This window comes from Shewanella sp. BJSY2023SW001, assembly GCF_047314685.1.
In the GTDB taxonomy this organism is placed as follows: domain Bacteria; phylum Pseudomonadota; class Gammaproteobacteria; order Enterobacterales; family Shewanellaceae; genus Shewanella; species Shewanella indica.
Genome location: NZ_JBKORF010000080.1, coordinates 115344 through 172726, shown reverse-complemented (window position 1 = coordinate 172726; position 57383 = coordinate 115344). Strand labels below are relative to the sequence as shown.

Sequence of the window (57383 nt, the reverse complement as noted above, 5' to 3'; positions counted from 1 at the left end):
CGATTCCCCTTCAAAGCCGCCGCTAGGCGTTATTTGCATATTGGCGTAGCCGAGGCCGGCTTGGAAAATTGAAAACGAATTTTCCAAGGCTATACCTGATAAGAAGAAGCTATACCTGATTAGAAGCTATGCCTGATAAGAAAATGCCCTCCGATGGAGGGCATTCATTGATGAGTACAACTGGGCTTAAGCGTTTCTCGGTTGCTCAGGCTTATCTATATCCAAAGTCACTTCATAGGCCACATTGTTTTGGCTGACAGGCTTTACCGTCTCCGCTTTGGGCTCGACACTGGCCTTAGTATCCCGGGCGATTTGCAGCGCTTCATGGGTGAGCATGTTGTTGCCACTCAGCAGATCATTCAGCCCGCCCTTTTCGGCATCTACCAACCCCAACTCTCTGAGCATGGCATCGACCACAGGCGCGTTGGCACGGTAGTTGAGTGCCGCACTGGTAACCTGCTCGGCAATGCCGCCCTTGACACCGGCGCCATCGGAAGCTGTCCCCAGTTGGCCGGTTACGCCGCTGCCATAGCCTTGAAGGATCTTGATACCTTCGATGTTTTCCAGTGGTTTAACCGCATTAGCGACGATTTCCGGCAGAACTTTGAGGATCGCCAGTGAGCGCTGCAGGGCGACTTGCTCGTCACGCAACACGTTCTCGGCTTCGTGCAGCGCCTGTTTACCGGCCGCTTCCACCGCATACACCTTCTCATCGGCCTCGGCCTTGAGCATCTTGGCATCGGCACTGGCGCGGGCTTCGGTCAGTATCGCTATGGATCTATCTTCGGCGGCGCGTTTCTCGGCCTCAGCCTGAACTGTGACCCCAACGGCTTCCCGCTCTGCCTCTTTACGGGCGTCGATAACTTCAATCTCTTTGCGACGATTGGCCTCAGCCACCTGACGCACTGTGATTACCGCTTCCTCTTTTTCAACCTTGAGCTTTTCGGCCTCGGCGGCGCGGGCCCTGGCGGCAGACTCTTCTTCCGACTTGGCGGCAACCGCAATCTGTTTCTCCTGTTCGGAAACTTCGATATCTCGCAGTTGCTGAATTCTGGCCTGCTCAATTTGCTTACGCTTTTCAATTTCGCGGGTTTCTATGTCTTTGGTCTTTTCAATTTCCGCCGACTCGATGGCGCGTTCCTTGGCGATTTCCGCCTCCCGCTCCTCACGTTGCTTTTGCTCTTTCTGCTTGATGATCTCGGCCTTTTGCTCGGCGCGCTTGAACTCCAGTGCCTGCTGCTGGATCAAACGTGCTTCCTCTTCGGCCTTTTCGATGTTCAGCGACTCTTTTTCGGCTTCCAGGTTACGCAGTTCAATCTGGATCCGGTTGTCCTGCTGAATATCGTTGGTTTCTTTACGTTTTTCTTCGATGATCTTGGCGAGTCTGGCACGACCTTCGGCGTCGAAGGCGTTGTTCTCATTGAAGAACTCCAGCTCTGTCTGGTCAAAACCTGTCAGAGAAACCGACTCCAGTTCCAGACCATTTTTCTCAAGATCGTTGGCAACGTTGTTCTGCACCCGCTGTACAAAGTCGGCCCGCTGTTCGTGCATCTCTGTCATGTTCATTTCGGCAGCCACGGCGCGCAGCACGTCAACAAACTTGGACTCCATCAGCTTCTTGAGCTCTTCCACCCTATTGGTACGACCGCCCAATGTCTGGGCCGCCATGGAGATACCTTCGGCATTGGGGGCCACCCTCAAGTAAAAGTCGGCCTTGACGTCCACCCGCATTCTGTCTTTGGTGATCAGGGCATCTTTTTGGGTCTTGCCCACCTCGATGCGCAGGGTGTTCATATTGACGTGAATAATTTCATGCAGTACCGGCAGGACAATGGCGCCGCCATCTTTGACTACCTTTTCACCACCGAAACCCGTGCGCACAAAGGCCATCTCTTTGGTGGCGCGGCAATAGAGCTTGGCAAAAATAAACCCTATCACCAACAAACAGAGCACTACTGCGCCTGCGGTAAACAGCAGCATACTGGTGCCGCTGGTATTTAAACCCGGGATGGTTTCCATTCCTGTTGTTTCCTTCTTTGGTTGGATTATTGTTCAAAACGGGTGGCAGACCACACGCGGCCACTGCGTCTTAGCAGCACCACTTGCACCCCTGCCGGGAATTCGGTGTCTTCGTCCTCGGGTTCGACCAGGACATAGTGTTTCTGACGGTATTGATCCTGAACCACGGCCTCGCTGGGATTACCCTTGATGGCGCAGCCGAGTGTTACTGTGCCGACGCTGCCGCTGAGATCTTCGATTGAGACGGCGCTGGATTCATTTTTGGGAAGGATTCTGGCCAACTGCCCACCGAGGAAATGGCAGGCAACCGCCGCCAGCGGCAAGGCCAGCAACAAGGAAAACACTTGCGGCAACAGGGCCGAGGTGAGCAGCCAGGAAAAATAGTTAAGCAGGTAGCCCGTAATACTGAAACATCCCAGTGCCAGTACAAACCAGATGAGCACAGGCAGCCTATCCAGGCAGAGCCAACCGGCCAGCGCTGTCAGTCCCCCCTGAGGCAGGTCAGTATCAAGATCGGCATCGGGAAGCCAGTCATCCATAGCGGCCATCAGGCTGATACCCGCAATTAGTGTGAGTCCCTCTATCACTCCAAGCAGTGCCACTATCGCCAAGGCTACAGCATAGGGCAGATTGGACTGGGCCAGAAAAAAGTCCAGCACAGGATTCCTCCTTGTAGACGACTGTACCTGTCGTCAATATTCCATATAAGCCTGTTTATTTCAGGTCGTTACTGAGTGTACCCCTTGGCAAGCTTTGACTCCAATAGCTTTTATCTGCATTTAACGTCAGAAATCTGCAGCGGCTCACATTAATGTTAGCCACTCCATACTGAGGCTATCTTTGCTTGGGTTAGTGTTGCAACAAACCACAAGGTTTACCCCAGCAACGCCCAGACAAAAACCGAATTGCAAACTTTGTTTTTTATTACAAGGCATTAATTTAATTACATTTCGCAAAAACAAAAACTGCCGAAAAACACTTGAGAACGATCCCTTGGCTTGGTTAGCATAAGAACTGTTCCCTCTGATGCATGCCATTATTTTAGAGCAAACCATGACTGCCAAAACCGAATACCAACATCTTTGCCAGCACTTTCGCACCATCAGCCACTTCGAGCATTTCAGTGCCCTGGGGGACTGGGATCAAGCCACCATGATGCCTATGGGCGGCAGCGAGGCCCGCTCCGAGGCGATGGCCGAGTTGGCATTACACATTCACAGTTTAAAAACCTCGCCCCGGCTTGCCGAATGGCTGGATGGCGCCGAAGCCAAAGCCGCCGAACTCAGTATCGAACAGAGGGCCAATCTCAGAGAAATGCGCTGGCACTACGCCCAAGCCATCGCCGTGCCGGGGGACTTGGTGCAGGCCAAGACGCTGGCGGGTTATCGCTGTGAAAACCAATGGCGCGAACAGCGGCATAACAACGATTGGCAAGGGTTTCGCCCCAATCTCGAGGCGGTAATCGCCTTGGTGCGAGAAGAAGCCCAGGCTCGCTCGGCGCACACAGGCAAGGCAGGTTACGATGCCATGCTGGACAGATTTGAACCCGGCATGACCTGTAAACGACTGGAGAGCACTCTCGGAGCGGTGCGGGACTGGTTGCCCGAGCTTATCCAAAAAGTGAAGCACAAACAGCTGCACCAGAGTTACAAGAGCAGCGCCGGCGACTACCCGATAGCAAACCAAAAGCTGCTGGGACGGGAGGTGATGCAATACCTGGGATTTGATTTCAACCAAGGGCGTTTGGATGTCAGCTCGCACCCATTTTGCGGTGGCGTGCCCGGTGATATCCGCCTCACCAGTCGCTACACGGAAAACGACTTTATCGCTGCCCTCACCTCCACTATTCACGAAACGGGTCATGCCCGTTACGAGCAGGCGCTGCCAAAGGATTGGCGAGGACAACCCGCCGGAATGTCTCGCTCCATGGGGATCCACGAGAGTCAGAGCCTGTTTTTTGAGATGCAACTTGGCGGCAGCCGCGCCTTTATCAGCAAGCTCTATCCGAGAATTCGCCGACATCTCGACTGCCCGGTATCGGCCCATGAACTGGTCGACAATATCACCCGGGTCAAGCCGGGTCTTATCCGGGTCGATGCCGATGAAGTCACCTATCCGGCGCACATACTGCTGCGATTTGAGGCCGAGCAGGCCTTTATCGACGGCAGCCTGGAAGTGAAAGACCTACCCGATTTCTGGGATCAAAAGATGCAGCAATATCTGGGGCTGAGTACTGCCGGCAATTATAAAGATGGCTGCATGCAGGATATTCACTGGACCTTGGGCGAACTGGGATATTTCCCCAGCTATACCTTGGGAGCCATGTACGCCGCCCAGCTGAGATTTGCCATGGAAGCCGAATTGGGCCCCATTGAAGCCCTGCTGAGCCAGGATAAGCTGGGGCAGATTTGCGACTGGCTGGATGAAAAAATCTGGTCCAAGGGGTGCCTGCTGGAAACCGATGAACTGATCCGCAGCGCTACAGGGCAGAGTCTGGATCCCAACTTCCTGCAGCGCCATCTGCAACAGCGCTATCTGGATTAATTTATCTGCAAAAATGGTATAATGGCGCGTTTCTACGAAGTAACTGCAAAGAGAAAGTGAATTCAGATGTTGATACGCGCCATTAGCCAGGATGACTGGCAAGCCATAGGCGAAATTCAAGCAGAGTGCTACCACGCGCTGGCCCCCGAACCTTTACATGTACTCAAGAGCAAGTGGCAGGCATCACCGCAAACCTGTTATGTCCTTGAAAAGAGTGACCAGGTGGTAGGCTATTGTCTGGCTCATCCCTGGACCGAAGACACCCCTCCGCCACTGTACAAGGCGATTACCACACTGCCAAAGGCCGACACCCTTTATCTGCATGATATTGCCATCAGCAACAGGGCTCAGGGATTCGGCGCCGGACGCAAACTGTTTGATACCCTCAAACTGCAGGCGGAAAAACTGCGCCTGGGTTCCTTGTCACTGGTTGCAGTACAGGGCGCCTGTGGTTACTGGGAAAAGCTTGGCTTTAACCACAAGCGTATCGAAAAATCGTTGGCCACCTATACAGATGACGCCAGTTATATGGTCTATCCGGTAGCCCGCTGACAGATGCAACCCACACTCATCACCATAGGCTTATTGTGCCTGAGCAATATCTTTATGACCTTTGCCTGGTACGGCCACCTCAAGTCCCTTTCAGGTAAACCCTGGATAATTGCCGCCTTGGTCAGTTGGGGCATAGCCCTGTTCGAATATCTTTTGCAGGTACCGGCCAACCGTATTGGTTATAGTGTGATGAATGTGGGCCAGCTCAAGATACTTCAGGAAGTCATCACCCTGAGTCTGTTTGTTCCTTTTTCATTCTATTACCTTAAAGAACCGCTGAAACTGGACTATCTCTGGGCCGGGTTGTGTATGCTCGGCGCCGTTTATTTTATATTTCGCAGTAAGTTCGCTTGAGCCCACTGCTTTAATGAGGACACAAGATGGCACGTCAGGTCGCCTATGAATACAAGGGGGTCGCGAAAGTGATCAACTTTGCCTATGACAAATACCACGACATGTACGAGGCTGTTGCCGCCGCCGAGGGAATAGATCTCAGCCGTTTTCTGGCGATGGAGCAGCAAGTCGCCATGACAGCCAAAGGCGGCGGCGCCCTGAAGAGCTATCGCACCAGTGAATTTGCCCGTATGGGATTTCGTCATATCCACTTTGTCAAAGAAGAAGAGCAGGGTTAATACCTGCCCAAAAGAGGGTTAAGCCATGATAAATCCAGAGCACGCCAATTTTCCCCGAGCCGGCTTTTTCAAGCGCCTCGGTGCCGCCGTTTATGATCTGTTGCTGGCGGTAGCCGTCTACATGTTTGCCGGTGCCATAGGGTTTGGGATCTTTACCGGCCTGACCGCCTCCGGCCTCATTCCCATGGGGAACTATGAACATGTTTCGGATCTGCTCAATGGCAACAGCCTCTATCACGGCCTCTATCAGCTGTGGCTGGCCTGCTGTGTGGCCGGTTTCTACGCTCTCTTTTGGTCCAAGGGCGGCCAGACTCTGGGCATGCGCGCCTGGCGCCTCAAGGTGCAGCATCCCAACGGCCAAAACCTGAGTTTTATTACCGCGCTGGCACGGGTGGTTTGGTCCTTATTGGGGATAGGCAACCTGTGGATCCTGTTCAACGGTGACAAACTGGCACTGCAGGACAGCATGACCCGCTCCGAAGTGGTGCTTCTCAGTAAAGAAGCCAACTCACTGCGCAACTGGCACGGAGCCTGAAATACCCAGGTAGCGGTAGCATTAAAATAACGCTTTATAGATGTCTCCAATACGCAAACCACAGCAAAAAGCCCTGTCACTGACAGGGCTTTTTCATAACGTTAATCGGCACAGGAGGCTTTTAAACCACAGCGGCTTTACTCTCAAGCCCTCAATCCTCAGCGTCCTCAGCGTCCTCAGCGGCGGATATAGTAGATAGCCGCGCCGGTAAACAGCACACTCGGCATCATGGCCCCCATCAAGGCCGGCAGCTCATAGACTATGCTCATGGGGCCGAAGATCTCATTACAGATATAGAAGGTAAAGCCGGCTATCACCCCGAGTAACACCCTGGCTCCCATAGTAACGGTTCGCAGTGGCCCGAACACAAAAGAGAGCGCCACCAGCATCATCACAGCCACTGTGATGGGTTGCATCACCTTACGCCACAGTGCCAACTCATAGCGACTGGCATCCTGATTGTTGTTCTTCAGATAATCGAGATAACCGACCAAACCACGGATAGACAAGGCATCGGGTTTAACCGACACCACACTCAGCTTGTCCGGTGTCAAACTGGAGGGCCATCTGTCTTCCTTGAGGTTATCCAGCACCACTTGCTCATTTTTGAACACAGTGCGGCGAACCTCCAATAAACGCCAATATTCCTTGGTGTAGATAGCCTGCTCGGCGTGCACCACACTGGCCAGCTTCTGCTCTGAGTCAAACTCATAGAAGGTAATATTGCCAAGACGGGTCACATCCTCAATCTCGCCGATGTTGACGAACAGATTTCCATCTCTGGCCCAAATCCCGCGGTGAGACTTAATCAGGTTGCCGCCGGAGATCTTATTGGTCTTCAGCTCATAGGCCTTCTGCTCCGCCACCGGTGCGCCCCACTCCCCCAGTACCATTACCATCAGCATCAAAGGAACAGCCGTCTTCATCGCCGACAGAGTGATCTGCAGCCGCGACATGCCGGAGGCCTGCATCACTATCAGTTCAGAGTTGGAGGCCAGCATGCCCATGCCGATGAGCGCCCCAAGCAACACGGCCATGGGGAAGAACATCTCCACATCTCTTGGGATCAAAAACAGCACATAGACGGCGGCATCCATCATGGTGTAGCTGCCCCGCCCTACCAAACGCAGCTGATCGACCCATTTGATGATCCCGGAAAGCCCAGTCAAAATCAGCAGACACAGGGCAGAGGTGCTGAGCAATACTCTGGCAATATACCAGTCCAGTATCTTCATGCTGCGGCCCCCCGGCGTTTGAACAGGCCTGTCAGGCGAGTGCCCAAAGGTCTGCCCTTACCTATCAGCAAGATGCCCATCACCAATGCCGAGGCATGGATCCACCACATTCCCAGCCAGGCCGGAATCACCTCATCCTGCAGCGCCTTGCGCCCGGCGACCATCAAGCCGAAATAACCAAGATAGAGCAATACCGCCGGGAATACCTTGGCAAACTTGCCCTGGCGCACATTGACCCGCGCCAGCGGCACAGCAATCAGCGTCATCAAGGGGATAGCCAGCGGAATCGCCAGTCGCCAGTGGAATTCGGCTACGGCTTCCGGCCCCGGCGTATTGAGCAGTTCCTTGAAAGGCACGGCAGATAACTTGCGATCCCTCTCATCCACTTCCTGCTCTTTGAGCTGCATCTGATAGCCGCCGAACTCAATCACCTGGTAATCCACCCGGTTCGGTGCTCCCTGATAACGCACGCCGTCATCGAGCTTGAGCCGCTGGCCACCTGTTGCGTCTTCCACCACCCGGCCACCATGGGCCACGACCAGGTTGGTAACGCCGCTCTCATCTTCCGCATCGGGAAGCTGGGCTACAAAGACTTTTTCCAATTCATTGTCTTTACTGATTTTTTCAACAAAGAGCACTGCCCGGCCATTGGCACTGGTTTGAAAGCGCCCCTGAACCAGGGCGGCTAACCCAGCCTCTGACTGGGCCTTCTCCAAAACCGCGTGCTGTTTGTCCTGCGCCCAAGGCGCAACATAAAGCGCCAGATAACCGGTAAACAAGCTGTTGAGCAACGCCAGGATCAGGGTCACCCGGGTGACATACCATTCGCTGATACCGACCCCGTGAAAGACCACCATCTCGTTTTCTGCATACATGCGGCCGTGGGCGAGCAAGATCCCCAGAAACAGACTCAGAGGCAGGATAAGCACCGTCAATTCGGGCAGATTAAGGCCTATCAGAGTCAGCACCAGGGAGGCGGGAAATTCGCCGTCGGAGGCATCGGCCAGGATGCGAACAAATTGCTGGCTGATAAAAATAGCTAATAAGACTGAAAGCACCGCTATTTGTGCCTTCAAAACTTCGCGGATCAAGTATCTAAATACAATCACAGGCTGAATCCGGTATCCAAACTTATCTTTTTGCTGGTGTCAGTGTTACTTTCATGTAGACTGTCTACTTTTGATAGTTTTCTGACCATAACAGGCGGCATTTTGGTTGTTTCAGGCGTATGATTCTTGTCAGCCAAACCAGCCCCCTGCTGCAGGAAATTTTCCGCCTTTAGGCGGCACAAGCAGACATTATCCAATAAATAAAAAAGTTTGTCTTTAAAAGAATCTAGGAGAGCTCATGGAGTTTAGCGTAAAGAGCGGCAGCCCCGAAAAACAGCGCTCGGCCTGCATAGTTGTAGGCGTTTACGAACCCCGTCGCCTGTCCGGCATTGCCGAACAACTGGACAAAATCAGTGAAGGTTACATCAGCAACCTGTTGCGTCGCGGCGATCTGGAAGGTAAGCCCGGGCAGATGTTGCTCCTGCATCATGTACCCAATGTACTGAGTGAGCGGGTTCTGCTGGTAGGTTGCGGAAAAGAACGAGAACTAGACGAGCGCCAATACAAGCAGATCATCACCAAGACGATCAACACCCTCAACGATACCGGCTCAATGGAAGCCGTGTGCTTCCTGACCGAACTGCACGTTAAAGGCCGCGACACTTATTGGAAAGTGCGCCAGGCCGTGGAAACCACCAGCTCTACCCTCTACAGCTTCGATGGACTCAAGACCCGTAAGGGCGAGACTCGTCGCCCGCTGCGCAAACTGGTATTCAATGTCCCAACCCGCCGTGAACTGACGGTTGGCGAGCGCGCCATCGAGCATGGTGTTGGCGTCTCCGCCGGTATGCAGCTGTGCCGCGACGTGGCCAATATGCCACCCAACATCTGCAACCCGGCTTATCTGGCCTCACAGGCCCGGCAATTGGCCGAAGTGCATGAGAACCTGAAGGTCAGCACTATTGGTGAAGAGCAGATGGCCAAGCTTGGCATGAACGCCTACCTGGCCGTGGGCCGTGGCAGTGCCAACGAGTCCATCATGACAGTGATGGAATATCAAGGCGCCGTCGACACGACCGCCAAGCCGATAGTGCTTGTGGGTAAGGGCCTCACTTTTGACTCAGGTGGTATCTCACTCAAGCCGGGTGAAGCCATGGATGAAATGAAATACGACATGGGCGGCGCTGCCGGGGTACTGGGTACCATGAAGGCCATCTGTGAAATGAAGCTGCCCATCAATGTGGTTGGGGTACTGGCCGGCTGTGAAAACATGCCTTCCGGCAACGCCTATCGCCCAGGTGATATTCTCACCACCATGAGCGGTCAAACCGTGGAAGTGCTCAACACAGACGCCGAAGGCCGTCTGGTGCTTTGTGATGTACTCACCTATGTGGAGCGCTTCGACCCTGAACTGGTGGTCGATACCGCCACTCTGACAGGTGCCTGTGTTATCGCGCTCGGTAAACACGCCTCAGGTCTGTTCTCTGCCCATAACCCACTGGCGAGTGAGCTGCTCAATGCCGGTGAGCAGAGTGGTGACCGCGCCTGGCGCCTGCCGATATGGGATGAGTACCAGGAGATGCTGGACAGCCCATTTGCCGATATGACCAACCTGGGCGGACGCCCTGCCGGTTCTATCACGGCGGCCTGTTTCCTGTCGCGCTTTACCAAAAAGTACCACTGGGCCCACTTGGATGTAGCGGGTACAGCCTGGAACAGCGGCGCCAACAAGGGCTCGACCGGTCGTCCGGTTCCTATGCTGGCGCAGTTCCTGCTCAACCGCGCCGGGGTCGAGCAAGGCGAATAAGCGCCTGACTCCCTGCCAATAAAAAGCGAAGCCCAGTGCTTCGCTTTTTCTTTTTGTGGGCTATTTTATAAAGCCAATCTTCCCTTTGCCCTGCTCCTTCCCCGTCTTTTGATTATCGCCCCCGCCTTTTGATTATCGCCGAAAGCGTCGGCGCTTGGGCAAAATAGTATTCATCCACGGTTCAAACCACAGAGCGAAGCCACAGAGCTAAGCCACAATAAACCGCCCTGTTGAAAGGCAGTGGCTCAAAACAGCCCCCATAAAACTCGGCTTCAGACTAAGTTTGCACAGCTGAGTTTGCCAATACAGTTCCAGCCGACATGACTCCGTTTACTTTAACTCTGAACGCTTTAATTCATTGCTTTTCATCCAGTTACTTCCTGTCACTTTTTTTTGTCACTTGGTATTGCCGTTGAGATTCCAAGCCAAACAAGTGCTGTTCAAATAAAGCACTAGACGACTGGTCTAATGGTGATTATACTGGCCGCCATGAACACACAGACACAAAGCACACGCCAACACATACTGGACACGGGTTACCAGCTCGTCGTAACCAAAGGCTTTTCCAATGTTGGCCTGTCACAACTGCTGCAACATGCAGAAGTCCCCAAGGGCTCCTTCTACCACTACTTCAAATCCAAGGAGCAGTTCGGCGAAGCCCTGATAAAGGACTATTTCAACGATTATCAGAATAAGCTGCAGGCACTTTTGGGCCATGAACGCACTCCGGCGCTGCAGCGGCTGCAAAGCTACTGGCAACTCTGGCTGGATTGCGACGCCGATGTCTGCGGCGCACAAAAATGCTTGGTGGTGAAGCTGAGCGCCGAAGTAGCCGATCTCTCTGAACCTATGCGTATGGCGCTGCTGCAAGGCGCCAAGCGGATCATTGCCACCATTGCCGAATGCATCGAAGCCGGAAACCGGGATGGCTCTGTCAAGGTCGGCAACAGTGAACAGACGGCGCAGCTACTTTACAACCTCTGGCTGGGAGCCAGCCTGATGAGCAAGCTGACCCAGGATAAAAACGCCCTCAACCTGGCGATGCAAACCACTGACAGCATACTCGCAGGCAGGCTGGACAACAGCGGCCAATAACAGATACTCCCCGCCACACAGGTGGCGGGATTTTTTTAACCGAGCACTAGACGACCGGTCTAATCAAGCAATAAAACCCAATGGAGCCTATTATGACTGCCAATCAAACCCCACATCAGCGCATTGTGCTGGCCTCTCGCCCGAGCGGCGCTCCCAACGCAGAAAACTTCCGTCTGGAAAGCAGCAGCAAGCCGGTGGCAAACGACGGCCAGGTGTTGCTGCGCACCATCTACCTGTCGCTGGATCCATACATGCGCGGCCGCATGAGTGATGCAGAATCCTATGCCGAGCCGGTAGCCGTGAACGATATCATGGTCGGCGGCACAGTTTGCCAGGTAGAAGAGTCCCGTCATCCTGACTTTGAAGTCGGTGAGTGGGTGCTCGCCTACACCGGCTGGCAAAACTATGCCCTTTCAGACGGTGAAGGATTGTTGAAACTCGGCAAAGCGCCTGCTGCCCCTTCATACGCCCTCGGAGTCTTGGGTATGCCGGGTTTCACCGCCTATATGGGACTGCTGGATATTGGCCAGCCCAAAGCGGGAGAAACTCTGGTGGTTGCCGCCGCGACCGGACCGGTTGGCGCAACCGTAGGTCAGATAGGCAAACTCAAGGGCTGCCGGGTTATAGGTATTGCCGGCGGCGCTGAGAAATGTCGCCACGCCAAAGAAGTACTGGGTTTCGATGAGTGTCTGGATCACAAGGCAGAGGACTTCGCCGAGCAGTTGGCCCGAGTCTGCGACCAGGGAATAGACATCTATTTCGAGAACGTCGGCGGCAAGGTGTTTGATGCCGTATTGCCCCTGCTGAATACCAGCGCCAGAGTCCCCGTATGTGGTTTGGTGTCTCAATATAACGCCACTGAGTTGCCGGCCGGTCCGGATCGCCTGTCACTGCTGATGAGCACCATTCTGGTGAAGCGGATCAAGATGCAGGGCTTTATCATTATTGACGATTATGGCCACAGATATGAAGAGTTCGCCAAGGATATGGATGCCTGGGTATCTCAGGGCAAAATTCAATACAAGGAGCAACTGGTCGAAGGGCTGGAGCAGGCCCCACAAGCCTTTATCGGCCTGCTTGAAGGTAAAAACTTCGGCAAGCTGGTGATCAAGGTTGCCGAGCCGCTGTGATAAAAGCTGATGGCTGCACTAAATTGAGTCCTGCGGCCATTCGGTAACCAGCAAAGCAAGACTTGCGGCCCTCTTAAGCATAAACGCCAAGAGGGCCGCCAATTTTAACGACTCAATTCAGGCTATTCACGCCATCTTTAACAAAGCCTTGGCTCCAGCTTAAGCCGGGATTCAAAGACAATCCGGGCACTTCCTTTAATTTGAATCTTGCATTCAGGCCTGTAGGCCGACGCAGAGCACACATGGAACTTGTTAGCGCCTTCCTTAGGTTTCCTTAAAATCACCTCACGCTTAACATCAAACAGCAGCTCAATATGGTTGGCAGCAAGACAACGCCAAACTGAATCTTGATCCATTTTATGCACGTATGACTTATCAGCTAATAGCTCAAGAGCCTTATCGGGATGGCGCTGACCATTTCAACCTTTGGCCAAAAGGTGTAAAATCCTCCTCTTATGTCAAATGGCTACCAGTGTTCTGTGCAGGGGTGAGATGCAGGCGATGAGCAAGGCAACTTTTTATCTGCTGCCAAATGCAGCACAGCAACCAAGCGCCGAGCAGTTGCAACTGCTTGCCTGTCAGTTGGCCGGGCAGCATTATGCCAAGGGTGAATGGCTCTATATTCACTGTGAGGATCAGGCGCACGCCCATGGGATTGATGAACTGCTTTGGCAGTTTGAACCCAGTGCTTTCGTGCCCCATAACCTTAAAGGGGAAGGCCCTGCCGCCGGTGCACCGGTTGAAATCGGCTTTGACAAGCTGGGGCCCAACCAACGCCGCCCGATACTGATCAATCTGGCCACAGAAGCCCCGGCATTTGCGGTAAACTTTGGCAGGATCATAGATTTTGTTGCCGGTGATGAGCAACACAAGGCCCTGGCCAGGGACAGATACCGCCAGTATCGTAATCTGGGAGTCACGCTCAGCACCCAGGATTTGGCAACACAACCACTTAATTTTGTTTGAGAAACGACAGTTCCCATGGAAAAAACATACAATCCGCAGTCTATTGAACAAGCGCTCTACCGTGTATGGGAAGAGAAAGGTTACTTCAAGCCCCACGGTGACGAGTCCCAGGGCAACTATTGCATCATGATCCCGCCGCCGAATGTCACCGGCAGCCTGCATATGGGACACGCCTTTCAGGATACCATTATGGACACCCTGATCCGTTACCAGCGGATGAAAGGCAAGAATACCCTCTGGCAAGTGGGTACCGACCATGCCGGTATCGCCACCCAGATGTTGGTGGAGCGCAAAGTCGCCGCCGAAGAAGGCAAGAGCCGCCACGACCTGGGCCGTGAAGCCTTTATGGACAAGGTATGGGAATGGAAGAACCAGTCCGGTGGCACCATTACCCGCCAGATGCGTCGCCTGGGCGCCTCGGTAGACTGGGACCGTGAGCGTTTCACCATGGACGAAGGCCTGTCGGAAGCCGTGCAGGAAGTGTTTGTTCGCCTCTATGAAGATGACCTCATCTATCGCGGTAAGCGCCTGGTTAACTGGGATCCCAAGCTGCACACTGCAATTTCCGATCTGGAAGTGGAAAACAAGGAAAAGCAGGGCCACATGTGGCATTTCCGCTATCCACTCGCCGATGGCGCCCTGACCGCCGACGGTAAAGACTATCTGATTGTCGCCACCACACGTCCGGAAACCATGCTGGGTGACAGCGCCGTTGCCGTGCACCCTGACGATGAGCGTTATCAATCCCTGATTGGCAAAGAGATCATTCTGCCAATCGTTAACCGCCGTATTCCTGTGGTGGCCGATGACTATGTAGATATGGAGTTCGGTACCGGCTGCGTGAAGATCACTCCGGCCCACGACTTCAATGACTATGAAGTCGGCAAGCGTCACAATCTGCCTATGTTCAACATCCTTACCCAGGATGCCGCCATCCGCACTGTGGCCGAAGTAGTGAATGTCGACGGTAGCCTCAACACCGAATTGGACGCCTCTTTGCCAAGCCGTTATGCCGGTATGGACAGATTCAAGGCCCGCGATGCCGTTGTCGCCGAATTCGAGACCCTGGGTCTTTTGGAAAAAATCGAGCCCCACGGCCTGAAAGTGCCTTATGGCGACCGCAGCGGCGTGGTGATTGAGCCGCTGCTGACCGACCAATGGTATGTGTCTGTCAAACCACTGGCCAAGACAGCCATAGAAGCGGTGGAAAACGGCGATATCAAGTTTGTACCTCAGCAATACGAGAACATGTACTTCTCCTGGATGCGTGACATTCAGGACTGGTGTATTTCACGCCAGCTGTGGTGGGGTCACCGCATTCCGGCCTGGTATGACGACAGCGGTAAGGTCTATGTCGGCCGTAACGAAGCCGAAGTACGCGCCAAGCATAACTTGGCAAGCGATATTGCTCTGCGTCAGGACGATGATGTACTGGATACCTGGTTCTCATCTGCCCTGTGGACCTTCTCAACCCTGGGCTGGCCACAGCAGACTCCTGAGCTGAAAACCTTCCACCCCACAGACGTGCTGGTGACAGGTTTCGACATCATCTTCTTCTGGGTAGCCCGGATGATCATGATGACCATGCACTTCATCAAGGATGAAGACGGCACACCTCAGGTGCCCTTCAAGACTGTCTATGTGACCGGGCTTATCCGTGATGAGCAAGGCAACAAGATGTCCAAGTCCAAGGGCAATGTGCTGGATCCTCTGGATATGATCGATGGCATAGATCTCGAGTCTCTGGTTGGCAAGCGCACCGGCAACATGATGCAGCCGCAACTGGCCGCCAAGATTGAAAAGAGCACCCGCAAGGAGTTTGCCGACGGCATCGAAGCCCACGGTACCGATGCGCTACGCTTTACCCTGGCTGCCATGGCATCCACCGGCCGTGACATCAACTGGGACATGAAGCGCCTGGACGGCTACCGCAGCTTCTGTAACAAGCTGTGGAATGCTTCCCGCTATGTACTGATGAACACCGAAGATCAGGATTGCGGCCCCAACTCACCTAACGGCAAGGCCGGCGGTGAGATGCAGCTGTCGCTGGCGGATCGCTGGATCACAGGTCTGTTCAACCAAACGGTCAAGACCTTCGAAGAGCATATGGGCGCCTATCGTTTCGACCTGGCCGCCAATACCCTGTACGAATTCACCTGGAACCAGTTCTGTGACTGGTATCTTGAGCTGACCAAGCCTGTGCTGCAAAACGGCTCTGAAGCCGAGCAGCGTGGCACCCGTCATACTCTGGTGACTGTACTCGAGCAGCTGTTGCGCCTGATGCACCCATTGATGCCATACATCACTGAAACCATCTGGCACCGTGTCAAACCACTTGCCGGTGTAGAAGGTGAAACCTTGATGCTGGCCGCCTTCCCTGAGTATCAGGCCGACAAAGTCGATACCGAGGCCATGGCCGACTTGGAATGGGTCAAGCAAGTGATTGTTGCCGTGCGTAACATCCGCGCCGAGCTGAACATAGCTCCGTCCAAGCCGCTCAACGCCTTGCTGCGCAGTGTCAGTGTTCGCGACAAGGCCCGTGTAGAGGCCAACCAAACCTTCTTCACTACCCTGGCTAAGCTGGAAAGCATGACGATTTTGGCCGATGGCGACAACGCGCCCATGTCCACCACCCAACTGGTAGGCGAGATGGAACTGTTGATCCCTATGGCAGGGCTTATCGACGTAGCGGCCGAAATGGCCCGTATCGACAAACAGCTGGAGAAGCTGAGTGGCGAAGTGGCCCGCATTGAAGGCAAGCTGTCCAATGAAGGCTTTGTCGCCAAAGCCCCGGCAGCCGTTATCGACAAAGAGCGCAGCAAGATGGCTGATCTCAAGCGCGATATGGACAAGCTCAAAGAGCAACAAGCCGAGCTGGCCAAACTGGAAGCCTAACGGTTAACCCAAGAGCCATAAAACCCAAGGGCAGTCAATCGACTGCCCTTTTTTACTATTCGCTTGCCCTCGACTCCAAATGGCCCCCGAATTCAGATAATTTCATCAGCTAAGTCTGGCTATCGGAACAACATATTGTTAGATTGAAGAATATTCCAAGGGGAGTAACTTCTCGCCGGCTTGTCGTCATTACGGTGTTTGCGCACCCGGCAACCGGGCAAAGCCACTGAGCAGTGCTTTGTAAGTGAGACCTTGCCGACAGGCAAGATCCGCGCTCCTTCAGCTGGCCTGCCGTCGGTGGCAGGCTTTGTTGTATTTGGAGAAAATAAAATGGGTACCTGGTGGTTATGGAGCGGATTTCTGGTAATAGTACTGGGGATCCTTTGGATAGACCTTAAGTTTGTCGGCGGTGGTCACAGCCATAAAGTCTCTATCAAAGAGGCGGGGATCTGGACCCTGGTATGGATAAGCGTCGCCATGCTGTTCAACTTAGGGATTTGGTTCTACCTGAAACAGACCGCAGGTCTCGAAGTCGCCAATCAACAAGGGCTGGAGTTTCTCACCGCCTACCTCATCGAGAAAGCCCTGGCCGTGGACAATGTGTTTGTCTGGCTGATGCTGTTTAGCTATTTCGCTATCCCCGCCGAACTGCAAAGACGGGTGCTGCTCTACGGAGTACTGGGCGCCATAGTGATGCGTACCGCCATGGTATTTGGCGGCACCTGGCTGATTAATCAGTTCCATTGGGTGCTGTATCTTTTCGGGGCATTTCTGCTGTTTACCGGCGTCAAGATGCTGTTTACCAAGGAAGATAATGAAACCGATCTCTCCAACAACAAGCTGCTCGGCTGGCTCAGAAAACACCTGAGGGTGGTGAAAAATCTTCAAGGTGAGCATTTTGTGGTGCGTCGCCACGGCGTATTATTTGCCACTCCCCTGCTGCTGGCGTTGATCGCTGTGGAGATCAGCGACATCATCTTCGCGGTGGACAGTATCCCGGCCATCTTCGCGGTCACCACAGATCCCTTTATCGTACTGACGTCCAACATCTTCGCCATCATGGGCCTCAGGGCCATGTACTTTCTGTTGGCGGGCGCCGCCGAACGTTTTGTACTGCTCAAATATGGCCTGGCGCTGATCCTGATGTTTATCGGTATCAAGATGCTTCTACTGGATATCTATCATCTGCCTATCATGCTGGCACTGGCGGTCATCGCGATTATTCTACTGGTCAGCATACTGGGCAGTCTGTGGCTGACCCGGGATAAGGGGAAGCAGCCACAGGCATAATACCTGTCTTTTGTCCGTCACTCGAAGGGGGCACAAGATAATGAAAAATGATCCTGAGTGTAGTGGTCGCACCCATGCGCTGCACGGGGCGACTCACCTGGTGTTGTTTGTGGTCTATCTGTTCTTGATGTTTGAGTAATCATTCGCGGATGTTGGCCATGAAAAACACATCCACATACTCGCCATCGCGAAAAGCATAGTCCCGCGCCTCGCCCTCAATCACAAAGCCATGGCGTTTGTAGAGCGTTATAGCGGCGTGATTGTCGGTATAAACCGTCAGCTCAAGGCGTCTCACCGCCAACCAGTTATGGGCCAAATCCACTGCGGCCGCCAACAGCGCAGAACCCACGCCGATACCGCGGCACTCTTCACTCACCGCCATCCCCAGGTCGGCCACATGCTTACGTCTGGGGTTGGTTTGCACCTGTAAGGAGAGCTGACCGGCCACCTCCCCTTGCCACTCTGCGACCAGTGAATAGTAACCATCCGGCAGTTCGCCCAGGCGCTTATACCACTTTTCGAGTGACGGAAAGGGCTGCTGCAAAGTGCCGGCATAACAGTTGGGCTGAGTGAAGAGCGCCCGTATTGCCGGAATATCCGTGTGCTCGCTGTGGCGCACCACTACCTCTTGTTGTGACTGACTCACCTTGGGTTCAAAATCTGTTACCTGCACTCTGTTGTTCTCCTTAACTAAAAGCCGCCAAGCCTGTCTGGGCCCGTCCCAGGATCAAGGCATGAATATCATGGGTCCCCTCATAGGTATTGACCGCTTCCAGGTTCATCAGATGCCGGATGACATGAAACTCGTCACTGATACCATTACCACCGTGAATGTCCCTGGCCTGGCGAGCAATTTCCAGCGCCTTGCCGCAGGAGTTACGCTTGATTAGCGAGATGGCCTCGATAGCCAAACTGTCCTGATCCAGCAAGCGACCGGCCTGCAAGCAGGCAAACAGCGCCGTGGTGATCTCTGTTTGCATATCCACCAGCTTTTTCTGGATTAGCTGATTGGCCGCCAATGGTCTGCCGAACTGGACTCGGTCCAGACTGTATTGCCGTGCGGCATGCCAGCAAAACTCGGCCGCGCCCAAGGCGCCCCAGGCGATGCCGTATCTGGCCTTGTTGAGACAGCCAAAGGGCCCCTTGAGCCCCTCGACGTTGGGCAGCAGAGCATCGACACCCACTTCAACCCCGTCCAGCACAATTTCGCCGGTTATCGAGGCCCTGAGAGAAAACTTGCCCTCTATCTTGGGCGCCGACAGCCCAGGGGTGCCCTTTTCCACTAAAAAGCCACGAATGACCCCATCAAGCTTGGCCCAAACCAGGAAGAGATCGGCAATCGGTGAATTGGTGATCCACATCTTGTTGCCATGGAGCCGATACCCTCCGGGGATAGCTTCGGCGCGAGTCTTCATGCCGCCGGGATCTGAACCTACATCCGGCTCGGTCAGCCCAAAACAGCCAATCAGCTCCCCCCGTGCCAACTTTGGCAGGTATTTCTGTTTCTGCTCTTCACTGCCGTAGGCAAAAATCGGATGCATCACCAAAGAGGACTGCACACTCATGGCCGAACGATAACCACTGTCGACCCGCTCTATCTCCCGGGCAATCAGGCCATAGCTGACATAGTTGACCCCGGCGCCGCCATATTCAGTCGGCAGAGTCGCCCCGAGTAACCCCAGAGCACCGAGCTCTGTCATGATCTCGGGATCAAAGTATTGCTCGCGATTTGCCTGCAGGATCCTGGGTTGCAACTTGCTTTGGGCATATTCATGCACAGTGTCGCGGATCATCCTTTCTTCCGGCAGCAACAGGCTGTCAAACTGCAAGGGATCTTGCCAATCGAAGGGGTTACGGGCCATAGCTTTGTCCTTTTTTTCAGCTGATTTTCATCATGCTAACTCAGTCCCGGATTTCTGCCCAGCGCTGAAACCTCCGCCAAACAAAGATTACGTCTGTATCAAATTGCTACTTTCATGAAAGAAATCTCTGAATTTGCGCCGCACAAATGTTAGTCTTCAGCACTATTCTTGGTCATAGCTTTTAGTAATATTTTCGGTATTCAATGTCTGTACGGCTCTGCTTATTCATAATCGGCCTCTTGTCTCTCAATGCCTGGGCGCATCCCTATTGCAAAGAGACAGAATGCATCCCTATTGATAAATGGGATCTAGGACTGGCCTTGGGTTACGGTCAAAAAACCAACCCCTTACGCCAGCAGGACGATATTCCCCTCTATGTCATTCCCAGTATTGCCTACTATGGTGAAAACTGGTTTTTTGATAACGGTAATCTGGGACTAACCCTGGCAGAGTCGGAAAACTACACCATTAATCTGGTGACGGCCTACAGCAAAGAGCGGGCTTTTTTCTATCGCTGGGACCCCAGTAATGTATTTACTTTCGGTGGCAGCTCTCAGATCTCCAAGGCCACCGAGAGTCGCGCGGCACCCATGATGTTAATGCAAGCCAATGAACCACCAAAAGTATTTAATGAATTGGAAGACAGACACTTTACATTTCTTGGCGGAGCCGAGGCTTTTTTTTACACTCAATACGGTATACTGAATCTTTCGCTTACTCATGATATGTTCAATGTTCACCAGGGCACTGAGGCCAAAGCCAGGTGGTTGTATCAGCTGAATTTGGAACGCTGGAAACTTGAGTTCGCCCTGAATATAGAGTGGAAGAGTAAAGAAATAGTCGATTATTACTTTGGCGTAAGACCAAGCGAGAATGCCTATTGGAGTCAGGCTTACCAGGGGAGTTCAGGCTTTAACCGCGGGCTGGAGTTTACCGGCCGTTATAGCCTCAACGAGGACTGGGATCTTATATTGGGACTGCGTTATACCAAACTTGCCGATGAAATAGCCAAGAGCCCTCTGCTAGATGAAGATGATGTCAGGGCTTTTTTCATTGGTGCTGCCTATAGGTTTTAAACAAGGTGCGCATAGCAAACAGCTGGCGTTGGCTGTTCCTGCTGCTGATGTTGTCAATGATATTTGCAACCAAGGTGCAGGCTGACCCAGATAATAACAATCAAGAAATCAAGCTGGCTATCACACCTCAGCTCTGTATTCTCAAGAGTGAAGAGGACACCTGTTCGCTTGATGTCAGTTTAAGCTGGACTAATACAAATGGTGCGGTTTGTATCCTTTCTGATTATGAAGGGTTACAACGTTGGTGCAGTGAAACTGAAGATGTGCACAGCCTCACATTCCGGCTCACAACCAGTGAGGACATTCATTTTGTCATGGTAGATAAAGACACATGGCAAACCTTAGCCGGCGTTTACTTTAGAACGACCCCCGTATCTGACACCAATGTCAGGCGCAGATATCGCAACCCTTGGAGTTTATTCTGATGACCTCAGCGCAATCGACTCACCGAGTTTTATTGGTAGAAGACGATATTCGTCTTGCCAACCTTATTGTGGATTATCTCAAGTCCCATGGCATGCATGTAGAAGTTGAGCGCCGCGGTGACACAGTTTTGACCCGACTGCTCAACTACAAACCTGATATTATCTTGCTGGACATCATGCTACCAGGCATGGATGGGCTGTCGCTGTGCGAAAAACTGCCGGATTACTTTGCCGGCCCTATCCTGCTGATGAGCGCACTTGGCTCCAATGAAGATCAAATCAAAGGCCTGGAACTGGGAGCCGATGACTATGTGGTTAAACCGGTTGACCCGGCACTCCTGGTCGCGCGGATCAACAATCTGCTGAGACGTCATACCAAGCCACCTATGGCAGAATCTCACTGCCTGAGCTTTGGCAAGCTGAGCATAGATCCTCACACCCAGGCAATTCGTCTGGGCGATAAAGAGGTGGATCTCACCAGTCACGAATTTGAACTCCTGTGGCTGCTGGCATCCCAGGCCGGCCAAGTACTGAGCCGCCAATATATCTATCAGTGCCTGCTGAATATCGACTTCGATGGCAAGGATCGTAAGATAGACGTACGTATCTCCCGCCTGCGTAAAAAACTGGGCGATAACATAGAAACGCCATTCAGGATCAAGACGGTTTGGGGCCAGGGATATCTATTTGCCCCCGAAGCCTGGAACAGCTAATCCCCAAATAGGTTACCGCGTGAAACGCCTCTTCATCAGTTTGTATCTACTGATCAGCCTGAGCTTTCTCGGGCTGGGATGGACCCTAGACGCCCTTTGGCAGCAACACGATGACGAGGCGGAACTCTTGGCCGATGCGCCACTTATGGCCATGGCAGCCATCTTGAAGCCCATGAGCCCAGAACAGCGGCAACAGGCGATCGCCACCGCCAATGTCAATGCCACCTATCCATTGCGTCTGTTCAGTGCCGACAAGATCACCCTGGCCGATGATGGCGAGTTAGCTCCCGGTGAAGTCTTCACTACCCTGACCAACTCAGGTAGACAGATGCAGTTTATCCGCCTGGACCAACAGGTGCTGATGACAGGCCCGATAGACACAGATCCCAGAGCCAGACTGCGTGGCCTATTCACCCTGTTTTTCTATCTGTCGCTGGCCGGTGTGGCCTTGGTTTGGGTCTGGCCGCTATCGAGAGATCTTAAAGTGCTCAAACAAGCAACTGAAGCCCTCGGACAAGCCAAATGGGATACCCGTATCAAGCTGTCGCCCCGCTCTCAGGTAAAGCCCCTGGCGCACACTTTCAATGAGATGGCACGGCATATCGGTGCTCTTATCGACAACCAACGACACCTGGCCAATGCTGTATCCCACGAGATCCGCACGCCGCTGGCCAGGCTCAAGTTTGCCCTGGCGCTGATCCCCAACTATTGCCGTAAAGGAGCCGATGAAACCGCCAGAGCTGACTTTATTGCCGGCATGACAGAAGATGTCAAAGAGATGGAATCCTTGCTGCAGGAGATGCTCACCTACGCCAGCCTGGAGTCGGCCCAAACAGGGCTGAGACAGGAGAGCTGCGATCTCACCGCCCTCTGCCGCCAGGTGATAGACAGACTGCAGAGCCTGAGCCCGATTCCAATAACCCTGGATAGTTCCGTCGCCAAACTGCCCTTCACCTGTGAACCGGCCTTGATTGAAAGAGCACTGCAAAACCTGCTCACCAATGCCCAGCGCTTTGCCGAAAGCCAAATTCAGGTGACTCTGAGTGATGAAAAAGACAGGGTGACTATTGAGGTTAAAGACGATGGTGAAGGGATCCCCGAAGAGGAACAACGCAAGATATTCGAGCCCTTTGTCCGCAGCGATACCTCACGCAACAACAATAAAGGCTTTGGGCTGGGGCTGGCAATAATCAAGCGTATAGCCGAACGCCATCATGGGGAAATCCTGCTATTCAGCCGCCCCGGGGAAACCCGTTTTTGCATCAGCCTGCCCAAGCGTGAACTCAATCGAGACTGAAATCACTGAAGTCCAGAGGCTCGTCTGCGTCGTCTTTGGCATCAAAGTCCAGGCTGTGATTCAACTGCAGCTCTTCCACCTTTAGCTGCGCCCTGCGCGCCTTTATTTGCGCCAGTTGCCAACGCCGTTTACGCGCCTTGCACAGGCGAATAACATCCAACTTGCGGGCGTTGGAAAAATTGAGCCAATCAAACCTCTCTTCACGGTTACGGAAACAACCTTTGCAATAGCCCTTGGCATCTGTCTGGCAGACACCGATACAGGGGCTGGGGATATCAAAAAAGACCAGTTGTTCCATAGGGGCGTAAATGCAGGCTCTATCTGATGGGTAAACCTTAGGTATATCATCTCATTCTTAAAAAGGCGATTTTTTATCCGCTTCTTGCACTAACGGCCGCTTTGGCACAAAGTCACAGGGTAAGGTATATCCTTTCACGGAGGACAAGCGATGACATTCAGGACACTTTTGCTGCTGTTACCCCTGCTGCTGACGGCCTGCGCCCAGCAGCCGAAACAGGACTACGACCCAGGATACAGCTTCGCCAAGCTACAAAAGTTCACCCCCCTGCCGATTTCCAGCAGTGATGACCCCCTGAGCGCCGAGCGGATCAATCAAGCGATTGTCGACACGCTGAAAAGCAAACAATTTACTGAAGTCACTGAGTCAGCGGACTTCAAGGTTTCCTTTGCCTTTCGCACTACAGATAAGCCGAAAGACTCAGGCCTCTCCATCGGCCTTGGCAGCGGCACCTGGGGCTCTGGCGGCGGCATTGGCGTGGGCACCAGTGTGGGTGTGCCCTTGGGCGCCGATGCCAAACTCCAAACCATACAAATCGATATCATAGAAGCGAGTAGCAACCGCCTCATCTGGCGCGGCAGCGATCAGTTCAGCTTCAGCGATGGCGGTGAAGGTAAGGCAGAGGCAACTCGGGAAACCGTGATGCGGATCCTGAGCCAGTTTCCGCCTCAACCGTGAGCCATCACAGTGCGGCCGTTGGCCCATTGACGCAAAGCGTTGAGCTTTTCGGCCATCACCACAGATAAGGGGCGGGTCCGACTCAGGGCATCGAGCAGCCAGGCCTGATTGGCCTCCTGCCCCGCAGCCCTCGCAGCATAACGGGCGGAAATAACCGCCTGCTCTATCTCGGCGCCGGAGAAACCTTCACTGGCGCTTGCCAGACTCGCCAATTCCAGCGCGGCCGGATCGATATTGCGCTTACGGCAGTGAATGCGGAAGATCTCCTCCCGGGTGGAGCTGTCCGGCAGGTCGACAAAAAATATCTCATCCAGGCGTCCCTTACGCAGCAGCTCGGGAGGCAGCGCGCTGATATCATTGGCGGTCGCCACCATAAAGACTTCGGACTTGCGCTCTGCCATCCAGGTCAGCAGGGTGCCGAGGATCCGCTTCGAGGTGCCTTCATCGCTGTTACTGCTGCCCAGCCCCTTTTCAATTTCATCTATCCAGAGTACGCAGGGCGCCATCAATTCCGCCATCTCCAGCGCTTTCTTGAGGTTACGCTCCGTCTCGCCTATGTACTTATTGTAGAGTCCAGCCATATCCAGGCGCAGCAATGGCCGCTGCCAGATACCGGCCACCGCCTTGGCCGCCAGGCTCTTGCCGCTGCCCTGCACCCCGAGCAGCATCACGCCCTTGGGCTTATCGAATGCTTGCGCATCGCTGCCAAGGCGCCTGTGGCTCAGCCACTCCTTGAGTCTGGAAAGCCCGGCGACATCGGCAAAGTCACAGGTGTCGTACTCAAATTGCAGCACACCTTCCATATCCAAAAGCGCAAACTTGGCCTTGTTGACCACGGGAATATCCGAGTGACACAAGGCGCCATCATCCCAGATGGCCTTACGGGCAAGACGGCGTGCATCGGCATGGCTCAGACCGCGAAGATTACCGGCAAGCAGTGGGATCACGGCTTCATCGAGACGATTCAAGGCCCCTTTGGCTCGGGCCAGGCGCGCTTCCTCTATGATGAGGTTTTCCAACTGGGCCTGCCCTGGCATGGAAAGGGAGAAATGAGCGCAGTAACGGCTAAGCTCAGGGGGCACATCAAAAGCGTGGCTGACCATCACCAGGGTGTGCTGCAAGGTTTCGTGCTCAAGGGCAATCTCCTTGATCATTCTCACGTTACGCGGCGCCTCAACCACATAAGGGTGAAAGTCACAAAGCACATAGATCCCCTGCTGCTGGCTGGCCTTGATGTGCGCCAGAATATCGGTCGGTTCGGCATTGAATTTCTGCACCCCAACTTCCCTGTCCAGCCGCTTGAGCCCCTGGGTAACACTCCAGCCATACAGGGGCCGCATCAGCACACCGGCCACTCGTTTGAGCAGTTCCAATACCCTGGGCTCCTCATACGTTTCAATTATCACCAAGGGCGTACCGCCCCTGAGCACCCCGGTTAAGTCTTTGACATCCTGCATTCTGGCTTCCCGCACGATAATAACGGACTTAAGAATAACAACATTCCAACATTCGCCACAGCAACGCAAGCAGTGATCCAGCGCACAATTTATCAAGCCTTCCGCCCAAGTCGATTACCAAAGGGTAAACTAGCAAAAAAATCCGCTGCCACAGGCAGCTACAATAACCAAAGGTACCCACACTATGTTAGGCACTCCCCTTAGCCAAGGCGCCGTGCGCGCCATGCTGCTCGGCTGCGGCGAACTGGGCAAAGAAGTTGCGATTGAACTGCAGCGCCTGGGCGTCGAAGTCATCGGCGTCGACCGCTACCCCAATGCCCCTGCCATGCAGGTCAGCCATCGTTTTCATGTGGTCAACATGCTCGATCCCGAGGCGCTGCGCGCCGTCATCGAGCTGGAAAAACCCCATCTGGTCATTCCGGAAATCGAAGCCATAGCCACAGCGACGCTGGCGCAAATGGAGGCCGAAGGCCTGAAGGTGGTACCCACCGCCAGAGCCACCCAGTTGACCATGGACAGAGAAGGCATTCGCCGTCTGGCGGCAGAGACGTTGGGGATCCCCACCTCGCCCTACGTCTTTTGTGACACTGAAGCAGAATTCAATCAGGCGGTGGCCAAAATAGGTTTGCCCTGCGTGGTCAAGCCTGTGATGAGCTCATCGGGCAAGGGCCAGAGCGTGATCCGCGAACAAGCTCAGATAGCCGCGGCCTGGGAGTATGCTCAGCAAGGTGGCCGCGCCGGGCAAGGCCGGGTGATAGTCGAAGGCTTTGTGCCTTTCGACTACGAAATCACCCTGCTCACCATAAGTGCAGTCAACGGCATTCATTTCTGTGCGCCTATAGGCCACAGGCAGGAAGACGGTGACTACCGCGAATCCTGGCAGCCACAGGCCATGAGCCAAGTGGCCCTGGAAAAGGCGCAACAGATAGGCGCCAAAGTGGTTGAGGCGCTCGGCGGCCATGGTTTGTTTGGGGTAGAACTCTTTATCAAGGGCGATGAAGTCTACTTCTCTGAAGTCTCGCCCCGGCCCCACGACACCGGCATGGTGACCCTGATAAGCCAGGATCTGTCCGAGTTTGCCCTGCACGTGCGTGCCATTCTTGGATTGCCGATCGCCAATATCCGCCAGCACGGCCCCAGCGCTTCGGCTGTGGTGCTCAAAGAAGGCGACTCAAACAACCTGCGCTACACGGGCCTTGCAGCAGCGCTGAGCGAAGCCGACACCCAGCTGCGACTGTTCGGCAAGCCGGAGATCCATGGTCGCCGCCGTCTGGGAGTTGCCCTGGCAAGGGATCTGGATATCCAAAGTGCCATAGACAAGGCGCTACGCAGCGCCGCCAAAGTAGAAGTAATTTTTTAAAAGAAGCCGCCATGAGCCAGCATTTTCAGGGTAAGTATGAAGTGGAACTCAAGTTCCGTCTGAATGAATCTTGCAGCAAACAACAACTGCTTGAGCGCCTCAATGCCATGGAGCATGAGTGCATGTTTGCCGATAATCAGGAGGACGACTGCTACTTCGATACCCCGGATGGTCAACTGGCCGCGGCGGACAAGTCTCTGTGCATCCGGGAGATGCAGCCATCCAACAATCTGCTGTGGATCCTCAAGGGCCCGGGAGCGGATTGCTGTGAGGCGGTCAATATCTCGGATGCCGCCAGGGCCCGCAGCATGCTCAGCGCCATGGGCTATGTGCCGGTGCAGCGGCTGCAAAAACGCCGCAGCATCTACTTTATCGGCAAGTGGCATATGACGCTGGACAGCCTGGCGGGGCTCGGCGATTTTGCCGAGCTGGCGATCATGACCGACGATAGCGATAAGCTGGAGCAGCTTCGCAGCGAGCTTTGGCAACTGGCGGCCCGGTTCGGGCTGACCCAAGCCATGTTGGAGCCCTGCTCCTATCGGCAACTGTGCCGCACTATACCTTATTGAGTTAAACCTGGTTAACTGAGTCTCCGCCAATAAAGGCGCGCAGGTTGTCCACGGCAATATCCAACAGCTTCTGCCTGGCTTCTATTGTCGCCCAGGCATTGTGCGGACTTATGCTGACTCCTTTGGCATTGAGTAAGGGGTTGTCTGGCATTGGAGGCTCACTGGAGAGCACATCCACTCCGGCCCGCAACTTGCCCTGATTGAGTGCTGTGGCAAGCGCAATTTCATCCACCAGCCCACCACGGGCGGTATTGATCAAAATCACCCCGGGCTTTAACAGCTGTAGCGAGTCTTGATTGATCATCTTCTCGGTCGCCGCGGTCAGCGGGCAGTGCAGCGAGATCACATCGGCTTCACGATACAGCTGCTCCAGTGGCGCCCAGTTGATGCCTTCGGCCAGGTCATGGCGCTCAGTTCGGGTATGCAGCAGCACCCGCATCCCCAGCGCCCTGGCAATATTCGCCACTCGCGAGCCTATATCACCATAACCGACTATTCCCATCACCTTGCCCGTGAGTGACATCAGCGGTGACAGCGTAAAACAGAAGTCGGCGCACTGGCTCCAGGCCCCCGCCGCCACAGCCTGGTGGTGCTGCGCCACTTGTTGGGTGTGATACAAGAGATGGGCAAAAACCATCTGCGCCACCGCATCCGGACCATAGCCAGGCACATTGGTGACTGTGATGCCAAGGTCGCCGGCGGCCTGTAAGTCGACCACATTGGTGCCCGTGGCAAGAATGCCTACGTACTTGAGCCCGGGCAGCGCCGCCAGTTGCTGCGCCCCGAGCACTGTCTTGTTGGTGAGCAGAATATCGGCGCCTTGGGCGCGTTGCTGCACAAGCTCAGCCGGAGTTCTGTCATAGACGCTAAGCTCCCCAAGCGCCTTGAGTGGCGACCAATCGAGATCGCCGGGATTGAGACAAAAGCCATCCAGAACTACTATTTTTAAGCTCATACTCACCTCTTTGTTACCCCACTCAGAAACGGTATCTTAACCCCAGATTGACCTGTCCCTGCCACAGGGTATCGCCCTTGATATGCCATAAGCACTGATTGGCATCGCAAAACAGGCTGCTGTCACTGTTTATCAGGGTCGCATAACCGCGCACATCGGCAAACAGGGATAGCTGCTCCAGCAGTTGGTAATCCAGCCCCAGCCCAAGTCCCATGGAAAAACGGGTCTCATTACTGCCATACTCGGGACGCAGTTGCGTCAAACCGGCACTGGCGGTGACATAGGGCCGCAGCTTGCCTTTAGGGAAATAGAGCGTGCCCCCCAGATGCAGATAATCAACGCTGAGGTCCATCAGCTTGTCAGCGCCCGGAAAACCATTGCCACTGAGCTCAGTGCCCTGATGGGAGTAAAGCAGATACATGTCACCCGGATCTGACGTCGTCAGCCCCAACATAAAGCCAAAATGACCGGCCTCGGTAATATCCGCACTATTGTTGTCATTAACTGCGCTTTCGCTGGACCTATAGTCCAGATCATTGCCGCCAAAGCTGTAACCGCCGAACGGCGCAACAAACACTTCGGCCTGAGCCTGACCGCTCAGGGCCAAAAGCAAGGGAATTGAATAAGCAAGTTTCATGGCGCTCTCCTTGGGTGAACCCTCTTTAACAGTATGAGCCGCCCCCCAAGGGCTAGGCTCAGCGCATTCCTCTACTGCTCTTGACCCTGTCGTAAGCCGCCTGAATATCCTGAGCCTTACGCTTGGCCAACTCCATCATCTCTTCCGGTAAGCCCTTGGCTACCAATTTATCCGGATGATGTTCATTCATCAATTTACGATAGGCGCGTTTGACATCCTGATCGCTGGCAGACTCTGAAAGCCCCAAGACTTCATAGGCATCGGCAACCGATGGTCTATGATCGCCGGGCGCTTGCTGAAAGCGAAACTCTGCCTGCCAACGCTTGAGCAGCTCATCGAGCTGAAAGCTGCTGAATCCCAGCTCTCTGGCAATCACCTGCAGTATTGCATATTCCTTGTCCTGCAGCTCACCGTCAGACAGGGCTGTCTGGATTTGAATTTCCAGAAACATCTGCTGTACTTCCCGGCGACCAAAGGTGATGCGCCGAAAACGGCGCAGGCTGGCTTCCAGTTCAAAGTCCGGCTCCTTGCCCTCGCGAAACGCCTGCTGGGCATCTTTTCGCGCCGCGCCGCTGAGGCGCAACATATCCATCAGACTGGTGGCCATGCGGATATCATTTTCAGTCACCCGTCCAGAAGCCTTGGCGATATGCCCCATAACGGCAAAAGTGGTGTTGAAAAACTCAGCCTGCCGACTGCCGGCACTTTCCCCCTGAGCAGCTGCCATCCGCTTGTCATATAGATGTCCAAGCCAGATCCCCAGTAAGGCACCGAAGAAACGCCCGAACATAAAGCCGATGACACCGCCGAAAAATTTACCCCAAATACGCATCTGTTATCCCATAGTGTGCCCGCCCTTGGCCGGGCCAATATTCAATCTTGAACTGTCTTATCTTGTGTCTGCTTGCGGGGTCGTGGTTAAACAGCCCCTTTGGCCTGCCTCAGCTCCAGCTGTTGCAACCTGTCCAGTGTGCCGACATCACACCAATAACCGGTGAAATGACTGCCGCTGATAAGCCCCTGCGCCATCTTTTGCCGCAGCAGCGGCGCCAAGGCAAAATGTGTCTCTGCTACCCCATCGAATAATTCGGGGCGATATATTCCCACCCCGGAGAAAGTGTACCTGGGCGCGCCCCTGTCACTGACCCGCGAATAGCCGAATGTTTGCGGCAGCAAGGCGAAGTCTCCCTCGGGATGCTGCGCCGGGTTATCCACCAGAAACAGGTGCGCCAGAGTATCGGCAGCCAAATTGGGCAGCTCAGGCATGGCATCGATAAACACATCGCCGTTAATCACCAAAAAAGGTGCATTACCCAGCAGTGGCAGGGCTTTCTTGATCCCTCCGCCGGTTTCCAGCGCTTCAATCTCACGGCTGTAATGAATCGTCACGCCAAAACGGCTGCCGTCTCCCAGGTGTTCAATCAGTTTGTCTGCCTGCCAAGCGCAGTTGATCACCAATTCTGTCACGCCCATGGCGGCCAAACGTTCAATGTGATACTCAATCAAGGGCTTACCGGCCACGGGCACCAGGGGTTTAGGTAGCTTATCGGTCAAAGGGCGCAGACGCTCCCCTCGACCGGCAGCCAGAATCATCGCCTTCATTTTTGCTCCTGTGCCTCTGCTTGTGGTCTGGACTGTAATTGAGACTGGGTTTGAGCCTGTTGCTGAGTCAGCGGCAATAACTTCAGTCTTACCCAGGAGGAAAGCGCCTGCAACTGAGGATAACGCTCACAGATATCTGCCACATAGCCGAGTGTAAGCGGTATATCCTTGAGATAACCTGACTTGCCATCTCTGTGGTGCAAGCGGGCAAAGATACCCGCCGCCTTCAGGTGTCGCTGCACTCCCATAAGATCGAACCAGCGACTGAAGGTGGCATAATCAACATCTTTGCCAACCAACCCCAGCTCGCGACACTGTTCAAAGAAGGCTTTGAGCAGCGGCTCGACTATCGCATCCGGCCAACGTATATAGCAATCTCTCAGCAGCGAGACTGCATCATAGGTCACAGGTCCCAATACGGCATCCTGAAAATCTATTACCCAAAGCTTACCTTCTTTAAGCATCAGATTACGGCTGTGAAAATCCCTGTGCATACCGACTTGGGGTTGCGCAAGCGCGCTCGCCGTCAGAATAGCAAAGCTTTCGGCCAACATAGTATGCTCAGCGGCTGTCAGGGAGACTTGCCAGTGTTTTTCCAGTAGCCATTCGCTGAAAATCGCCAGCTCGCGCTCGACAAAGGCCGCATCATAGTCGGACAAGGGACCAAGCTCACTTTCCCGCACCGCCGCGATATCCGGCAAAATCGCCAGCGCCTTGAGATACCAAGCACTCACATTGGTTTCAGTCAACTCAGGCAACAACAAGTTATCGCCAAGATCCTGCTGCAGGATAAAGCCCTCCGCCTCATTGAACTCAAGCACCTTGGGCACTCGGATACCCGCTTGATGATATGCCCGTGCCAAAGCAATAAAGGGTTTGTTATCCAATAAGTTGGGCGGAGAGTCTGTGACTATGTAATCACGACCATCCACATTGAGGCGAAAATAACGCCGGAAGCTGGCGTCACCGGAAATCAGCTTGGCTTGCAAGGGCTTACCGAAAAGTTGCTGCAACCAGCACGACATGGAAAGAAATCTGGGGTCAGACAAGGTCATCTCATGGCTCTTGACGAAAAATTGCTTTATTATACCGAGGTAAAAAACAGGAAACAGCCAATAAATACAGAGTTTTTTATGGCTGCGTTGCCCGAGGCAGGATGCAACTTTTCCCTCCGAATACTTGTCCAGACAAAGAAATCTAAATAATTGACCTAAGATGCAGATCCGATATTTTCTGGCACTGAGCCTTTTACCCCCCCTGACGCTGGCTGAACCCCTTTCTCAGGAGGGCGGCAACAACGCTCAATGTGTTATCTTGCCTCCGGTTCCCTACCATCAGGTTGGGGAAAGCAGCGGCCCTTTGGCCGATCAAAAAATACAGATCCATTCGGATGCTTCTTCGGCACAATTGGGGCTCGAGGCCAGCTTTGAAGGCAATGTGACCTTTTCTCAGGCCGGGCGCAGAATTTCCGCTGAAAGAGCCACGGTCAACCAGCAGGAGCAGCAGTTAACCGCTCAGGGCAATCTGGTGTTTCAAGACCCGCTGTTTACCGTGACCGCCGACTCGCTGATGGCGCAGATGCGTTCCAATAACGCTACCCTTGAAGGGGCACAGTACTGGCTTCACGGTCAGCAGGTTCACGGGGATGCCCAGAAACTGGAAATTACCCAAAACAACAACCTGATCCTGAACAACACCAACTTCACCACTTGCCCACCGGATAATGTCTCCTGGCTGCTGGAAGCCGAGAAGATCAAAATCGACAGCAAAGAAGAGTGGGGGGAAATCTGGGACGCCAAACTCAGAATAGGCGGGGTGCCGGTATTCTATATTCCTTACATGACAGTGCCGGTTTCGGAGAAACGCAAGACAGGTTTCCTGTTCCCCAGTTTCAGTTCCAGCACCACCAACGGGGTGGAATTTGCCGCGCCGTTTTATTGGAACATAGCCCCCGAGTACGATCTGACCTTCACCCCACACTATATGTCGTCGCGGGGCTTGTTTACCAAGACAGAATTCCGCTATTTGTTGGGTGATGCAGGTAATCGACAAACGCCTACAGGCCAGTTCAACCTGGAATACCTGGGCAGCGATAACATGCTTGATGGCAGCCCCAACCGCTATATGTATCACTGGGAACACAGCGACGCTCTGGATGAAAACTGGCGGGTGTTAGCCAACTATACCGATGTCTCGGACAACAACTACTTCAACGATCTCAACTCTGATGTCAATCGTGCCACGGACAACCAGTTGTCCCGGGTTGGTGAAATCGCCTATTTCACCGACAACTGGGACTTCAGTGCCAGAGTGCAGGACATCAAAGTATTGGGCAAGGAAGAACGGCCCTATCAGGTGATGCCGCAGCTGAACTTCAACTACCGCACTCCGGGAATGTGGCAAGGCTTGGATTTCAACTTCGCCTCAGAGATAACCAACTTCCGTCACAAAGAAGATATCTACACCACGGCAACACGGGTACATATGGAGCCCAGTATCCTTCTGCCTATTCACGGCCCGGCAGGCTCACTGACCAGTGAAGTCAAGCTGATGCAAACCAACTACTGGCAGCACAATATTCAGCAGTCCGAGCAGGAGAGTAGTATAAGCCGTACCTTGCCTCAGGTGAGAATTCACGGTCAGATAAACTTCGAGCGCTATACCGACTACTTTAACCAGAACTATCGCCAGACATTGGAACCTCAATTCCAGTATCTGTATGTCGGCTATGAAGACCAGTCCAAAATCGGTCTTTATGACACGGGTGAACTGCAACAGGACTATTTCGGCCTGTTCCGCGACCGCCGCTTTTCGGGGCTGGACCGCATCGCCGATGCCAACCAGTTAACCCTGGGTCTGACCACCCGCCTGTTTGATGAGCGTAACCTGGAACAACTGAAGTTCAGCCTGGGCCAGATCATCTATTTCGATGACAGCAAGGTCAGCCTCTATGAAGATGACCTCACGGAGCAACCATCAACTTCGGTACTGGCCGCTGAGCTGGATGCCCGAGTCTACAAAGACTGGTTTGTCAGTGGTGCTATTCAATACGATACCCGTAACAGCTCCAACAAGAAGAGCGAAGCATCTCTGGACTACCGCCCCGGCCCCAACAAGCTGCTACAGTTCAGCTATCGTTATGTGCCGGATCTGCTCAACAGTAACACCAACGACAGAGTGGATATCTCCCAGGCTGGTTTCCGTACTACCTGGCCTATTACCGATGAACTCTATTTTGTCGGTAACTGGTATTACGACCTTAAAGAGGAACGCTCGGTGGAAAGCTATACCGGCTTCCAGTACGAGTCATGCTGCTGGGCAGTGCGTTTGAGCTACCACTACCGTATCAAGACCAACTATGAGGACGACCTCAGGACTGCCGCCCCCAACGAGCGCGAAATGTTCGAAACCGGCGTCTACCTCAACTTTGTAATCAAAGGTCTCGGTGGCTCAGGTCCTCTGGGGGTCAACGACATGTTGGATGAAGGTCTGTTCAACTACCGCAAACCACTTTATCTAAGGAATTAATCAAGATTTGTGGTAGATTGCTGAACCTCGGACAGGACAGAGAGTCCAATCTGGACAACCCGGGCCGCTGCCATCGGCGGCCAACGAAACGAAAATGTGGCAAGGATTTTGTGGATGAAACCCTGTAAGAAACTGATTTTTGGATTTTTTGCTCTAGTCATGAGCCAGGCTTCCCTGGCGGCACCACAACTGCTGGATCGCGTTGCGGTGCAAATCAACGACGGCATAGTGCTGGAAAGTGAAGTCCAGAACATGGTCGACACAGTCAAGGCCAACGCCAAGGCCGCCGGCCAAAGCCTGCCTTCAGATCAGGCACTGCGCACCCAGGTTATTGAGCGTTTGATCCTGACCCGTCTGCAACTGCAGATGGCCGACCGTATCGGCCTGCATATCGGGGATCTGCAGCTGGACCAAACAATAGAGAATATCGCCAAGCAACAGAACATGACGGTCGCCCAGATGCGTGCCGAAATTGAAGCCGATGGCAACAGCTTCAGTCAATACCGCGAGCAACTGCGTGAAGAAGTGACTCTGGGTGAAATCCAGCGCATTCAAGTACAACGCCGAATCCAGGTTTCACCCCAGGAGATCAACAGCCTGGTGAAACTGATCAAGGAACAGGGCCTGAAAGACGTCGAATATCAGGTTGGCCACATACTGATCGAAGTGCCTTCCAACCCCAGCTCAGAGCAATTGGAAGCGGCCAGTAAACGTGCCAATACCGTATTGGAACGTCTGAAATCCGGCGCAAACTTCCGTGAAACAGCCATTGCTTCCTCCGCAGGCCCCAAAGCGCTGGAAGGTGGTATCTGGGACTACATGAACATCAATGAGATGCCAACCCTGTTTGCCGAAGTCATTGCTGATGCCAAAACAGGCGACATCATAGGCCCCATTAAGAGTGGTGCCGGTTTCCATATCATCAAAATTATGGACGCCCGCGGCCTACAGACTCAGGAAGTTGAGGAAGTCAGAGCCCGCCATATTCTGCTCAAGCCATCACCAATTCTGTCTGAAGATAGAGCTAAAGCGATGTTGCAGCAGTTCCTCAAACAGATCCGCAGCGGTGAAGCCAAGTTTGAAGATCTGGCGCGCCAGTATTCGGAAGATCCCGGCAGCGCCACCAAAGGCGGTGAGCTGGGATGGGCTGCCCCAAGCATTTATGTGCCCGAGTTTGCCCAAACACTCAACAGCCTGAAGCAAGGTGAAATCAGTGAGCCCTTCCGTTCAACCCACGGCTGGCACATCACTCAGCTGGAAGAGAGACGCAAAACCGATGCCACGGATCAGTTCAATACCAACCGTGCGCATCAGTTGATCTTCCGCCGCAAATTCAACGAAGAGTTACAAAACTGGCTGGACGAAATGCGGGCCGACGCATACATTGAACTCTTCGACCCAGAAACTGACAGAGGTTAAGTCGCTTGGATATTAAACGTATTGCCATTACCCCCGGAGAGCCTGCCGGCATAGGTCCGGATCTGGTAGTACAGCTGGCGCAGCGCGACTGGCCGGCCGAGCTGGTTGTGTGCGCGGATCCTGCCTTATTGCAGGCGCGCGCCAAGATGCTGGGGCTCAGTCTCCAGCTCAAGCCTTATCAACCAAGCCAAGCGGCCAAGCCACAGCAAGCCGGTAGTTTGACCATAGTGCCCTTTCCCATGGCCTGTGAGCCGCGCTGCGGCGTGCTCAATGAGCAAAACAGCGCCTATGTGGTCGACACCCTGCGTTATGCAGGTGAAAAGAACATGAACGGCGAGTTTGACGCTGTAGTGACAGGTCCGGTTCACAAGGGCATTATCAATCAGGCCGGGATCCCTTTTTCCGGCCATACCGAGTTTTTTGCCCATCAGGCCGGTTGCCAGGATGTGGTGATGATGCTCGCCTGCCCAGGTCTGCAGGTAGCCTTGGTGACCACTCACATTCCACTGGCTTACGTTTCCAAGGCGATCACCCGTGAACGCCTGCATCAGATCATCAAGATACTGCACCAGGACTTGGTGAATAAGTTTGCCCTGGACAACCCCAAGATTTATGTCTGTGGCCTCAATCCCCATGCCGGTGAAGATGGTCATCTGGGTCGGGAAGAACTGGATGTGATCATCCCGGCGCTGAACGAGCTCAGAGAACAGGAGCAGATGCGCATTATAGGCCCTCTGCCTGCCGATACCCTGTTCCAACCCAAATATCTGCAAGACGCCGATGTGGTGCTGGCCATGTACCACGACCAGGGCCTGCCCGTGCTCAAATCACAAGGCTTTGGCAAGTCGGTCAACATTACGCTGGGCCTGCCCTATATCCGCACTTCGGTGGATCATGGCACGGCACTGGAACTCGCAGGCACAGGCAAGGCCGATATCGGCAGCTTCGTCTGTGCACTCAACAAGGCCATAGAACTGGCCGGTAAAAACTGATCCAACTGAGTATCAATGAGCAATAAAGTACACTTAGGCCATACCGCCAGAAAACGTTTCGGACAAAACTTCCTGACCGACGACAATGTGATCAACCGTATTGTGGCGGCTATCGCCCCGGATAATGAGCATGTCATGGTCGAAATCGGCCCGGGTCTTGCGGCCCTGACCGAACCTGTGGCCAGTGCCATAGACAAGCTGACCGTGGTCGAGCTGGATAGAGATCTGGTGGAACGTCTGAAGCAGCACCCGGTATTGAAAGACAAGCTGGAAATCCATCAGGGTGATGCCCTGCAGTTTGACTTCAACAAACTCATGGTCGAGGGCAAGAAGCTCAAGGTCTTCGGTAACCTGCCATACAATATCTCCACGCCGCTGATGTTCCATCTGTTTGAATATGCCGAGCAGATCACCAACATGCACTTCATGTTGCAAAAAGAGGTGGTACTGCGGCTTTCAGCCAGCCCGGGCAGCAAGGCCTATGGCCGCCTCACCGTCATGGCCCAATACTATTGCCAGGTAGTGCCGGTACTGGAAGTGCCTCCGGGCAGCTTCACGCCGCCACCTAAAGTAGATTCCGCCGTAGTGCGTCTGGTGCCCTATGAAACCAAACCCTGGCCGGCCAAAGACGTTGCCATGCTCAGCAAGGTAACCAGCACCGCCTTCAATATGCGCCGCAAGACCCTGAGAAATAACCTCAAGGGGCTGCTTGATGATGCCGATTATGAGACCCTGGGAATCGATCCCGGCCTCAGACCCGAGCAGATCAGCGTCGAGCAATATGTCGCCATCGCCAACTTACTGAGCGACCGCCAGGCATAACATCCGGACGCCGGTCGGCGTCCTTCCTTTCCATCAGAGATTTTGGCCAGGAACTTAAGATGAACCCCCAGAAAAGCCGTATCAGAGTCGAGGTGCAGACCCAGTATATAGAACACCAGTCTGCGCCGGATGAAGACAAGTATCTTTTCAGCTACACCATCACAATTATCAACCTGGGTGATGAGGCGGTGACCCTCAAGAGTCGCCACTGGGTGATAACAGATGGCAATGGTCAACAAAGCGAAGTTCAGGGTGCTGGTGTCGTCGGCGAAACTCCGAGGATCAAGCCCAATACCGCCTACCAATACAGCAGCGGCACAGTGCTGGAAACGCCGCTGGGCTTTATGGAAGGCAGCTACCTGATGGAAACCGATTCGGGCGAGAGTTTCTACGCCCAGATCCCTCCTTTCCGCCTGGCTGTACCCGGCCAGGTGCACTAATGGGCAGATAACTGTGGCTCACTATTTTGTCGGCGATATTCAAGGCTGTTTCAACGAGTTGCAACGCCTGTTGGAGAAAGTCGATTTTAATCCCTCCAAGGACGAGCTGTGGGCGGTCGGCGATCTGGTCGCCCGCGGTCCGGATTCTCTCTCGACCTTGAGATTCTTCCGCGATCTCGGCGACTCGGCCAAGTCTGTGCTGGGTAATCATGACCTGCATTTACTGGCCGTCAAGGCCGGGCTCAAACGCGCCAAACCCAGCGACAAGCTACAACCGCTACTGGACGCTACAGATATAGACAGTCTCATCGACTGGATTAGAAACCAGCCTTTGATGCGTGAGTTGCCCGAACACAAACTCATCATGACCCACGCAGGCGTGCCGCCCCAGTGGGACATCCAAACCTTGCGACAGGAAGCGGACGCCGTCAGCCAGGCATTGCAAAGAGCCGACTATTTAGACAGTCTCATCGCCCGGATGTACACAGAAGAGCCGGAAGACTGGTCCGGTGCGCTCAGTGGCCTGCCCAGACTCAGGTACTGTATCAACGCCCTGACCCGAATGCGTTACCTCTATCTCGACGGCGCTCTGGACTTCAGCTGCAAGGTGCCGCCGGCCAAATGCGAAGATCCCAATCTCAAACCCTGGTTTTTATTCCCATCAAACACAGCTGACTACACCCGGGTCTTTGGTCATTGGGCCGCCCTGATGGGCAAGGTCGATGGCGAAAGACTGCAGGCGCTGGATACCGGCTGCTGTTGGGGAGAACACCTAACACTCTGGCACCTGGAAACCGATCAAAAAATTACCCAATCCAGGTTAAAAAAAGGTTAAGCTTAGCTGACATACGCCGATAACCATTTGGTAACGTGCCTATGAAAACTAAAAGATTTTTCCAAGAGAAAAACCACAACCTTATCCGGAGTAGCCTATGAAGTTGAATGTAGCAACCCGGGTCATAGCAGGATTTGCCGTAGTCACCCTGCTATTGATCCTGCTTGGTGCTGTTTCCTGGTTCACCAACAATGAACTGAAAAACACGACAGAAGTTCTACAACAACTGAGTATTCCGGCACTGAAATCAACCGGCGAACTGAGTGAGACCCTCAGCGAGCAGCAAAGGTTGGTTCTGGTGGGTTACCATGTCCCCAAGGCCAATAAGCTGCCGCCGATCCAACAACTGTTTGGTAGTCAAAAGCAAAGCTTCAAGGCGCAATTTGCCAGTCTGTCGAAACTGGTACAGCACGAACCCGGACTCAAAGAGATCCTGCCCCAAGTAGAGCGCAATTATCAGGCCTTTATCAACACCAGCGAACGCATGATGGCCGACCACCTCAGTGCGCTGGAACAGCAGGAAAGCCTCAATAAACAGCGGGATCAACTGGAGACAACCGCCGATGATGCCGCCAGTCTGCTGCTGGACCTGATGGATCTTGAGCAAAGTGAAAACACCACAGAGCGGGAAATTGCCGCTTCTGCCGCAGCACTGGACAGCAATGTCACAAATCTGATCAGCACGGTTTACGATCTGGTGGCCACCGAAGACCGCAGCAAATACGAGATCATAGTCAAAGAACTTAGCTATATCAGCAACGAAGCCGAGGCCAAACTGGAATACATCAGTCGTCACGGCGACGGTGTCATCGATGCCGACATACTCAATGAAATGACCAGCGAGCTTGGCAAACTCAACCAGCATCTTAAAGGCAAAAACTCGATTCAGGCCCAGAAAGCAATCCAACTTGAACTCAAGGCCAGTACTCAGGTGGCACTGGCTCAAGTGGAAACCGACAAACAAAATGCCAATCAGGCAATGGCAGCCCTTTCCGGGGCCATCGAAACCCTGACCAACGAGATCAATGCCAAAACCCTGGCCAGTATCGACTCGGCCAGTATGCAGACCCTATTGGTGGTGCTGGTAGCTATTTTGGTAGCCATAGCCGTGAGTATTGCCGTGGTGAAACCACTGACCGCATCACTCAACCGTATCAATCAAGCATTGAATATCCTCGCTTCCGGTGACTTGACCCATAAACTGGATGACTCAGGCGAGGATGAGTTTGCCGAGCTTTCCCGCAACTGCAACCGCCTTATCGACAGTCTCAGAGGTCTTATTCGCGGCATTTTGGATAGATCCAACCAGTTGGCAGCCGCCGCCGAACAAACCTCGGCAGTCACCTCACAAACCACTATCGGGATCCAGGAGCAAAAGAGTCAGGTAGATCAGGTAGCCACAGCCACCACAGAGCTGAGCTCAAGTGCCCAGCAGGTATCCCACAGCGCAGATCACGCCCTGAGCCAGATTAAACAGGCCGATGAAGAAGCTCAGAATATGCGGATCATTGCCGAGGAAAACCGCCGCACCATAGAAGCACTGGCCGACGAAGTCGCCAAGGCGGGACAGGTGATCAACAAGGTGCACTCAGACAGCGACGCCATTGGCTCGATTCTGGATGTGATCCGCGGCATTGCCGAGCAAACCAATCTACTGGCTCTCAACGCCGCCATCGAGGCCGCCAGGGCCGGTGAACAGGGACGCGGCTTTGCCGTTGTGGCCGATGAGGTACGCAACCTCGCCTCCCGCACTCAGGAATCGACCCAGGAGATCCAGCAGATGATCCAGGTGCTGCAAACAGGCACCCAAGAGGCGGTCGCTGTCATGGAACAAGGCCGCGCCCAGGCCAACTCCTGCGTCGCCAAGACAGAGCAAGCCAATCAGGCTCTGGAAGCTATCAGCGAATCTGTTCATCAGGCCTTCGATGCCGGCACCCAAATCGCCAACGCCGCTCAGGAGCAGAACCTGGTCAGCCAGCAGGTTTCAGAAAAACTGGAACATATTGCACTGATCTCGGAAGAAACCGCCTCAGGCGCCGATCAGACCGCCCAATCCAGCCATCAGGTGGCGCAACTCGCCGAAGAGTTGCAGGCTTCAGTTGGCGAGTTTAAAGTTTAACGCCAATGGTTGGCCGGAGCCGAGAATGTTTCACCGTCTGAATAGAGAGAAAACTCGGCGCTCAAACCAGAGGTCAGTGGATTGACGCCCCAAAGACTCCAAAGCAGAGCCAGGCTTTGGGGCTCAAAGAAGGCATAAATCCACCATTGGTTATTCCCCTCATCGATTACTTCTGTGTTTCACCTCTACCTACAGCAACAGGCACAAGCAACAAAAGTGACACAAAAACCTGTTTTATTTATTGACAATCAACCTCTGTCGCTTGTTAGCTTGCAGATAAGGAAATTAGCGGGAGCTTTCAATGGAATACAGACGTATCCCCCACTCTACTCTGGAAGTAAGCAAACTGTGCCTCGGCACCATGACCTGGGGCGAGCAAAACAGCCAGGCCGAGGCCTTCGCCCAGTTAGATATGGCCCTAGCCGAAGGGATTAACTTTATCGACACTGCCGAGATGTATCCGGTGCCGCCCAAACCCGAGACTCAGGGTGAGACCGAACGCATTCTTGGCGCCTATCTCAAGGCCCGCGGCAATAGAGACAACCTGGTGATAGCTACCAAGGTGGCGGCTCCCGGCGGCAAGAGTGACTATATCCGCAGCAAGATGGCACTGGACTGGCGCAACATCCAGCTGGCGGTGGATGCTTCGCTGCAGCGCCTGGGCGTAGACTGTATCGATCTCTATCAAATCCACTGGCCCCACAGAAACTGTAACTTCTTCGGCGAACTCTTCTATGAGCAGCAGGAGTCGGAGTCGATGACCCCCATCCTGGATACCCTAGAAGCCTTGAGCGAAGTGATCCGCGCCGGCAAGGTGCGCTATATCGGGGTCTCCAATGAAACCCCATGGGGCCTGATGAAATACCTGCAACTGGCCGAGAAACACGGCCTGCCGCGAATTGTCAGCGTGCAGAACCCCTATAACCTCTTGAATCGCAGCTTTGAAGTAGGCATGAGTGAAATAAGCCACCGCGAAGAGTTACCGCTGCTGGCCTACTCACCATTGGCCTTTGGCACCCTCACAGGCAAGTACCTCGACGGTCAGTGGCCGGCAGGCGCCAGGTTGACCCTGTTCAAGCGCTTCGCCCGCTATACCGGCACCGAGTTGGCGCTTGAGGCCACCGAGGCCTACGTCAAGCTGGCCCAAAAATTCCACCTGAGCCCGGCACAGATGGCACTGGCATTCGTCAACTCCCGTCCCTTTGTGGGCAGCAATATCATAGGCGCCACCAATCTGGAGCAATTAAAGGAGAACATTGCCTCCTCGCAACTTAAGCTGAGTGATGAACTGCTCGGTGAACTCAACTCGCTATCGAGGCGATTTCGCCTGCCCTGTCCTTAATAACTGAGATATTTCGCCTTGCATTGGGCGCACAAATCCATAAAGATCTGTGCGCCCTTTTGATTGAAGATCCACAGCAATGAGCACTCCACAATTGCGCGCCCAGTTTCCCGCGCTCACCCAGATGTTGGGGGATTATCCCCTGGTCTATCTCGACACGGCCGCCACCAGCCAAAAACCCCAGCGGGTGCTGGAAGCTATGGCGCGTTTCTACCGTGAAGATTGCGCCAATGTGCACAGAGCGGCCCATCAGCTTTCCGCCCGGGCGACCCAGGCCTACGAAGCTGTGCGTGATGCCTTGCAAGATTTTATCCATGCCGCCCGGCGGGAAGAGATCATCTTCACCCACGGCACCACCGAAGCCATCAATCTGCTGGCCTGGGGCCTTGGCGAGCGCTTTGGCAAGGATGACCTCATTCTGGTCGACAGCTGCGCTCATCACGCCAATCTGCTGCCCTGGCAACAACTGGCCAAACGCAGTGGTGCCAGGCTGGAACCCATTCCGCTGGATAAAGATCTGCGCCTCAATAAGGCGGCCTTTAGTCTGCTGCTCCAGCAAAGGCCCAAATTGGTGGCCCTCAGCCATGTTTCCAATGTATTGGGTACAGTCAATGACATAAAAGCCTTGTGTCAGGATATTCGCGCCGCCGGCGCCATCAGTGTGGTGGACGGTGCCCAGGCCGTTGCTCACCTGCCGCTGGACATGCAGCAACTGGGGTGCGACTTTTATGCTTTTTCCGGCCACAAGATGTATGGCCCCAGCGGCATAGGTGTACTCTGGGGCCGCTATGAATTGCTGGACACCTTGGAGCCACTGCTGACCGGCGGTGAGATGATAAAAACCGTCAGTTTCCAAGACAGTACATTTGGCGACTTGCCCAACCGCCTCGAGGCCGGCACCCCGCCGATCGCCGAGGTCATAGGTCTGGGAGAGGCCATCGCCTTTCTCGAACAGCAGGACAGACAAGCCCTGGCGCTTGCCGAACAAAAACTGCTGAACAAGCTGCAACAGGGGTTATCCGCCATTGCCGGGGTCGAACTTTACGCCGCCCACGGGGATAATCTGGGCGCCGTGGCCTTTAATCTCAAGGGGGAGCATCACCAGGATGTAGGCATACTGCTGGATCAACAAGGCATAGCGGTACGCTGCGGCCATCATTGCGCCATGCCACTGATGTCGCTGATGGGTATCAAGGGCTGCTGCCGGGCCTCTGTGGGGATCTACACTGATGAGCAAGATATCAAACGTTTTCTCGATGCCCTGAAGGCAAGCGCCGAACTACTGGGATACTGAACCATGACAGAGCAAACACTCACTGCTGCCGACTTTATCCAGTTTGCCAAGCAAACCCAGGCGCCACTGGCCGACTTATTTGAAGCCGTCTCCTCGGCCAATAATTGGCAGGACAGATACCGCCAGTTAATGCAAGGCGCCAAGCTGTTACCGGCCCTGCCACCCGAGCTGCAAACTGAAGCCGCCCGGGTACGCGGCTGTGAAAGCGCCGCCTGGCTCTATTACTGTCAAATCGATGGTAAGCATCTGTTTATTGCCGACAGCGAGGCCCGCATCGTCAAGGGGCTGATCGCCCTGTTGCTGCATGCTGTGAATAACAGCGACAGCCAAACCCTGGCGCAATTTGAGCCCAAGGCTTATCTCAAGCAACTGGGTTTGGAGGGGCAACTGAGCCCATCACGCAGCAACGGCCTCTATGCCCTGATAAGCAGAATCATCGAGCTCAGCCGAGGGTAATGCCATGATGCTTTTTTCAGCGCTTCAACTGTCAAGCTCACATCGGAGAATAATTTTGCGGCCTGGTTGGCATTTTTCCAATTAAGCTTCACTTACCATCTGGTTCCAGAGTCGGAGCGTAGCTCAGCCCGGTAGAGCGCTGTCTTCGGGAGGCAGGGGTCGCAAGTTCGAATCTTGTCGCTCCGACCAATCAAACCGCTATCCAAGCGGCATAAAGACTCAAGGGCAGGTTCATCGAACTTGCCCTTGTTGTTTCTGCCCCGTCACACTGCCACAACCATCATCAAGCCGGCAAGCAACAGACAAGTGCCGAGCACGTATTGCAGCTGTTTCTTAGCCAGCACTTTACAGGTTACCTCCCCTACCATGCTGAGGATCAACACCGTCGCGCCAATCCCCACCAGATAGCCCAAGAACAAGTTGGAGCCACTGAGGGTCCAGTCGGCTACACCCAGATTGGCGCTGCCCAGGGTGTAGCCATGAGCAAATGCCAACATGCCAACCATTGCCGCAGCGATATGGGTGGCAAAACAGATATTACCGGCAATCAACATGCCGAGCACAAACATGGACAAGAGGACAAAGGATTTACTGACGATAAGCGCCACCGAGGTTTGCGCCATCAAAGTACCGGCCAACATCACCAGCACAAAGGAGAGAGGTACTGCCCACAAGGCTTTACCACCAAGCTGCGCCGACCAGACACCGACGCCCACGGCCACCAGCAGACTGGCCAACAACATCAGTGGGTTGAGTTGCATCACCTGCTCGGGAAAGCGTCCCACAACCCCCATCGACAACAGCAGACTGGCGCCAACACCCAAGAACAGCCAAGATCTGCCAGCAAACAAGGACCGCATCATAAGCACCTCTCACTTGCCGAGTGACTATGCTTTAACCTTATACCTTACAGTTAAAAAATGCTTGACCTGGCACAAACTCCTGACAAATAACCTCACTTTAATTGACTTGCATAACACAGACTCAGGACTTACTATCCTTGGGTCTTTAAATGTATTTTTGATTAATCCTATGTATTCCCCAATCGACTCATTGCTCATGCAACAGACTTGGTGGCGCAGCCCAAACCGGCGGCGTCAGGATTAAACATAGGTAAAATCATATCTTCCGGGCCGCCATAAGGCGGCCTTTGTGTATCTGTACGTCTTATGGCTCCGGCAATCTCAAGGAGAACAAGATGAAACAGATCATACTCACAGGCGACAGACCCACAGGCAAACTGCATATCGGCCACTATGTTGGTTCGCTCAGGCAAAGAGTCCAGGTTCAGGACGAATTCGATCAGAACGTAATGATCGCCGACTATCAGGCTTTGACCGACAACGGCCATAACCCGGCCAAGGTGACCGACAATATTCTCGAAGTCATGGCCGACTACCTGGCGGCCGGGTTGGATCCGGCCAAGACACGTTTTTGCCTGCAAAGCGCACTACCGGCGCTGTCGGAACTCACCTGTATCTACTTGAACTTGGTGACGGTTGCCCGGCTTGAGCGCAATCCCACAGTCAAGGCGGAGATCCAGCAAAAAGGTTTTGAGCGCAGCCTACCGGCGGGTTTTCTGGTCTACCCCGTCAGTCAGACCGCTGATATTACCGCCTTTCGGGCCACTCATGTGCCTGTGGGTGAAGATCAGTTGCCCATGCTGGAGCAAAGCAATGAAATCGTCCGTCGCTTCAACAACCTGGTGGGGGCTGAAGTGCTCAAGGAGTGTCAGGCGATTCTCAGTGACACAGGCCGCCTCCCGGGGCTCGACGGTAAAGCCAAGATGTCCAAATCCCTTGGCAATACCATAGAACTGGGAATGAGCAGTGATGAACTCAAGCAAGCGGTGTTTTCCATGTATACGGATCCCAACCATCTGAGAGTAGAAGATCCGGGTAGAGTCGAAGGCAACACGGTATTCAGCTATCTCGATGCCTTCCATCCGGACAAGCCCTTGGTAGCCGAGCTCAAGGCCCATTATCGCCGAGGCGGCCTCGGCGATATGAAGTGCAAAAGGATACTCAACGACTGCCTGCAGGAATTACTCGCGCCCATGCGGGAGCGGCGCAGGCAAGCCCTGGCAGACAAAGGGCAACTGCTGGCGATACTGCAAAAAGGTACGGAAGAAGCCAGAGCCATCAGTGATGCCGTACTGCAAGATGTCAAAGCCGCCATCGGGCTTAATCTGCTTCGCTAAACGATTGTTCACTCAGCCAAGAGTCTATAAGCCCGGCACTTGGCTGAGCCTCTCACAGAAACAACTCCCCCTGTTGGCACTCATACTAACCTTGATACTGCGAGCGCTATCCAGCCAGGCTGTTTTTTACTGTTGATACTGCGAGCGCTATCCAGCCAGGCTGTTTTTTACTGGGCAGTTTATTGCAGTGCTGTATCATGCCAAGCTATGCCAACGCCGCCGAACAAAGTGTGGCAATCAACTATATCCATGGAGAAGGCCAGGCCAAGGGTAGCAAACTGGCTTATCAGCTGTATCTGGATCCCCTGAAACCTATCAGTGGAAATTTTGAACTGCCCCTGAAAGCCAGTATCAACTTTTGGGAATGCGGCGAAAATAACCAGCATGATGTCAATCATCTGCTGGCCATGTCACCCATATTGAAATACCCGCTGATGAGGGGACAATGGCTGGACTTTTATCTGGAGGCCGGGATAGGCTTTGCCTTCAAATTTGGCAGTGAGCGCAAACAGACAGGCTCCATCACCTACCTGCATTATTCCAATGCGGGCCTCAGCAAACCCAACCCAGGGCTCAACTTTGTCAACCAGGCCTATAGCTACCGTTTCTAACACCCTTTTAGGGGATCGGGCCAATCAATTTAGCGGATGATTGGCCCGAAAATAGGCCCACTCTTCCACAATGCTGCCATCCGGCAGGTGACAATAGCCTACAGTGCCCTTTTGTTCCTGAACCAGCTCCAGCTTACCGCCGGATTCGACACAAAATACCGCTGCCGGATTAGGGCTTCCCACAGTATCTTTCAGACTCTCGGACCCGGTTTTTGCCGCCTCTTCAGAGCAGCCCCCCAACAGCAGCACAGTGCCCACAATCATTACAGTTAATACTCGCATCTTGGCTCCTTGCTCAGTCCCTTGGGCGCGCCCAATTGCCACCGCAGACTTTCCAGTATCAGCTCAAACAAACTCCAAGCTACAAGGAGATAGCAAGGTCTGCAAGCGAATGAGCCACTTATCCAAGTTAATGATTTGAAAGTTATGAATATTGTTAAAAGTAAGCAGCAATTTTTGCCAGGCAGATCATGATTTTTCCAATTTGATCAGGCTTGTTTTTTGGTGTTTGACAGTAAAGCGGGTAAAGTGTCGCGGTTATCACCTTTTTTGATACAAGGCATTAGCCTGCAATTGATAAAAGACCTACAAACATAATAATACAGACAAGGGAAGAGTATGAGCGACTCCAACTCCTGTGCAGGCAATGACCTGCGCGAAGTCAAGCAACTGGGAATGTGGGCCTCCATCGCCAGTTTAAGCTATATCTTCTGGCTGGTCGGCGGTATGGAACTGGTTGAACGTATCGCCTACTACGGCGTTAAGGCCAGTGCCGGACTCTATGCCAAGGCGCCGGCTTCCGAAGGCGGCCTAGGTATCAGCCTCAGCGATTACGGCATCATTATTTCACTCTGGGCCTTGCTGCAGACCTTTGTGCCGGTATTTACCGGCGGGCTCTCAGATAGAGTGGGCTACAAAGAGACCATCTTTGCCTCAACCATCATCAAGATCTGTGGCTACCTCTGTATGGCCTTCTTCCCCAGCTTCTGGGGCTTTTTGTTCGGTGCCATGCTGCTGGCGGCCGGTACCGGCATCTTCAAGCCCGGCATCCAGGGAACGCTGGTGCTGTCCACCAACCGTAACAACACCTCCATGGCCTGGGGTATCTTCTATCAGGTGGTAAATATCGGTGGCTTCCTTGGCCCCTTGGTGGCGGTGCATATGCGGCAGCTGTCCTGGGACAATGTGTTCTACGCCTGCGCCGCCATTATCTCGCTCAACTTCCTGTTCCTGCTGACGTACAAAGAACCGGGTAAAGAGCAACGCCTGGAACGGCAACGTAAGATCAAGTCCGGTGAACTCAAGCAGGAAATGCTTTGGAAAGATGCCTGGAGCGAACTGAAAAAGCCGGTAGTCATCTACTATATGCTGGTGTTTTCCGGCTTCTGGTTCCTATTCAACTCCCTGTTTGACGTGCTGCCTATTCATATTGCCGAATGGGTGGATACCAGCGTGATTGTCACCAGCCTGTTTGGCCCTGAAGGCACCAGCAACGGCATACTGCAATTCTGGCTCGGGCTGAACAACGAAGGTACCAAGGTCATGCCGGAAGGCATGCTCAACCTCAACGCGGGTCTGATTATGACCAGCTGCTTCCTGATAGCCGCTCTGACCGCCAAGTACCGTATCACCAGCGCCATGCTGGCCGGCTGTCTGCTGTCTATATTTGCCTTTGTGTTGATCGGTGCCACCCATGCGGCCTGGTTTATCGTGTTGGCTATCGCCATGTTCTCCCTCGGCGAAATGATGATAAGCCCGAAGAAGAACGAATTTATGGGCAATATCGCCCCCGAAGGCAAGAAGGCCATGTACCTCGGCTTTGTGATGTTGCCACAGGGCATAGGCTGGGGCCTGGAAGGCTATTTCGGCCCCAAACTCTATGAGATCTTTGCCTCCAAAGAGATCTTCTCCCGTGAGATGCTGCTGGATAAGGGCATGTCACAGAAGGATGTAGCCGCCATTCCGCAGGGGGAAGCCTTTCATAAACTGGTTGAGTTCACCGGCCAAAGTGGCCGCGAGCTGACTGAGATCCTCTACCAGAGCCACAACATAGGCATGGCCTGGTACATCATAGGCGCCATAGGCACCATTTCCGCCGTCGGCATCTATATCTACGGTAAGTGGCTGCTGAGAATGCAGCAGGCCCAAGCCTGATTGGAAACGCCACCTCAGGGTGGCGTTTTTTATATTGATTGTAAATGAGAGCTTGATCCCGCCAAGGGAACAGGCCAAAGTCTATGCTTAAAATAGCCATAAATAGAATGCAACTATTTGTATCCAAGGAAGTTTTATGCTTTTTAACCATCATCTTCACCGGCAGATAGATTCATTGAAACAGCGGCTCGATGAACAGAGCCAGCAGCACCAGGCGACACTGGAGCAATTGCAGTTGCAACTGGGGCAGCTTAAACAGGAAAGGAACCAGGCACTGGCGCAAAACCGCGACTTCGCCGCCATGTTGGCCTGCCAGAACCAGGGCGGGCTCATGTTGCAATCGGTACGCGAGGCCATGGCCGAAGACGCCGGACGTCTGCTTGAGGAGCAAAGCAAACTGGAGCAACTCAACGCCCTGTTCGAGCAAACCCGCAGCGCCGTTGCCAGGCTGGGAGAGCGAGCCCATCTGCTCAGTTCACAGTCACAGCATAGCCTGGGAACAGTGGCGCAGCTGGATACCAGTACCCAAAGCATCAGCCAGTTTGTCAGCGCCATTCAGGGCATTTCGGCACAGACCAACCTGTTGGCACTCAATGCCGCCATCGAAGCCGCCCGCGCCGGAGAGGCAGGTCGCGGCTTTGCGGTGGTGGCCGATGAAGTCCGGCAGTTGGCGGCCAAGGCCAGTGACGCCAGCCAACAGATAGAGCAGTTGGTGCAACAGATCATCACTCAGTCAGAAAGCATACGAACCCTGACAGATGACAACCAAGGCTGCGCCGATGAAGTGGCCAGCTCGGCGGTGCAGATAGACACTGTGGTCACTCAGGTATTGGCGCAATCGGCGCAGATGCAACAGGTGATCAGCCATGCCGCGACAGTGTCTTTCCTCAACACCACCAAGCTGGATCATGCGGTATGGAAGCAGAATATCTATGAACTGCTGCAAAACCAGTGTTTTGATCAGCCGGTAAACAGCCACCATGACTGCCGTTTGGGTAAGTGGTACTACGAAGGACAAGGCGCCAGCCTCTATAGCTCACTCCCGGGGTTCCGCGAGTTGGAAGCGCCGCATGCATTGGTGCACGAAAGTGGCCGCCTGGCGCTGCAACAGGCCGCAGCCGGCAACACCACAGAGCAGGTAATGGCGCTGCAACGGATGGAAGATGCCAGTATGCAGGTGGTACTGGCCATAGATAGCATTATCGCCGCAGTTCAGTAGCCGTCAGTAAAATCGTCAGTAAGCGACCGATTCCACCTCTTCCCGGGTCAACTCTCTGGCTTCGCCCTCGGCCAGAGAGTCATCCAGCACTATCTGACCTATCTGACTGCGATGCAGCGCCAGCACAGGGTTACGAAAGCGGCCGAACATGCGTTTTATCTGGTGATACTTGCCTTCGGTGAGTATCACCTCGGCCTCATGGCTTGCCAACATTTTCAGCTCGGCCGGCGCTGTGATGACGTTTTCAAACTCAAAGAAGAATCCGCGCCTGAAAGCCTCAATATAAGTGTCATCCAGCGGATTGGCCAGACGCACCCGATAACGCTTGGCTTTACTCGATGAAGGCAGGGTCAACGCCTGGGTCCAGCGGCTATCATTACTGAGCAGCACCAGTCCGGTACTCTGCTTATCCAGGCGGCCGGCGATATGCAGCCCTGGCACCAATGCCGCCGGGGGCAGGCAGTCGAGCACGGTTTTATGCTCGGGATCCTGGGTGGCACTCACTACTCCGGCAGGCTTGCTCAGCATCCAATAGACAGGGTTTTGCCGCTGCAGCCATTGCCCATCGAGACGAATATGACTGAACTCATGGATAAGCCTGTCTGCGGCAAACACCTGCTCGTCATCGAGCCAAACCCGGCCATCGGCAAGCAATTGCCTGGCCTGTTTACGGGGAATATTCAGCTGCCCGGCGAGAAACCTGTCCAGCCGTCCCCTCTTACTGCGCATCGTTTAAGGCGCCTTTAGCTTCAATCCGATAAGCGCAGCGACGTGAACCATCCAGAATATGTTCGCGGCGACTGATCTCCACTTCGGGCCCCAGCAACTGCCGGAACAGCGCCAACTCAGAGCGACAAAAGTTCTGGCAACTCGTGGCCGCCGCACAAATGGGGCAATGGTTTTCCAGCAGCCAAAAGCCGGTACTGTCCGCTTCAATCTGCGCCATATAGCCTTCACGGCTTCGGATCTCGGCCAGGCATTCCAGCTTATCGGCCAGGGAAGCGGCAGCGGCCATCTGGCTCGAATAGCTCTCGAGGCTTTGCTGCTCCCTGTGACTGATGAGTTTATCCAAGCCCTCGTCACCAAAGACCTGACGCACTGAAGTTATCAGCTGCAGACTCAACTCATCGTGACGGTCGGCAAACAGCGAGCGACTTTGCTCGGTCAACGTCCAATAACGCGCAGGCCTGCCGCGGCCTTCGGCTCTATCTTCTGTCCGCACCAGCCCCTCGGCTTCAAGGGCTTGCAGATGTTGACGCACCCCCATACTGGTCAGCCCCAGCTCAGCGGCCAGGCTCTGGGCCGTCTGGGCTCCGTTCAACTTGAGAATGTCGACTATCTTGTCTGTGGTCTTCATGGCACCTCCAGCGCTGATTATGCCCGGATCAGGACGCCGCATCCAGAATAAATAAACTTTTTTGTTTATTTTATCTTTACATTATTAAGTAAAGCACATACCTTATAAAACAATAAATAAACAAAAAGGTTTACTTAACATGAAATACCTAGTCGTCAGCGCCAGCCAACGTTTCCAATCCCAGAGTGCCAAGGTCGCAGAATTCATCACCCGGGAAATAAAGACCAAGCAGCTCGCAGAGGCGGAGCATTTGGAGCTCTGCGGTTTCAATCTTCCCTTCTGGGATGGTGAACAACAACACAAGGGCGCCGACTGGCAACGGATAGAAGCCAAGGTGACAGCAGCCGATGCTCTGGTGCTTATCACTCCGGAATGGGGCGGCATGGCGACACCTTTGTTGAAGAACTTTCTACTGATGTGTGACAGCCAACATACGGCCCATAAGCCTGTGCTGCTGGTTGCAGTTGTCTCAGGCATAAGCGGCGCCTATCCCATCAGTGAATTGAGAATGAACGCCATGAAAAACAACAAACTGGTGGCGGTGCCGGATCATTTGATCGTCCGCGATGTCGAGAAAATGCTCAACCCCGAATGCGACAGCATCCGCGATGCCAGATTAAGAGAAAGGATCGGCTACAGCCTGCATATGTTGGCCCAGTATGCAGCAGCACTGGCACAGATACGTTTTGCCCACAGGGACGCCCCCTTTCCCAAACAACAGGAATATTGCTACGGCATGTAAACAAAAGGCCCGAATAAGAAGGAAAAAGGGCAAATACCAAGGAGAACGCAAATGATACAACTGGAACATCTGAACCTGGTGGTCGCTGACCTCCCCAAGACCCTGGATTTTTACCGCGCCGCCTTTCCTCACTGGCAGATCCGCTGCCAAGGAGAAGGAAGCTGGTATGGCAAGCCACGAAAATGGCTCCACTTCGGTGATGACTATCAATACCTGGCTTTCAGCGATAATGGCGAAGGCAATAACCGCGACTTGAGCGGTCATCAACCCGGGCTGGCCCACTTCGCCTTTGTCACAGCAGACATTGACGGGGTGATCAAGCGCCTGCAGGACGCAGGCTATAGCATAGATAAAGACGGTGCTGACGAGCCCTGGCGCCGCAATGTGTACTTTATCGACCCGGCCGGGTTTGAAGTGGAGTTTGTCCAGTACCTGAGCGATCTGCCAAAACAGCGCAATCGCCCTAGCTAAGGGCAGTCATAAATAGCCTTACAGGCTCCCTCGCCTTCGCTCACTGGGTGGGGGAGCCGCCTTGATTCACTTCTTGGCAAACAGACTGTATAACCAGCCCAGGGTGACGGCACCCAGCGCCAGGCTGAAAATGCTGTAGGCTATGATGCAATAATCAGCCATATTCATTCCCAGCAGTGACCAATCATCTTCTCCACAGCCCCCTGTCGGCGCAAACTCATAGGGTAACCATTCATGCAACGGTAACCCCAAGGGGAAATGCGGTTCGGTTGAACAAGCGGCACCACCGCCACCAGTAGCAAAGATATCGCCACCATCCAGCATGTGCGCAGCTGCATGTATCTGTTGCAGCTCAACTGACCAGAGCATCCCCTGGATCACACCATACCAAGCCAGCGCCAATCCCAAGACCTTGAGCCATTGACTGGAAGGCTTAATCGCCATGGCAATACCGGCAATCAAGATACAGCACTGACTAAAACGAATATAAACACAGAGCTCACAGGGATCCATCGCCAAGAACCACTGGAAATACCCCATTGCCGACAACAACAGAAACAGCGCAGCTCCGGCCATCAGCAACCACACACCTCTCTGGGCCTGCCAGCGGCCCAAGGTTGATAAAGGAGCCTGTTTAAACTCCCCAAACAAACGGCTAACAAGATTCATCTGCATTATCCTCACTTCTTGGACAATTCAAGGATCATTTCGTCCAGCATAGGCATACTGCGAATCGACTTGGTATTGATCAGATACTTGCCATTGACCACCAGCGCCGGGATCCCCTGGATTTTGGCGATGGCAATCCCTTGGTCCCACTTGGCCAAGAGTTGTTTCACTTCAGGGGTTCCCTTGAGACGGTTGAACTCTTCTTGCGAGATCCCGGCCTGACTCAAGCCAAAACGGATGAGCTCATCACCACTGGTAAACTTGGCCTTCTTATCGTGGATCCTGGCATATAAAGCCATTTTGGCAGCTTTATATTTGTCTTCACTTAACACCTTGGCCACCGCTAAAACCTCAGAAGCTTCAGCACCAAAAGGCGATTTACTGGAAATATGATAAGCATCGTAATCCACGCCGGAAGGCAAATTTCCAACCATTCCGGGAACAACAGACTTCTCATACTTGTAGCAGAACGGGCAGTTGACAGAAAAAATTTTGGTTACCTGTTTATTAGCCTGAAACTGAACATTTTCCGGTAAAACTTGATAATGGTTTCCTTCTTCCAAATCCAATGCCATTACATTGCAGCTTCCCAGTAGAAAAGCACCCACTACAATTTTTTTAATAAATTTCATTTTCGACCTCTTATCCATCAATCAGATTCAACCCCATAATGCCAATATAAAAACCAATCACAACAAGCCACTCCAGATAATTAATAACACTGTGAGTAACAACAAAATAAACAACAGAATTCAAATAAACCAATATGGATTTCAAAAAATAATGGATTACAAACAAACCAATAAGGTAAATCAATTTTTTTGAAGTTATAAGTCAAGACTTAAACAAGAGCACAAACAAAACATTAACCAAACATTAAAAACGCCAAATGTGACTATGGCCTCAAATTAAATTCCTCCGTTCAACTTAATTAATAAGCGTCTATTAAAAACAAAGGATGATGATATGAAAAAGTCACTCACTTCATTGGCTGTGGTATTAGGTATTGGTTTATCAGCCTCTGTCTCTGCTGCTGGTTTTTACCCAGCACCGCCAGCTGGAAACTTAGGAGGGATTATTGTCAACCCCTATGGTAATTCGCCACTCACTGCCTTAGTCGATTTGGGTAGCAAGCGAGTGTCCAATGTTAGCGTTACCGTGGCCGGAAAAGGTAAGAATGGAGTCAGTATTTCCTATCCGGTCGGTCCCAAAACTATTAACAGACATGACGGTATTCCTATTTTCGGTCTGTATGCCGATTATAAGAATCAGGTCAGTGTTAACTTCACTCTAGATGGTAAAAAATATAGCGATAAATATGAAATTCTCACCAGTGCACTCGAGAACAAGTACATAGATAACCGTAATATTACTTCGATGCAGGAAGTAAAGGTCAAGAAAGTCGATAAAAACTTTAAAGACAGACTGTTAATGGTGAACTCTCATACCATGGTATTCCAAGGTTCAGATCTGCACTGGTCCGGAGTCAAGAGTAAGGATGCCGGTATTTTCGAGTCGACCCCAGCATTGGGCGCCATGACATTCGACATGGCCCCTCTTACTTATATCATTGATACACAAGGTGAAACACGTTGGTGGTTGGATCAGGATGCCACCTATAATGGCCGTGATATCGACGTAAACAAGCGCGGCTATCTGATGGGATTGAGAAAGGATGGCCGCGGTAATCTGAGCTTTGTCCAAGGTCAACATTTCGGATATCTGGACTTGATGGGTAAGATAGTCGACTTCAAGATCCCAAGGGGCTATCAGGACCTGTCCCATGAAAGCATAACCATGCCCAATGGCAACCTATTACTCAGGGGCGCCAAGACCAACTATGTCAACCCACAAGGGGACAAGGTGCATACCGTCAGGGACCATATCCTCGAGGTAGACCAACAGGGGAATTTGGTTGATGTCTGGGATCTCAATAAGATTCTCGATCCCTACCGTGATGCCTTGCTCAAGGCCTTGGATATGGGCGCTGTTTGCGTCAACGTGGATCTCGACCATGCCGGTCAAGCCGCCGGTGAAATGAAGATAGATGCTCCCTATGGCGATATTCCAGGTATAGCCGCAGGTCGTAACTGGGCCCACGTCAACTCCATTTCCTACGACCCCAAAGATGACGGCATCATTCTGTCGCTGCGCCACCAAGGGGTAGTGAAGATCACCCGCGATAAACAGGTCAAATGGATCCTCACCCCCAGCATAGGCTGGAAGGGAGAACTGGCCAAAAAGCTCCTTAAGCCCGTCGATGCCAAAGGCAAGGCCATTGCTTGCTCTGAGCAAGGTGATTGCCAAGGCGACTTTGACTTCACCTATACCCAGCACACAGCCTGGCTGAGCAGCAAAGGCACCTTAACTGTGTTTGATAACGGTGATGGTCGCCACTATACCCAACCCGCTTTACCCACCCAGAAATACAGTCGCTTTGTGGAATATAAAATCGACGAAAACAATATGACAGTGCAGCAAATCTGGGAATACGGTAAAGAACGGGGCTACGAGTGGTATAGCCCTATCACCTCCAACGTGGAATACGTTGCCGACCACAACACCATCTTTGGTTTTGGTGGCTCTATCAATCTGTTTGAGCCCGGCAGAGTCACAGGCAAATTCAATGAGATTGATTACCGCACCAAGGAAGTGAAACTGGAAATCGACGTTCTCTCCGACAAGGCTGGCCAGCCCCATTATCGTGGCCTGTTTATTGAACCGGCGAAGATGTTCGGACGTTGATTTGACTCTAACGGCCGGGAGCTTCCCGGCCTAAGGTAACACTATGTTAGTAAGGACTTCATTACTGCGGCTATTGCCCTTGTTGCTGCTGATCCCCACGGCCCAAGCAGAGGTATTCCAACAACAAAATGGCATCAAAGTCGGCTATGAACACCTGTTGGATGTCAAGGACAACAACCCTAATCTCTATAGTCAGAGTTACCTCAGCTTTACCAACACTACCCGCGCCAGTTGGGGCGATTTTGCGGCTTGGCTGACACTGGAAAACCCCCTGGACGACAACGACAATCAGCAAGGCGAAAAGGCCGGCGCTACCGTCAAGTCCTGGCTAAAGCTGGACTACAATCTGGGAGATAGTTCCTTTAACCTTTGGCTGCAGTCTTTTACGGCCAACAATAAACACCGTACCGAAGAAAACTTCTACTACGGCTTGTCTTACGACATTCAGTGGCAGAAGCTTAAAGGAACCATGGCGATTGGCGCCCATTACGCCTGGGGCGATATGGATGCCTCTAAGCAAGACTTTAATGGCAGCAGTGGTTATGCCGCAGTGGTGCAGATAGCATATCCTATAACTCAGGAATTACTGGGTAAATTTTACTTTGAAACCCAATTTGATCGCAGTGATGAACAAGTAACAACTTTCCTTTATCGGGATTCTGGTTATCAAGCAATTTTGGGGTTGGATTATCAACTCCTACCTCAAGCCTCAGCTTCATTGGCATATAAGTATCGAGATGCTTGGGGAGGTTCAATTCATCATGGAGGAGAACTGTTATTCGAGTTAGGATATCAATTTTAAAAAAAAACAAATAAATAACACAAAAAGTATGCCAAAGGTAATAAGGATCACATTATTACCTTTGGCAATGTTAAAATACATATCACTCTTGATGGACGCGGGTCACAGTAAATCTCCATTTTATATACTATCTTGTATAAAAAGGGGAGCCGACCATGAATAAAGCCGACATAAACAATTTATCACTAATTCACCTTCAGCTAATAAGGCTTATCTTGGAGCATGGAAATGCCAGTATTGCTGCTCAAGAATTAGGGTTGACTCAATCTGGAATCAGCTATCATATAAAAAAAATAAGACAGATATTTAATGACGAAATGTTTGTCAGAACAAAGTACGGCTTCACCCCAACAGAAAAGTGCAACAAAATTAAAAGCACTGTTCAGGATATTATATTAAGAATTGAAGATGATCTGCTAAACAGTTGTGACTTTTCGCCTATGAATATCGATAAGGAAGTCTGGCTTGCGGCCGATAATACTATCTGC

Annotated in this window: 56 protein-coding genes and 1 tRNA gene (1 of these 57 only partly in view); 38 read left to right on the top strand and 19 right to left on the bottom strand. The window is 53.2% G+C overall.

The features are described 5' to 3' along the window. Positions 1-186: 186 nt before the first annotated feature. Together ACMHXH_RS18385 and ACMHXH_RS18380 are read right to left on the bottom strand one after the other, a co-directional pair. Positions 187-2019 (bottom strand): flotillin family protein, encoded by a 1833-nt coding sequence (locus ACMHXH_RS18385; protein ID WP_101055602.1) that lies wholly within the window; start codon positions 2017-2019, stop codon positions 187-189. Positions 2020-2045: 26 nt separating this feature from the next. Then, a complete protein-coding gene (locus ACMHXH_RS18380) occupies positions 2046-2678 on the bottom strand; it encodes a YqiJ family protein (protein ID WP_039033177.1) in 633 nt (210 codons plus the stop codon). Positions 2679-3072: 394 nt separating this feature from the next. On the opposite strand from ACMHXH_RS18380, the gene ACMHXH_RS18375 reads away from it, so the two are divergent. The 5 genes from ACMHXH_RS18375 to ACMHXH_RS18355 all read left to right on the top strand — a co-directional run bounded on the left by ACMHXH_RS18375 (position 3073) and on the right by ACMHXH_RS18355 (position 6282). Then, positions 3073-4563, top strand: coding sequence for a carboxypeptidase M32 (locus ACMHXH_RS18375; protein WP_319618919.1), 1491 nt, complete (start codon positions 3073-3075; stop codon positions 4561-4563). A 66-nt stretch (positions 4564-4629) separates the two neighbouring features. Continuing rightward, positions 4630-5115 carry a GNAT family N-acetyltransferase gene (locus tag ACMHXH_RS18370; RefSeq protein WP_025011398.1) on the top strand — a complete coding sequence of 162 codons (486 nt, stop codon included), beginning with the start codon at positions 4630-4632 and terminating at the stop codon, positions 5113-5115. A gap of 3 nt (positions 5116-5118) precedes the next feature. Further along, entirely contained in the window at positions 5119-5469 is a 351-nt protein-coding gene (locus ACMHXH_RS18365; protein WP_025889282.1) for a DMT family protein, read from the top strand. Between the two features lie 26 nt (positions 5470-5495). Next, a complete protein-coding gene (locus ACMHXH_RS18360) occupies positions 5496-5747 on the top strand; it encodes a DUF2960 domain-containing protein (protein WP_025011397.1) in 252 nt (83 codons plus the stop codon). A 25-nt stretch (positions 5748-5772) separates the two neighbouring features. Then, on the top strand, positions 5773-6282 hold the full coding sequence (locus tag ACMHXH_RS18355) for an RDD family protein (RefSeq protein WP_025011396.1): 510 nt from the start codon (positions 5773-5775) through the stop codon (positions 6280-6282). Positions 6283-6458: 176 nt separating this feature from the next. Here ACMHXH_RS18355 and lptG read toward each other — a convergent pair whose 3' ends face one another. Both lptG and lptF read right to left on the bottom strand, forming a co-directional pair. Beyond that, complete coding sequence (lptG, locus tag ACMHXH_RS18350) at positions 6459-7517, bottom strand: LPS export ABC transporter permease LptG (protein ID WP_335911810.1); 1059 nt, start codon at positions 7515-7517, stop codon at positions 6459-6461. Then, the gene (lptF, locus tag ACMHXH_RS18345) at positions 7514-8626 is read right to left on the bottom strand and encodes an LPS export ABC transporter permease LptF (protein WP_039033175.1); all 1113 of its coding nucleotides are present in this window, start codon (positions 8624-8626) and stop codon (positions 7514-7516) included. Before lptF ends, lptG begins: the two co-directional genes overlap by 4 nt. A gap of 238 nt (positions 8627-8864) precedes the next feature. Between lptF and pepA the strand changes: the two genes are divergently transcribed. The 6 genes from pepA (at position 8865) to ACMHXH_RS18315 (ending at position 17749) form a co-directional block, all read left to right on the top strand. After that, on the top strand, positions 8865-10373 hold the full coding sequence (gene pepA, locus ACMHXH_RS18340) for a leucyl aminopeptidase (RefSeq protein WP_039033174.1): 1509 nt from the start codon (positions 8865-8867) through the stop codon (positions 10371-10373). Between the two features lie 489 nt (positions 10374-10862). Further along, on the top strand, positions 10863-11468 hold the full coding sequence (locus ACMHXH_RS18335; RefSeq protein ID WP_039033204.1) for a TetR/AcrR family transcriptional regulator: 606 nt from the start codon (positions 10863-10865) through the stop codon (positions 11466-11468). 92 nt (positions 11469-11560) lie between these two features. Continuing rightward, complete coding sequence (locus tag ACMHXH_RS18330; protein ID WP_039033203.1) at positions 11561-12598, top strand: NADP-dependent oxidoreductase; 1038 nt, start codon at positions 11561-11563, stop codon at positions 12596-12598. Positions 12599-13099: 501 nt separating this feature from the next. Next, positions 13100-13564: a DNA polymerase III subunit chi gene (locus tag ACMHXH_RS18325; RefSeq protein WP_413738437.1), complete on the top strand. Its 465-nt coding sequence runs from the start codon at positions 13100-13102 to the stop codon at positions 13562-13564. Positions 13565-13579: 15 nt separating this feature from the next. Beyond that, positions 13580-16459: a valine--tRNA ligase gene (locus ACMHXH_RS18320; protein ID WP_071237033.1), complete on the top strand. Its 2880-nt coding sequence runs from the start codon at positions 13580-13582 to the stop codon at positions 16457-16459. Between the two features lie 330 nt (positions 16460-16789). Continuing rightward, entirely contained in the window at positions 16790-17749 is a 960-nt protein-coding gene (locus ACMHXH_RS18315) for a TerC family protein (RefSeq protein WP_039033201.1), read from the top strand. 139 nt (positions 17750-17888) lie between these two features. On the opposite strand, the gene ACMHXH_RS18310 is transcribed toward ACMHXH_RS18315, so the two are convergent. Further along, positions 17889-18422: a GNAT family N-acetyltransferase gene (locus ACMHXH_RS18310; protein ID WP_335911812.1), complete on the bottom strand. Its 534-nt coding sequence runs from the start codon at positions 18420-18422 to the stop codon at positions 17889-17891. Positions 18423-18435: 13 nt separating this feature from the next. Beyond that, the gene (locus ACMHXH_RS18305) at positions 18436-19611 is read right to left on the bottom strand and encodes an acyl-CoA dehydrogenase (RefSeq protein WP_039033172.1); all 1176 of its coding nucleotides are present in this window, start codon (positions 19609-19611) and stop codon (positions 18436-18438) included. 203 nt (positions 19612-19814) lie between these two features. On the opposite strand from ACMHXH_RS18305, the gene ACMHXH_RS18300 reads away from it, so the two are divergent. From ACMHXH_RS18300 to ACMHXH_RS18285, 4 genes are read left to right on the top strand one after another with little or no spacing between them, the layout of a single operon-like run. Continuing rightward, a complete protein-coding gene (locus ACMHXH_RS18300; protein WP_412503461.1) occupies positions 19815-20687 on the top strand; it encodes a MipA/OmpV family protein in 873 nt (290 codons plus the stop codon). A gap of 5 nt (positions 20688-20692) precedes the next feature. Next, positions 20693-21112, top strand: a complete 420-nt coding sequence (locus ACMHXH_RS18295) for a DUF3019 domain-containing protein (RefSeq protein ID WP_039033170.1) — start codon at positions 20693-20695, stop codon at positions 21110-21112. Then, positions 21112-21825 (top strand): response regulator, encoded by a 714-nt coding sequence (locus tag ACMHXH_RS18290; protein WP_039033169.1) that lies wholly within the window; start codon positions 21112-21114, stop codon positions 21823-21825. The genes ACMHXH_RS18295 and ACMHXH_RS18290 overlap by 1 nt, the downstream gene beginning before the upstream one ends. 19 nt (positions 21826-21844) lie before the next feature. Further along, positions 21845-23122 carry an ATP-binding protein gene (locus ACMHXH_RS18285; protein ID WP_039033168.1) on the top strand — a complete coding sequence of 426 codons (1278 nt, stop codon included), beginning with the start codon at positions 21845-21847 and terminating at the stop codon, positions 23120-23122. Here the strand turns inward: ACMHXH_RS18285 and ACMHXH_RS18280 are convergent. After that, positions 23109-23420, bottom strand: a complete 312-nt coding sequence (locus tag ACMHXH_RS18280; RefSeq protein WP_039033167.1) for a DUF1289 domain-containing protein — start codon at positions 23418-23420, stop codon at positions 23109-23111. The two genes, ACMHXH_RS18285 and ACMHXH_RS18280, sit on opposite strands and share 14 nt — an antisense overlap. A 150-nt stretch (positions 23421-23570) precedes the next feature. Here ACMHXH_RS18280 and ACMHXH_RS18275 point away from each other — a divergent pair, with 150 nt between their 5' ends. Continuing rightward, positions 23571-24098, top strand: coding sequence for a DUF4136 domain-containing protein (locus ACMHXH_RS18275; protein WP_071475826.1), 528 nt, complete (start codon positions 23571-23573; stop codon positions 24096-24098). Here ACMHXH_RS18275 and ACMHXH_RS18270 read toward each other — a convergent pair. Further along, positions 24089-25555, bottom strand: coding sequence for an AAA family ATPase (locus tag ACMHXH_RS18270; protein WP_335911815.1), 1467 nt, complete (start codon positions 25553-25555; stop codon positions 24089-24091). The two genes, ACMHXH_RS18275 and ACMHXH_RS18270, sit on opposite strands and share 10 nt — an antisense overlap. Positions 25556-25739: 184 nt before the next feature. Here ACMHXH_RS18270 and purT point away from each other — a divergent pair, with 184 nt between their 5' ends. Next, positions 25740-26915: a formate-dependent phosphoribosylglycinamide formyltransferase gene (purT, locus tag ACMHXH_RS18265; protein WP_039033164.1), complete on the top strand. Its 1176-nt coding sequence runs from the start codon at positions 25740-25742 to the stop codon at positions 26913-26915. Positions 26916-26926: 11 nt separating this feature from the next. Beyond that, positions 26927-27484, top strand: a complete 558-nt coding sequence (locus ACMHXH_RS18260; RefSeq protein WP_039033163.1) for a class IV adenylate cyclase — start codon at positions 26927-26929, stop codon at positions 27482-27484. A 1-nt stretch (position 27485) separates the two neighbouring features. On the opposite strand, the gene ACMHXH_RS18255 is transcribed toward ACMHXH_RS18260, so the two are convergent. The 5 genes from ACMHXH_RS18255 to ACMHXH_RS18235 form a co-directional block, all read right to left on the bottom strand. Then, positions 27486-28439: a D-2-hydroxyacid dehydrogenase gene (locus ACMHXH_RS18255; protein WP_335911819.1), complete on the bottom strand. Its 954-nt coding sequence runs from the start codon at positions 28437-28439 to the stop codon at positions 27486-27488. Positions 28440-28461: 22 nt separating this feature from the next. Continuing rightward, positions 28462-29076, bottom strand: a complete 615-nt coding sequence (locus ACMHXH_RS18250) for an outer membrane beta-barrel protein (protein ID WP_335911822.1) — start codon at positions 29074-29076, stop codon at positions 28462-28464. 58 nt (positions 29077-29134) lie between these two features. Next, on the bottom strand, positions 29135-29908 hold the full coding sequence (djlA, locus tag ACMHXH_RS18245; protein ID WP_039033160.1) for a co-chaperone DjlA: 774 nt from the start codon (positions 29906-29908) through the stop codon (positions 29135-29137). 86 nt (positions 29909-29994) lie between these two features. Further along, positions 29995-30678: an N-acetylmuramate alpha-1-phosphate uridylyltransferase MurU gene (gene murU / locus ACMHXH_RS18240; RefSeq protein ID WP_335911824.1), complete on the bottom strand. Its 684-nt coding sequence runs from the start codon at positions 30676-30678 to the stop codon at positions 29995-29997. Beyond that, entirely contained in the window at positions 30675-31733 is a 1059-nt protein-coding gene (locus ACMHXH_RS18235) for an aminoglycoside phosphotransferase family protein (RefSeq protein WP_071475821.1), read from the bottom strand. The genes murU and ACMHXH_RS18235 overlap by 4 nt, the downstream gene beginning before the upstream one ends. Before the next feature lie 160 nt (positions 31734-31893). Between ACMHXH_RS18235 and lptD the strand changes: the two genes are divergently transcribed. The 11 genes from lptD to ACMHXH_RS18180 all read left to right on the top strand — a co-directional run bounded on the left by lptD (position 31894) and on the right by ACMHXH_RS18180 (position 44114). Next, a complete protein-coding gene (lptD, locus tag ACMHXH_RS18230) occupies positions 31894-34206 on the top strand; it encodes an LPS assembly protein LptD (protein ID WP_039033158.1) in 2313 nt (770 codons plus the stop codon). 114 nt (positions 34207-34320) lie between these two features. Continuing rightward, on the top strand, positions 34321-35625 hold the full coding sequence (surA, locus tag ACMHXH_RS18225) for a peptidylprolyl isomerase SurA (RefSeq protein WP_039033157.1): 1305 nt from the start codon (positions 34321-34323) through the stop codon (positions 35623-35625). 5 nt (positions 35626-35630) lie between these two features. Continuing rightward, a complete protein-coding gene (gene pdxA, locus ACMHXH_RS18220; protein ID WP_071475819.1) occupies positions 35631-36617 on the top strand; it encodes a 4-hydroxythreonine-4-phosphate dehydrogenase PdxA in 987 nt (328 codons plus the stop codon). Between the two features lie 15 nt (positions 36618-36632). Further along, on the top strand, positions 36633-37439 hold the full coding sequence (gene rsmA, locus ACMHXH_RS18215) for a 16S rRNA (adenine(1518)-N(6)/adenine(1519)-N(6))-dimethyltransferase RsmA (RefSeq protein ID WP_071475818.1): 807 nt from the start codon (positions 36633-36635) through the stop codon (positions 37437-37439). Positions 37440-37498: 59 nt separating this feature from the next. Beyond that, entirely contained in the window at positions 37499-37879 is a 381-nt protein-coding gene (gene apaG / locus ACMHXH_RS18210) for a Co2+/Mg2+ efflux protein ApaG (RefSeq protein WP_101095426.1), read from the top strand. 13 nt (positions 37880-37892) lie between these two features. Beyond that, positions 37893-38714 (top strand): symmetrical bis(5'-nucleosyl)-tetraphosphatase, encoded by an 822-nt coding sequence (locus ACMHXH_RS18205; protein ID WP_071475817.1) that lies wholly within the window; start codon positions 37893-37895, stop codon positions 38712-38714. Between the two features lie 97 nt (positions 38715-38811). Continuing rightward, a complete protein-coding gene (locus ACMHXH_RS18200; RefSeq protein WP_335911827.1) occupies positions 38812-40833 on the top strand; it encodes a HAMP domain-containing methyl-accepting chemotaxis protein in 2022 nt (673 codons plus the stop codon). 301 nt (positions 40834-41134) lie between these two features. Further along, positions 41135-42175: an NADP(H)-dependent aldo-keto reductase gene (locus tag ACMHXH_RS18195; RefSeq protein ID WP_335911829.1), complete on the top strand. Its 1041-nt coding sequence runs from the start codon at positions 41135-41137 to the stop codon at positions 42173-42175. Positions 42176-42254: 79 nt separating this feature from the next. Next, positions 42255-43469, top strand: a complete 1215-nt coding sequence (locus ACMHXH_RS18190) for a cysteine desulfurase (protein ID WP_335911831.1) — start codon at positions 42255-42257, stop codon at positions 43467-43469. 3 nt (positions 43470-43472) lie between these two features. Beyond that, a complete protein-coding gene (locus ACMHXH_RS18185) occupies positions 43473-43925 on the top strand; it encodes a SufE family protein (protein ID WP_039033149.1) in 453 nt (150 codons plus the stop codon). Between the two features lie 112 nt (positions 43926-44037). Further along, positions 44038-44114, top strand: a tRNA-Pro gene (locus ACMHXH_RS18180). Positions 44115-44188: 74 nt separating this feature from the next. Here ACMHXH_RS18180 and ACMHXH_RS18175 read toward each other — a convergent pair. Then, the gene (locus tag ACMHXH_RS18175; protein ID WP_335911833.1) at positions 44189-44788 is read right to left on the bottom strand and encodes a HupE/UreJ family protein; all 600 of its coding nucleotides are present in this window, start codon (positions 44786-44788) and stop codon (positions 44189-44191) included. A gap of 335 nt (positions 44789-45123) precedes the next feature. Between ACMHXH_RS18175 and trpS the strand changes: the two genes are divergently transcribed. Then, a complete protein-coding gene (gene trpS / locus ACMHXH_RS18170; RefSeq protein ID WP_101095433.1) occupies positions 45124-46125 on the top strand; it encodes a tryptophan--tRNA ligase in 1002 nt (333 codons plus the stop codon). A gap of 197 nt (positions 46126-46322) precedes the next feature. Further along, positions 46323-46736 carry an acyloxyacyl hydrolase gene (locus tag ACMHXH_RS18165; protein ID WP_335911835.1) on the top strand — a complete coding sequence of 138 codons (414 nt, stop codon included), beginning with the start codon at positions 46323-46325 and terminating at the stop codon, positions 46734-46736. 24 nt (positions 46737-46760) lie between these two features. On the opposite strand, the gene ACMHXH_RS18160 is transcribed toward ACMHXH_RS18165, so the two are convergent. After that, positions 46761-47018, bottom strand: coding sequence for a DUF333 domain-containing protein (locus tag ACMHXH_RS18160; protein ID WP_039033146.1), 258 nt, complete (start codon positions 47016-47018; stop codon positions 46761-46763). Positions 47019-47354: 336 nt separating this feature from the next. Here ACMHXH_RS18160 and ACMHXH_RS18155 point away from each other — a divergent pair, with 336 nt between their 5' ends. Both ACMHXH_RS18155 and ACMHXH_RS18150 read left to right on the top strand, forming a co-directional pair. Further along, entirely contained in the window at positions 47355-48890 is a 1536-nt protein-coding gene (locus ACMHXH_RS18155) for an MFS transporter (RefSeq protein ID WP_071475811.1), read from the top strand. Positions 48891-49026: 136 nt separating this feature from the next. Next, positions 49027-50109: a methyl-accepting chemotaxis protein gene (locus ACMHXH_RS18150; RefSeq protein ID WP_335911836.1), complete on the top strand. Its 1083-nt coding sequence runs from the start codon at positions 49027-49029 to the stop codon at positions 50107-50109. A 15-nt stretch (positions 50110-50124) separates the two neighbouring features. Here the strand turns inward: ACMHXH_RS18150 and ACMHXH_RS18145 are convergent, their stop codons facing one another. Both ACMHXH_RS18145 and ACMHXH_RS18140 read right to left on the bottom strand, forming a co-directional pair. Continuing rightward, a complete protein-coding gene (locus ACMHXH_RS18145) occupies positions 50125-50838 on the bottom strand; it encodes a pseudouridine synthase (RefSeq protein ID WP_335911837.1) in 714 nt (237 codons plus the stop codon). Continuing rightward, positions 50828-51466: a helix-turn-helix transcriptional regulator gene (locus ACMHXH_RS18140; protein WP_039033142.1), complete on the bottom strand. Its 639-nt coding sequence runs from the start codon at positions 51464-51466 to the stop codon at positions 50828-50830. The genes ACMHXH_RS18145 and ACMHXH_RS18140 overlap by 11 nt, the downstream gene beginning before the upstream one ends. Positions 51467-51605: 139 nt before the next feature. Here ACMHXH_RS18140 and ACMHXH_RS18135 point away from each other — a divergent pair, with 139 nt between their 5' ends. Further along, on the top strand, positions 51606-52208 hold the full coding sequence (locus tag ACMHXH_RS18135; protein ID WP_039033141.1) for an NADPH-dependent FMN reductase: 603 nt from the start codon (positions 51606-51608) through the stop codon (positions 52206-52208). Positions 52209-52259: 51 nt separating this feature from the next. Then, the gene (locus tag ACMHXH_RS18130) at positions 52260-52679 is read left to right on the top strand and encodes a VOC family protein (protein ID WP_039033140.1); all 420 of its coding nucleotides are present in this window, start codon (positions 52260-52262) and stop codon (positions 52677-52679) included. 66 nt (positions 52680-52745) lie between these two features. On the opposite strand, the gene ACMHXH_RS18125 is transcribed toward ACMHXH_RS18130, so the two are convergent. Both ACMHXH_RS18125 and ACMHXH_RS18120 read right to left on the bottom strand, forming a co-directional pair. Further along, entirely contained in the window at positions 52746-53348 is a 603-nt protein-coding gene (locus ACMHXH_RS18125) for a disulfide bond formation protein B (protein ID WP_039033197.1), read from the bottom strand. An 11-nt stretch (positions 53349-53359) separates the two neighbouring features. Beyond that, positions 53360-53782: a DsbA family protein gene (locus ACMHXH_RS18120; protein ID WP_234501210.1), complete on the bottom strand. Its 423-nt coding sequence runs from the start codon at positions 53780-53782 to the stop codon at positions 53360-53362. 532 nt (positions 53783-54314) lie between these two features. On the opposite strand from ACMHXH_RS18120, the gene ACMHXH_RS18115 reads away from it, so the two are divergent. From ACMHXH_RS18115 to ACMHXH_RS18105, 3 genes are all read left to right on the top strand, one after another. After that, a complete protein-coding gene (locus ACMHXH_RS18115) occupies positions 54315-56093 on the top strand; it encodes an aryl-sulfate sulfotransferase (protein ID WP_039033138.1) in 1779 nt (592 codons plus the stop codon). Positions 56094-56136: 43 nt separating this feature from the next. After that, entirely contained in the window at positions 56137-56895 is a 759-nt protein-coding gene (locus ACMHXH_RS18110) for an outer membrane protein OmpK (RefSeq protein ID WP_039033137.1), read from the top strand. A 155-nt stretch (positions 56896-57050) separates the two neighbouring features. Further along, positions 57051-57383: the 5' portion of a LysR family transcriptional regulator gene (locus ACMHXH_RS18105; RefSeq protein ID WP_039033136.1), read on the top strand. It continues 642 nt past the right edge of the window; the window shows 333 of its 975 coding nt (coding positions 1-333); the start codon lies at positions 57051-57053; its stop codon lies beyond the right edge, outside the window.

Coding starts and splice junctions, on each gene's coding strand:
- ACMHXH_RS18360 (WP_025011397.1), top strand. CDS start 5,496: ATGGCACGTCAGGTCGCCTATGAATACAAGGGGGTCGCGAAAGTGATC.
- ACMHXH_RS18255 (WP_335911819.1), bottom strand. CDS start 28,439: ATGAGCTTAAAAATAGTAGTTCTGGATGGCTTTTGTCTCAATCCCGGC.
- ACMHXH_RS18145 (WP_335911837.1), bottom strand. CDS start 50,838: ATGCGCAGTAAGAGGGGACGGCTGGACAGGTTTCTCGCCGGGCAGCTG.
- djlA (WP_039033160.1), bottom strand. CDS start 29,908: ATGCGTATTTGGGGTAAATTTTTCGGCGGTGTCATCGGCTTTATGTTC.
- ACMHXH_RS18120 (WP_234501210.1), bottom strand. CDS start 53,782: ATGGTTGGAAATTTGCCTTCCGGCGTGGATTACGATGCTTATCATATT.
- ACMHXH_RS18330 (WP_039033203.1), top strand. CDS start 11,561: ATGACTGCCAATCAAACCCCACATCAGCGCATTGTGCTGGCCTCTCGC.
- ACMHXH_RS18185 (WP_039033149.1), top strand. CDS start 43,473: ATGACAGAGCAAACACTCACTGCTGCCGACTTTATCCAGTTTGCCAAG.
- ACMHXH_RS18150 (WP_335911836.1), top strand. CDS start 49,027: ATGCTTTTTAACCATCATCTTCACCGGCAGATAGATTCATTGAAACAG.
- ACMHXH_RS18370 (WP_025011398.1), top strand. CDS start 4,630: ATGTTGATACGCGCCATTAGCCAGGATGACTGGCAAGCCATAGGCGAA.
- ACMHXH_RS18260 (WP_039033163.1), top strand. CDS start 26,927: ATGAGCCAGCATTTTCAGGGTAAGTATGAAGTGGAACTCAAGTTCCGT.
- ACMHXH_RS18335 (WP_039033204.1), top strand. CDS start 10,863: ATGAACACACAGACACAAAGCACACGCCAACACATACTGGACACGGGT.
- ACMHXH_RS18270 (WP_335911815.1), bottom strand. CDS start 25,555: ATGCAGGATGTCAAAGACTTAACCGGGGTGCTCAGGGGCGGTACGCCC.
- ACMHXH_RS18110 (WP_039033137.1), top strand. CDS start 56,137: ATGTTAGTAAGGACTTCATTACTGCGGCTATTGCCCTTGTTGCTGCTG.
- ACMHXH_RS18115 (WP_039033138.1), top strand. CDS start 54,315: ATGAAAAAGTCACTCACTTCATTGGCTGTGGTATTAGGTATTGGTTTA.
- ACMHXH_RS18200 (WP_335911827.1), top strand. CDS start 38,812: ATGAAGTTGAATGTAGCAACCCGGGTCATAGCAGGATTTGCCGTAGTC.
- lptD (WP_039033158.1), top strand. CDS start 31,894: ATGCAGATCCGATATTTTCTGGCACTGAGCCTTTTACCCCCCCTGACG.
- ACMHXH_RS18315 (WP_039033201.1), top strand. CDS start 16,790: ATGGGTACCTGGTGGTTATGGAGCGGATTTCTGGTAATAGTACTGGGG.
- purT (WP_039033164.1), top strand. CDS start 25,740: ATGTTAGGCACTCCCCTTAGCCAAGGCGCCGTGCGCGCCATGCTGCTC.
- ACMHXH_RS18320 (WP_071237033.1), top strand. CDS start 13,580: ATGGAAAAAACATACAATCCGCAGTCTATTGAACAAGCGCTCTACCGT.
- ACMHXH_RS18195 (WP_335911829.1), top strand. CDS start 41,135: ATGGAATACAGACGTATCCCCCACTCTACTCTGGAAGTAAGCAAACTG.
- pepA (WP_039033174.1), top strand. CDS start 8,865: ATGGAGTTTAGCGTAAAGAGCGGCAGCCCCGAAAAACAGCGCTCGGCC.
- ACMHXH_RS18130 (WP_039033140.1), top strand. CDS start 52,260: ATGATACAACTGGAACATCTGAACCTGGTGGTCGCTGACCTCCCCAAG.
- ACMHXH_RS18190 (WP_335911831.1), top strand. CDS start 42,255: ATGAGCACTCCACAATTGCGCGCCCAGTTTCCCGCGCTCACCCAGATG.
- apaG (WP_101095426.1), top strand. CDS start 37,499: ATGAACCCCCAGAAAAGCCGTATCAGAGTCGAGGTGCAGACCCAGTAT.
- ACMHXH_RS18135 (WP_039033141.1), top strand. CDS start 51,606: ATGAAATACCTAGTCGTCAGCGCCAGCCAACGTTTCCAATCCCAGAGT.
- ACMHXH_RS18175 (WP_335911833.1), bottom strand. CDS start 44,788: ATGATGCGGTCCTTGTTTGCTGGCAGATCTTGGCTGTTCTTGGGTGTT.
- rsmA (WP_071475818.1), top strand. CDS start 36,633: ATGAGCAATAAAGTACACTTAGGCCATACCGCCAGAAAACGTTTCGGA.
- trpS (WP_101095433.1), top strand. CDS start 45,124: ATGAAACAGATCATACTCACAGGCGACAGACCCACAGGCAAACTGCAT.
- ACMHXH_RS18280 (WP_039033167.1), bottom strand. CDS start 23,420: ATGGAACAACTGGTCTTTTTTGATATCCCCAGCCCCTGTATCGGTGTC.
- ACMHXH_RS18140 (WP_039033142.1), bottom strand. CDS start 51,466: ATGAAGACCACAGACAAGATAGTCGACATTCTCAAGTTGAACGGAGCC.
- ACMHXH_RS18250 (WP_335911822.1), bottom strand. CDS start 29,076: ATGAAACTTGCTTATTCAATTCCCTTGCTTTTGGCCCTGAGCGGTCAG.
- ACMHXH_RS18160 (WP_039033146.1), bottom strand. CDS start 47,018: ATGCGAGTATTAACTGTAATGATTGTGGGCACTGTGCTGCTGTTGGGG.
- lptG (WP_335911810.1), bottom strand. CDS start 7,517: ATGAAGATACTGGACTGGTATATTGCCAGAGTATTGCTCAGCACCTCT.
- ACMHXH_RS18385 (WP_101055602.1), bottom strand. CDS start 2,019: ATGGAAACCATCCCGGGTTTAAATACCAGCGGCACCAGTATGCTGCTG.
- ACMHXH_RS18365 (WP_025889282.1), top strand. CDS start 5,119: ATGCAACCCACACTCATCACCATAGGCTTATTGTGCCTGAGCAATATC.
- ACMHXH_RS18235 (WP_071475821.1), bottom strand. CDS start 31,733: ATGACCTTGTCTGACCCCAGATTTCTTTCCATGTCGTGCTGGTTGCAG.
- ACMHXH_RS18300 (WP_412503461.1), top strand. CDS start 19,815: ATGTCTGTACGGCTCTGCTTATTCATAATCGGCCTCTTGTCTCTCAAT.
- ACMHXH_RS18305 (WP_039033172.1), bottom strand. CDS start 19,611: ATGGCCCGTAACCCCTTCGATTGGCAAGATCCCTTGCAGTTTGACAGC.
- ACMHXH_RS18275 (WP_071475826.1), top strand. CDS start 23,571: ATGACATTCAGGACACTTTTGCTGCTGTTACCCCTGCTGCTGACGGCC.
- ACMHXH_RS18125 (WP_039033197.1), bottom strand. CDS start 53,348: ATGAATCTTGTTAGCCGTTTGTTTGGGGAGTTTAAACAGGCTCCTTTA.
- ACMHXH_RS18165 (WP_335911835.1), top strand. CDS start 46,323: ATGCCAAGCTATGCCAACGCCGCCGAACAAAGTGTGGCAATCAACTAT.
- ACMHXH_RS18325 (WP_413738437.1), top strand. CDS start 13,100: ATGAGCAAGGCAACTTTTTATCTGCTGCCAAATGCAGCACAGCAACCA.
- ACMHXH_RS18155 (WP_071475811.1), top strand. CDS start 47,355: ATGAGCGACTCCAACTCCTGTGCAGGCAATGACCTGCGCGAAGTCAAG.
- ACMHXH_RS18375 (WP_319618919.1), top strand. CDS start 3,073: ATGACTGCCAAAACCGAATACCAACATCTTTGCCAGCACTTTCGCACC.
- surA (WP_039033157.1), top strand. CDS start 34,321: ATGAAACCCTGTAAGAAACTGATTTTTGGATTTTTTGCTCTAGTCATG.
- murU (WP_335911824.1), bottom strand. CDS start 30,678: ATGAAGGCGATGATTCTGGCTGCCGGTCGAGGGGAGCGTCTGCGCCCT.
- ACMHXH_RS18290 (WP_039033169.1), top strand. CDS start 21,112: ATGACCTCAGCGCAATCGACTCACCGAGTTTTATTGGTAGAAGACGAT.
- ACMHXH_RS18355 (WP_025011396.1), top strand. CDS start 5,773: ATGATAAATCCAGAGCACGCCAATTTTCCCCGAGCCGGCTTTTTCAAG.